Here is a 57,671-nt window from a genome sequence, read left to right as displayed (position 1 = left end):
GATGAAATCATCTCAGCAGAAGCGCTGATTCGTTGGAACCATCAAAAATGGGGCGTGGTTTTACCTGAAGAGTTCATTACGATGGCCGAAGAATCTGGGTTAATCATTCCAATTGGGGAGTGGCTGCTTAAAAGGGTTTGCGATGACATAAAAAGTTGGTCGAAACGAAAATTTACATTTAGAAAGGTTTCCATTAACATCTCCCCGTTGCAGCTGAAACAGCCAAATTTCGTTGACAGAGTTTCCACTATTTTAAAAGAGCAGCGTGTAAATCCTAAATGGATGGAATTTGAGATTTCTGAGAAAATCATCATTGAAAAAGAAGAATCGTTGTTAAACAAAATTATCCAATTGAACAATCTAGGAATCTCGTTTGCACTCGATGATTTTGGAACAGGTTACTCGTCGCTTCATTTTTTGAAAAAATTTCCTTGTGAAGTAATCAAAATCGATAAAAGCTTGGTTAAAGAGATTCATAAGGAAAAGGAAAACCTTGTCATTTTAGGCTCCGTCGTTTCACTTTGTCATAAGCTTAACAAAAAAGTTGTAGCTGAAGGGGTCGAAACGAAGAATCAACTTTCGATTTTGAAAAAATTAAACTGTGATGAGATTCAAGGCTATTTGTACAGCAAGGCAATTGATAGGACTGACTTTGAGAAGCTGTTGCAGGAAGGTATCAAGATTGACGAGGAAATGGCAAAGGTCTATTCTTATTCAGAACGAAGAAAATATGCGAGAATTCCGTTCGAGGTACCGCTGGCTGCAGATATGACCATCGCTGAAATTGAAGGGGTTAAGTTGAATATCGGCAGCAGTGAAGTCATGTTGAAAAATATTAGTCCGGGTGGATTGTCGTTTTCCTCGCCACTTTTACTGCCAGTTAGCAGGGACATCGTTCTGCAGTTTAACACAACTTTGTTATTTGAGGACTGCTATTTAAAGGGAACGATTGCTTGGTTTAAAGAGACAGACAATACCTACTATCAATACGGTGTTAAATTCGATTTATTGAATGAAGATAAAGATAAGCTGATCAGGATTCTAAACAATTTGCAAATAAAACTAGAATACAAACCAATCTTACCAGGCTGTAGATACTATAAAAAGCTCGGGTAATTTGATTCTGTTTCTTCGAGTATCAAGGCTAGGTAGGCTAGGTTACATTTTTTTTAAAAAATCTTCGCGATAAAAACGAAAAACGGGTGATACAACCCGTTTTTTTGTTTCTTTTGCGTTTTTTTGGTCTTGGCTGGCTGCAACGCTATGTTCCGTGTTACGTGCCAAGCCAGACTAACTAGTTTCATTCGACAAATTTCGGGTGGTGACAGGCACTCTAGTGGATATCGTGCTTTTTAAAGTTGCCACCTCGAACTTCCGCTACGTCATATACTGTTACAAAGGCAGTTGGATCAATCTCTTGGATAATTTCTTTGATTTTACTTTCTTCTAACCGGTTTATCACGCATGTGATTTCTCGAAATATTTCGTTGGAATAACTCCCCTGGACTTGATTATATGTCGCACCACGACCTAATCGATCACGAATCGTTTCCACCATTAGCTCTGGCTCATTCGTAATAATTTTAAAGGTTTTCGAGCCGCTCAAACCTTCCTCGACAATATGTATTACTTTTGAAGCGATGAAGTAAGCCATCCCTGATAGGATTGCCCCTTGTAATCCAAACACTGTAGAAACAACAATAAACACAAACATGTTCAAAAATAATATCAAATCACTAGTTCCGAAAGGTAATTTACGAGACAGGAGAACAGCTAACATATCGATTCCATCTAACGCCCCGCCATTTCTTAACGCTAAACCCATCCCAAAACCGATGATGATACCACCTACTACGGTCACCAGTAACGTATCACCTTCAATAATCGCCGTGACTTGGTGCATCATGATAGTCCCAACAGCTAAAGATGCAATTCCAATGACCGAAAAAATCGCAAAGCTTTTCCCAATTTGTTTATATCCTAAAAAAATAAACGGTATGTTTAAAATCGCAATAAGTGCTCCTAGAGGTAGTCCCATTAACTCCGAACCAACGATACTCAAGCCGGTCACGCCTCCATCAGAAACGTTGTTTGGGATTAATACCGCTTCTAGCCCATACGCTGTGATAAATGCCCCAATAATAACCAATATGGCCCTCATGGCAAACTTCAATCGTTTAGGTTTTTGCTTTCCAACCGTTTTCATAATAAACCCTCCTCGATTTACAAAATTTTACTCATATTCCAAAATACACATCCCCTAAAAAACTATCGCTGTTAATAATATCAAAACACCCGGTGCCAGTCACGCCCCGTTTATTCTTGTTTCACAGAATTATTTGTTTCACAGGGGAGAAAGATTTTCTAATGGCACAATCACTCTCGCAAAAAAAAAAGAAGTTGACCATTCGGCCAACTTAAAAATAATAGAGAGGTTTTCAAAAAGGTGAATCATAATACTAAATAAAATCAGAAAAACAGTAAAGCACGAGATATGAAAATCGAAGGTCCCGAAATTATTCAATTTTCAGAAAAAGGGCTTTCCGACCCTTTTAATAGAAAACTAAAAGGTTAACATCCAGTCCACAATTATCCCGCAAAATCAACGTTTTATTTTGTCATTAATGTGGTAAACAAGTGAACTTTTTGTTAAGTTAATTTTATCACAATACCATTTATAACTCAAAGTAAAAAGCATTCAAATATTTTCTGTTTTTTCTTTTTACCGCTACCCTTACGACAAAATTCGATAAAATTCGGGTGGTGACAGGCACTCAAAGAGATTAATATCACTGTTATTTAATCCTGTTTGCTATAATATTTACCATGAAAGTATTACCTTTGTTGGTCCCTTCTTCCTGTTTTCAGTGTTTGGAAATAGAATGTTAAGTGAGGATGAAGAGTATGAGCCTACATTTCTCAAAGGAAAGTCAAAAAATTTATCGAATCCTTTCCATCATTTTTTTTGTGACCGTTCCCATCATAACCATTTGGGAAAGAGAGTTTAATTCATTATTCGTATTAACCGCCATTTTCCTCGGTATGGGCTTTTCGAACAAGCCCAAGTGGTGGTTGTTCTCCATTACCTCAATAGGAGTTTTGATTCGAATTGTTATTAGCGAAGAATATGGAAATTTCACCTCCTGTGCCATCCGCCTATTCGTTTATTTAGCCGTAACCTATATTTCCAGTGAAGTTGTGAAGCAATACTTAGCTTTGCAAGAACAAAAGAAGGAATTCATACTTTCGCTAGCAAAATCCCTGGATTCACGTGACTCCTATACAGGTAATCACTCTGAAAGTGTTGCCAATTACGCTCTGTTAATTGCAAAAGAGATGAAGTTCACAAAAAAGCAATGTGATGACATCTATTTTGGCGGCTTACTTCATGACATTGGAAAAATTGGAATCCCCGAATCAATCCTTAATAAACCCGGAGAATTAACAGATGAGGAATATGCTAATATTCAACAACATACAAATATTGGTTATGAAACATTAAAATACGTTACATCATTTAAACGAGATGGAATTCTGGACATAGTTCGATCCCATCATGAAAGATATGATGGAAAAGGTTATCCAAATGGTTTAAAAGGCGAGCAAATCCCCATATCGGCACGGATTATGACACTGGCTGATTCATATGATGCAATGACCACTAATCGAGTTTATAAAAATCGTAAAGTTATAGAAGACGCCATTATTGATATTGAAAAAAATAAAGGCAAGCAATTTGATCCCGCAATTGCCGATGCATTTCTACAAGTTCTAAAAAGAATATCAAAATCAAATTCCGAAAATACTAAATAACATTGTGAAACATCAACAAACGTGAAACAAGAAAATTCGGGTGGTGACAGGCACCGTGATTGTATTATTTGATGGAGGATGTGGTTTTTGCAGTTTTTGTGTTCATTTTATTATTAAACGAGATCCGTTGGGGTACTTTAAATTCGCTTCTTTACAAAGTGAGACTGGTAAAGCATTACTGAAAAATTTCAACGTACCATCCAACATCGATAGCCTTGTTCTTATCAAAGACAATAAATGTTATTTGAAATCGACGGCAGCTCTCCAAGTTTGTAAACACTTAAACAGCCCATGGAAACTCCTACATATCCTGATCATCATCCCAATGCCAATCCGCGATTTCGTTTATGAAGTCATTTCAAAAAACAGATATAAATGGTTTGGTCGTAACGATACTTGCATACTTCCTACCCCCGAACAAAGAAAACGATTCTTATAAAAATAAAAATCTTCTTTCGAAATCAAAAAAGAAAGGAATCACAACAATCTCGTGATCCCTTCTTTTTATAACTTTCGACAAATTTCGGGTGGTGACAGGCACCTTCTTTGGCACTTTCTTTAAAAGGCTTTTACTTGATCATTTACATTGATGATTGCTTTTTCCACTTCATCAATTTCTGTTCGCTGTAATTCGATGCTTGCATCCAGCTCTTCTGTTTGTTTACGAACTTTCTCAACTTCCATTGCAATTCCTTGGCCGTGCGTTGATTGCTCATTTGTCGCAATGGTCATCTCGTTAACCATTTCTTTAATTTTATAGATATTATTGACAATTTCATGCGCAGTAAGAGCTTGCTCTCTCGTCGCATTCATGACCGCACCTGATTGAGAAGTGACGCTTTCTACCGCGGAAATGATTGCTGAGCTGCCTCGCGCCTGCGCTCCAGTTGCGATCGAGATTTGCAGGACCTGATCCTTTGTACTCATAATTCCACGAACAATTTCTTCAGCAGTTGTCGATTGTTCTCTTGTTGAATAGGTCATCTCCGAAGCTTGTGATGTAACATTTGCAATTGCTTCTGTTAAGAATTCGCTATTTTTTGTTTGTTCTTCAGTGGCACTAGCGATTTGATTCATTTCCTCGGTCACCTGAGCGATCCCTTGTGAAATTTTCATAATCGCTTGGTTTGTTTTATCGGCTAAATTATTTCCTATTTCAACCTTTTGGGCACCTTCATTAATGGAGTTGATCGCAACCACAGTTTCTGCTTGGATTCCTTTTATTAAAGCGGCAATCTCTTTCGTTGCTTTTGCAGAGCGTTCGGCTAATTTTCGAACTTCTTCAGCCACTACCGCAAAGCCTTTTCCATACTCCCCGGCACGTGCAGCTTCAATTGCCGCGTTTAATGCAAGCAAATTGGTTTGATCAGCAATTTCATCAATCACCTCAATGATGCTTCCAATTTCCTCTGAACTTTTCCCGAGATTCTCCATAACATCACTAGCATGGTTTATAACTTGAGAAATTTCCTGCATTCCAGCTAGAGTTTCGTTTAGAGAAACCGTACCTTCCAAGGCGTCGTGCTTAACCGTATTGCTAAGCTGATTAACAGTTTGGGCACTATCAGCAACCTGCTGAATCGACACGACCATTTCATCAACTTTTTCAGCTGCCTGCTCGGCAGTTCCAGTCAGATTCTCAGCATTTTCACTAACACTTTTAATCGAGCTGCTCATTTCCTCAATCGCTGCAGCAATTTCCTCAGCACTTGAACTAGCATTGACAACGTTAACGGCCACCTGTTCAATTGATGCCATCATTTCTTGAATCGCAGACGAAGTTTCACCAGTCGAACCCTGTAATTGGTCAGCACTTTCCGCAACTAAATTGATAGAAGCGCTCATCTGCTCCATCGCAGCAGACATTTCATCGACACCCATTGCGATTTCATTGGTATTTCCAGCCACTTGTTGAATCGAAGCGACAAGCTCCCCAACAGCCGCATTCGCCATATCCATTGACTGGTCAAGCTCTTTCGCTCCAGTCGCAGTTTTTTCTATTGAACTTTTTATCTCAGTAACAGAATTTGTGGTAATATCAACATTTTTTGCCACACCCGTAACGGAACGGCGAATCATTCTTGTTGTAAAAATAACGACAGTGATGCTCAAAATTGTAGCAATTGCCGATACAATCATAATCATCATCTTGCCAAAATTAATTTGCGCTGAAGTCGTATCTATCGTTTTATCCATGGATTTATCAATATTTTCATGGACTTTGGCAAGTTCTACCCGTGCATTTTCTCCAATTGGAGTCATGGCAACGGACAATTCCTCAAAGCCCTTTTGATCCTGGGCACTGTACCTTTCCAATGCTAACGGGATCAAATCAGTATAATCATTAAAGTGTTGTTGGAACAGGTTAAGACTTTCCTTATTGGAACCTGTTAATAACGGCTGTAACTGCTTAATCAATGATTTTATATACTTAATATCTTCATTTAATGTTTTTTCTGATCGTTCCCGATTCTCCGGGGATTCTTCCAAAATATAGTTGGCTAAATCTAATCTCATTTTGATCATACTCTCGGTTAATTCGGAGGTAATCTCAACTTTCTCAGCTTCCTTTTCAGTAATCATGTATAAGGAATCTGACATTTTATTGAAGCTTAGAAACGAAGAAACACTAATGATGAAGAGTAAAATCAAAATCGCACTAAAACTAACTAATAGAATTTGTTTGATTGAAAGCCTTTTAAACATTGAATCCTCCTGCTTATCTAAGATGTATTTTTTGAACACGCATATCTTGTGTACTTTTGAATTCAGTAGAGTCTATATTACATTTTAACATCAGAAACATTATATGAATATCGGAAATCAAAAAAATTCGACAAAATTCGGGTGGTGACAGGCACCAAAAGGCACCAAAAAAACCCCAACGTTAGTTGGGGTAAGGTTCATTTATTTATCTTCCAATGAAAATTCGACTATATTTATCTCGCTGTCTTACAAATCGGGCATGCTGTGTTTGCGGAATCGTATTGAGCCCCACAGCTGCGGCAAAAAACAACTCCTGACTCAGAGTATCCTCTCGATTGTCCGAGACCTGATTCGGAAGCTGACCCAATTTGAGTTGAACCTAATTGGTACTCCTTAACAAGCCCTGTACGCAGCTTAGCATTCTTCATAGAGATTATCACTAAAATCATCGTAACAATATTCAGCAAAATGACGATGAGAAGAAGGATATTTGTAAGAGATGGATTATTCAACATTTGTGCTTTCGCCTCCAATCAATCGGAAACACGAGAACCGCTCGGCCCCGTGTTTCCTTAGGTGGTGTGGAGCACCTTATTCAGTGCTCCGTGAAACATCATGTGAAACAAGAATATTCGGGTGGTGCCTGTCACCTATTCGGTGTGTGCACCATTTTTTACCGCACTTATTCTTCTTCCGCTACGAGTTTTCGTTTTTTGTTTAGGATGACGGATGCGGTGGCGATGATTGCACCGATTCCGCCAACTCCGCCGATTGTTCCTAAAAACAACGGCGTATTATTGTACCAGCGAACGAATAGGTTCTTCGAAACAAGGAAGTCGTCAACCGATTTCGTAAACTCGTTCCCGGCAGCATCAACCGCAACAACTTTCACAGCCTGCTTTGAGTTCGCACTTGGAACCACAAAACTATAGTTCTCACCATCAACCTTGTAATCTACCTTTTTGTTATTCAAGTAAATCTTCGCGCCGTCCAAGACTAAATTGTCCTTCACGGAAACCGTCACTGGCTTCGTATCAACCGGATACTGCTGTCCACTTTCGATGTCAACTGGCACGACGACTGGAGCCGTCTTATCAATACCGAAGGAAATTTCAGCCTGCTTCGTTTCATCGATAGTTTCATTGACATTTCCCGCCAAATCCTCAGAGTAAAGTGCCACTGTATAACGGCCATCACCAGCGAACAAGTCCTTTTTCACCACATACTTGTACTGACTCCATGAACCATTCCCACCAGCTTTCGACACACTATAGTCCTTGCCTTCAGCTAAATCAGTAGGCGTTCCGTTTTTGGTCATCTTCACTTGAATCGAATCCGATTTTAAGCTATCCACGTTCGTTTCGGTTAAAATAACATCCTTTTCCTGCTTAACATACTTGCCATCAATCGCCTTCAGCGAATCGTCAAACACATACACAGAACCAAACCGGTTAACCGAAAAACGAATCGTCTTCGAAGTTTCATTGCCGGCAAAATCAACCAGCTTAGCAGTCAAAGTATAGAGATCGTCAACTTCTTTCTTTTTCTCAAAATTAGCAAAGGTATAGACGCCGCCATTCGGTGCATCGCCACCACTGCCCTTCAAAGCAACCGGACCGCGGTTAGCGCCCTCCAACTTAATCGATACTGCACTCTTATTAAAGTTCGTGTCCGAATAAGTGACAACCGGAGCAACATCACCATTGTTCGCAGACTTATCAGCAACGCCGGTAATCTCCAGAACCGGAACCGTTTGGTCAACGACAAACTCTTCCGCTTTATAATCAGCCGCCATATTACCAGCTTTGTCAGTGTAATCAATATCAAAGCTATACTTACCATCAGCACCATAATGAATGGTTGCGGTATGAACGTCACCGTTAGACTTCCAAGCGCTTGTCGCCGGGAAGCCAATCCCCGCACCATTATCACTCGCTGAACCTGCCACTTTCAATCTGCTTGTCTCAAAATTGTGCTCGGTAATCGTAATGGTTGCAGTACGATCCGCTTTAAAATAATTACCGTTTGCCGACGCACCATTGTTGTAAGTCACCTGAACCAACGGCTTCGTTTTATCCAATGTGAATTTGTGCTGTGCAAATGGAGCAGCCGCATTCCCTGCATTATCAACATACTTCAGATCAAACGTGTAATCCCCATCTGCAGTGTAGGCGACAGTTGCCGTATGAGTCGTCTTGTCAGGATCAACACTATCAGCCTTAGTTGACCAACCGACCAATTTTGGAATCACACCATCGGTATTGGTAATTGCATGAACAACATCTTCCGGCTTGAAGTTGCGCTCCGTAATTACAATGGTTGCCGTGCGATTTTCTTTGTAAAAATCGGTAAAGCCAGCATCTGGCGTGTTGTTATCGTACGTCACATTCATTGTTGGCACTGTTTTATCGATACTAAACTTCATTTCATCTTCTGACGTATTGCCGGAGCGGTCGGTCATTTTCACCTTCACGACAATATCATTACTGTTATTCGCAACGGTAAGCGTTTTTTTCATTTCCGTAACAAGATTTCGATCAGTCTTCGTTTGCTGCCAGCCATCCGGACTGCTACCTGGTGCATACGACTTATCATTGTTTATTTTAACAATACCGCCTTGATTGTTCGCGGTGTCATATGGCGCGACGACAGACCACTCAATTTCCTTAATACCGGAATACGTATCCGTCACCGTCAAGTCGACATTTACATTCCCACTATAAAGCTCGACATCATGATTATCCTTAAAGCTTGTTTCGGCCTTGTGTAAATCAATATGAGTTTCCTCTGTATGCTTGTCCTCATCCTCAATGACTGCTCCATCCGGCGTGACATACTCACCGGTGTTGTCAACAAAGTCAGTCGCTTTGGCAAAAATCTGACCCTTAAAGGATGCCGGAACGTTAAATTTCACTTCACTAGAAGTCGCAATCGCTTGAACACTTTCCGGACCAGCGATTTCCTTCATCGTTCCATCAACGACACCATAGAACTTGCCATTCTCATGGTCTTGTAAGTAAATCAGCATTTCCTTCACTTTACTTGTCGCTTCAAAGTCATCTGTCACATCAGGGTCTTCTGCTCCAATGGTCACTTGAATTGGTTCTTTAAAATAAAAACCGTAATCCATAACTTCAATTGCATCCTGAAGCCCATCTTTTCCACCTTGTTCGGCGAACTTAAAGTCAGAAATCACAGGACTCGTTCTATCGATATATACTGTTTCATCATCGTGACCAGCATTACCTGCGTTATCAATCGCATCGACACGAATTACATAAGAACCATCAGGATTAATTTTAAAATCATTAGATAAAAGGGTTTCAATATTATCGGTAGCTAATTTTGCTTGATCCCGATCATGATAATAATAAGAAGCAGCTCCACTCTCCTCGTTATCGTCCACGTTTACAACGTCACCATTCACATCAATCTTGACCGCATTGACACCAGAATCAGCGTCTTTCGCATCAACATCATAAGTGACATCGTCACGATAGAATTGATGACCTGCCTCATCTACATACGGTTTAACTTTAGTTTCACTATTAATATTAATAGAAGGAACTGGGTCTTTTTTCTCAATCATCACGATTCCGCTATCAATTGCCGCCATATTGGAATTGGCCGCAGAAACTAGCTCGACCCGTTTATTGCCGACATTGTCCGTAACCGCAACATCCAAAGTCCCTTTGAAATACTCCGCATCCATCTTATAAACGGCTTCGGCCTTTAATCCTGATTTCTCTAAGCTTTCGCGAACAAGCTCAGGCGCGTCTTGACCTGCCTCAGGATTGGCATGCAAATCAAGCTCGTTAATTCCGGCTGCATCATCCTCAACCTTAACCGTCACTCTAATTTGTTTATTGAAGAATGTGCCAAACGTTAAGAAATTTAACACTTCTGCAAAGGAACTGTCATTTTCCAACTCAAACGTGACAGCCTCTTTACCACCAGGCAAGGTTGGAGCATATTCATCAATATAAATGGTTTTCTGAGCCTGCGAAATATCATTTTTATTTCCAGAGTTATCTGTTACGGCTACAGAAAAATCGTACAATCGGCCCTTCTCAACAAGCGAGCTCGTATGAATCGGATCAATAGTCGGGTTTAATTGCTCCTCAGTGCCATTTGTAAAATCGTACGTTTTAAGCGTTTCGTCACCTAGCTTGATTTTTACAGACTGAACACCTGCTGCATCGTCAGCAACGTTCACATTCAAACGAACATCATCGCTGTAAAATTCAGTTTCAGCACCGTTGATTTCATTCTCAGAAATATACGGCTGTTCCTCGGCTTTATCAGGTGTCACCGAAAGCTCAGCCGTCGGCGCCTTGCGGTCGATGATGAATCTTGGCTTACCATTAGGATCGACATTGTCACTCGTTACATCATATGTTTTCGTATTGTTAACATGGTCCGTAACCTTTAACGCCAGTGACCCATCAAAACTCTCATCACCTAAAGTGAAGGTTGCTGTAGCAGTCCGGTCCTTGCTTCCTTTCGAAATTTCACCAGAAATCGTTTGCTCACCCGATTTTCCGTTGGCGATTAATTTAATGTCTTTAATACCTGAAGCCACGTCCTCCACATCAACTGTCACTTTAATCGCTTCTTTAAAGAACATCCCAAAAGTTAAGTTGTTAAGGAGCTCCGAACCTGTTTGCTTTACGCGAACAGCCCCATCAAGCTGCGGCTCCTTTTGGTCAATGTTAACTGTTTTTTCTGCTTCTACTTTATTTCCAGCTTTATCAAGTGCCCAAACTTTATATTTACTTTGATAGTTGCCAGATGCAGCATCGAAGGAGTAGCTCTTGTCAGCTTTAACTGGAATTTCAGTCGTTGCGGCATCGTCTTTGCTGTAATAAATGTTGGCAATATCTGTTGAAAAATCAAGATTGTTAAACGTTTCCGTTGGATTTTTCAGGTCAAAATTCACTTTCACATCACCGCTGTACCAAACTGTTCCGTCAACGGTTGCCTTATTGCTGCCCTCTAATACCAGATTCTCAATTTCTGGCTTTTTTCTATCAAATAATAGATGAATATCATCTTTTAGAATAAGAGTGGCATCATTATTTTGCTGATGGGATTTTAATTGGACATCCTCAATAATTGAGTTATTTTCAACCATATAGCTTTGTTGCCAATTCTTACCCGTTATTGTTTCCAGCACATTATTGATAGTAATTTTTATGCGATCAATAACGCTGGCGGTAGTCTCAATTGGTTTTAACGTTAACTTGGCATCAGTTGAGAATATCAATTTATTTTCGTCAATTTGATCTACTAGAGCACCATTGGTCGCCTCAATGGAGATAAAATCCTGCCAAGCTCCCTCAACTTCTGGGAGTTTTGCAAATGTAACAATAATAGAAGTGTTGTTCTTAATATTTTTTACCAAGTAGGTAGAACTGCTATCATCTGCACCGATTTGGAAATTCGTATCACTATCCAAATTCACCGGACTTCCATTCACGCTAATCGCTGAAACTTTATAGCCATGGTCAGGCTTCATTGTGACAACTGCCTCACGGTCATGATCAACAACCGTTTTATCAAGTGATACATCGCCATGGTCAGCATCATTAACGGTCACTTTATAAGTATTAATCTCAAAGACAACAACGACATCCTGATCGCTAGTCACCTGTGGAGTTTGAAATTCGTACGCCTTTGTTTCCTTTTTCACATCGTCTGGTAGAGTAATAGCTGTGTTGCCAAAAGTAATACTTTTAATATGATAGCCTTCGATCGGTGTCACATTAAAAGAAGGCCTTTTCCCATGCTCGACTGTGACCGTGCCACCACCAGCAATAATAGTATCCTCTGAAGGACCTTCTTCGACAATACCATCACGAACCGAGCCTTTTTCCACTGCACCTTTCGTAGAATCATAATCGAAAGTGAGCACATAGGTGTTAATCACAAAATTCACTTCGATCGCAAGTGCTTTCGTCACATTTTTCAAAGTGTACTTCAAACGACCATCTGGTAAGGTACTGACAGTGGCGTTTGCTAATCCAGCAAAATCCGCGCCATCGATTTTTACTTCTGGATGATACCCCTCATCTGGTGCTACCGTAAACGAGTAATCATTATCATGCTTAACGTTGTCCGTACCGCCGGAAACGGTCACTTTCTGACCGAGTTGATTTTCGATTTTACCATGGTTGTAGCTTGCAAACGTCATCGTATAGCTCTTTAGCTCGAGCTCAACCTTAATTGTTAAGTCGTTTGTAATCGTGGCAATCGTTGCTTTATAGCTAGTGCCCTCCGGAGTAACCGGAATGTCAGTCACGCCGTTTTTGATGGACTTTAGCTCGGACCCCGTTTCCGGAGTCACCTCGATAACAACTGGACCTTCTTGAACAGGAAGCTTATCTCCTGTAAAAGCAGTTCCATTAATGCTAATGGCCCCGCCGCCGTCACCGATTTTTTCAACTGAAACGTCATGTGTAACGATTTCAGGTTCTGGTGCTGGTTCTGGTCCTGGCTCCGGCGCTTCAGGTGGCACAGGATTTTGTTCTACTTCGGTTGCAGCAGGTTGGCTTGTTTCAACTTGCTGCTCATCACTTGCTTCGGCAAATACATTGGTGAACACACCAACAGGTAAGTTGTAGGCAATTAGCATGATCGCTAGAACCAGCGCCACCCAACTTTTGCGCTTCATTGTTTTCTTTTTGCTCATTTCTCTCTCCCCTTGATAAATCAACACTTTGTTCGTTTATTTGTAAAATCATGAAGTCTATTTGTGTTAAATGGTTTCATTCGTATGTGTAATCTTGATGTCCTTGACAATTTTAAATTCGATTGCCGGATTGGCTTCGTGTTCTTCTTGCTCAAGCTCGCCAGTTGGGTACAGAACCGTTGTGCCGAAGTCGTCGTTTAATACCTCGGTGCCAAAGTCATCGCTTAACACTTCGGTACCAGGATTGTCCGCTAATACCCCGTTTCCTTGAGCATCGGGTAATACCTGCGTACCGTAATCGTCGCTTAACACTTCGGTCTCATATTGGTCTGCTAACACTTCAGTCCCAGTGTCCTGCCCAAGCACCATAGTACCGTCCGTTTGAAACAATACATCTGTGTCAGTTAGGAGCACCTCTGTAGCTGCTGTATCTCGAGCATTTGACACTAGTTCACCAATTTGAATGGTATCACTCCGAGTCTTTGAGGTAGGTGCAGCGGTTTGGTCGGTATTCCCCTGTGCACTTGGCGATATTGGTGCTACCGTTTGGCCTGTTGAACCCCTTCCAGTCAGACGACTTGAACGCGTCGGCATTGCTCCTACAGGCTCCGTCAATGACCCGCGTTCGATATTAAAAGCACTAGGCTTATAACGCTTCTTACCCGAAATCGTATTTTGCTCACGAATCTCTTGAATCTGTCTCGTTGCAGTTCTTCCGCTCAAATCACCGATAATCGCCATAATGTTCATTTTATAAAACAAAATAATCGCGACGATCAGAAGCACTCCTGCCAGGGAAAAGCCGACAATCGAAATGGTGAACCACGTACTTGCATCCATTCCTATCCCTCCCTATTTCCGATATGCATTTTCAATCGCTTTTTCAGTAGTCTCAAAGCGCTTGATTACATCATTTTTAATTGTTTCGGTTTTCTCGGCAGTCACTTCCACATTCCTTGTGCTCTTCTTGACCGATTCGAAGACAGCGCGAATATCTTTTTCTTTTACTCCATCTAACTTGAACTTCCTTGCATAAGTTTCGATGGAATAAATCGTCAATTTATAGAGTTCCAGTTTGACAATCTCATTTTCATCAGGATTTTTAGCAATCATAGTATTCAATTCTTTGATATTTTCCCAATAAGGACGATATTTTCCTTTATCCGATGCCTCTTCAATATGAAGGGTAATATCACGATTGAACTTGCCGATATCGCGATAAATAGTCGCCATTTCGTAATACTCACTCTTTTTCGAGCCATATTGAGCAGCATCCTCAAACCACTGAATCGAGCTTTTCATCCTCGTAATCTGATTGTCACTATCAGCAGACTTCCCGTAATCATAGTAGTACCAATACACCTTTCCAATTTCAAAGGCGAGCTCGGCATAATCAGGATTTTCACGGAACTCAGTTAAATGAAGGTTAATTTTTTTCTTAAAACTCTCTTCTTCCTCAACCGAAAAAGCAGCATCGTCTTTAAACGCACTAATAAGTCCAAGATAAGCATCATTGACAGTTGGCTTAATATCAATGGCCTTTAAATAGTAGTCGATTTTACTCTTATCCGTTGCTGCTTTCTCAGCCATCTGGATGTTTCTGTCATAGTCGGCGTTGTTAGTGCGGATATTCATCACTTGCCCGAATATTCCGACGAGCAAAAACAGCAGCGAACCACCTGCAACAAGACTAAAGTTGCGCAGTTTCCTTTTTTGCTTGGCCCGATAAACATCATCGACCTCTTCATAATGATTAAGCGCGTATAACAGCTCGGCACAGGACTGATAGCGATCATCCGGATTGAGCTGAGTGCATTTTTGAATAATCCGCTCGAGCCCACCAGATAATTGCGGATTCCAATGCCGAATCGGATAGAGCTCATACGGCGGCTCGCAAGGGTTTTGCCCTGTCACCAAATGATAGAGCGTGACCCCCAAACAATAAACATCCGTGCGCGGGTCGGTTTGTCCTTTCCCACCGAACTGCTCAGGCGCAGCATAGCCTTTCGTTCCAAGGCTAACCGTATCTGCCAAATTTTGTTCTTTGTACTCTCTAGCGATACCAAAATCAATCAGCTTCAGATTCCCATCAGGTCTAAGCATCACGTTCGCCGGCTTCATATCGCGGTAAATAATCGGCGGCTTCGATGTATGTAAGTAATCGAGCACTTCACAAAGCTGCTTCGCCCAATCGATAACCACATCCTGCGGCTGAGCCCCATACTCATCTAAAATCTTGCTGAGCGGCTCGCCCTCAATGTAGTCCATGATGACAAAAATAACATTTCCGTTATCGATAATATCGACAATCCGCGGCAATGCCGGATGATCAAGCCGCTTAATCATATTCGCTTCAGCGATGGCACTTTGAATAATAACCTCGTTGTTCCTGTCCCTTGCCCTTTTTTCAATCTCTTTTACAGCCCACTGCTTGTTCAAGCGCTTGTCCATAGCGAGATAGACCTTAGACATTCCTCCTTGTCCAATCAGCTTCAGTATTTCATATTTTCCGTCAATGACGGATCCAATTTGAGCCAAACGAAATCCCCGTCCTTACAGAATTTTAATTAGCATGACTGAAATATTATCCAATTCCTGCCTCGCCTTATTGAGTTCAACCAGTTCAACTGCTTTATTTTTCATAATAGCTTCATCCATTAAGGCTTGTGGCGAGAATGCCTGATATATCTCCGCTTCGGAAATCATATGGCGAAAACCATCCGAACAAAGCATGTAGACATCACCTCGCATCGGTATCCCCGTAATGAATTGTGGCTCCACCAGTTTAGATGCACCAATACACTGCAACAGGACATTTCGGCGCGGATCCACTTTGGCTTGTGCCGGAGTCAGATTACCACGTTTGAGTTCACGTCCCACTACTGTCTGGTCTTCGGTCATAACCTCAAGCTCGCGGTTGATCCGATATACTCTGGAATCCCCGACATGCCCAATTAACATAAATTTTGTATCTATTAAAAGCAGAGCCGTTAAGGTTGTTCCCAATTGAATTCTGATGCTCCGCCCATACTCGGCGATGCGCTGATTCTGCTCCTTAATGATGCGGTCCCAGCGATAACGGATTTCGGCGTAGTCTTTGTGGGCAAGCTGTGCTGGCAGCTCCTGTTCAAACCAGTCCTCGAAGGCATTGACGACACTGGCACTGGCCACCTCACCTTTTGCGAGGCCCCCCATCCCGTCACAGATGATGGCGAGGACAATTTTTCCGATGGATGTCTCGGCAACCTTCAAACACAAGCTATCCTGGTTTGTTGCTTTCTTAATCCCAACATCAGTACATGTTGCTGTTAATACTTCCATTTTTTGAACCTTCTTTGCTAAAAATAATGCTGTGTTTGGCTACGACGTGTATTTTGCGTGGCTGCCGAGCATGTTTTGAACTTATGAGAGCTTCATGAGTTCATTTTGCGCGGTTGCCCAGCATGTTTTGAACTTATGAGAGCTTCATGAGTTCATTTCGCTTGTCAGACTAGCATGTTTTGAACTTATGAGAGCTTTATGAGTTCATTTTGCATGACTGCCGAGCAAGTTTTGAACTTATGAGAGCTTTATGAGTTCATTTTGCATGACTGCCCAGCATGTTTTGAACTTATGAGAGCTTTATGAGTTCATTTCGCGCGGTTGCCCAGCATGTTTTGAACTTATGAGAGCTTTATGAGTTCATTTTGCATGACTGCCGAGCATGTTTTGAACTTATGGGAACTTTATGAGTTCATTTTGCATGACTGCCGGGCATGTTTTGAACTTATGAGAGCTTTATCAAACACTTTCTCTCTTCTCAGCCCCCGTTTTGTTTCATAGAACCCTTTTATGACACATTGTGCAGCTCCAAAACTTGAGTTTTGTTTCATAGAACTCCTCTATGACACACTTTCACTCTGCTCAGCCCCCGTTTTGTTTCATAGAACCCCTCTATGACACACTTTGCAACTCCAAAACTTGAGTTTTGTTTCATAGAACCCCTCTATGACACACTCTCACTCTTTTTAACTCGCGTTTTGGCTCGTAGAGCACATTAGATTGCCCTCAACGCAATAGCCACTACCTAGATATAAAAAACAAAGTCCTCATTTGCGAGTCTGAGCTTTGTTCCTGAAAAAATCTCCACTTCCTTTTGCACTGGAACGGTGCGGCCTTCGACATACGTCTTATTCGTCGAGTTGTTATCAACAATATAGTAACGTCCAGCTTTGGTGAGAATATCGGCATGGCTGCGACTCACTGCGTTGTTATCCCCAATGAAATAATCACAATACCTCCGCTCCTTGCCAATCCGAAAAGAAGGCTTATCCACACTGATTTTTTCTTGATTTTTTTCTCTGATTAAATAAGGATAGCTTGGTTCTTCTAATGAGTCTGCGCCAAGCACCGTCGTCCCATTATCAAAGTTATCTGCACCCAAAACGGTTGTTTCACTAAAGGTTTGTGTTTCTGTCCCTTCTTGAGTTTGGAAGTCGGGGACAACTTTTGTTCCCACAGGTTCTGCTTTTAAAGAAGCACCACAACTCACACAGAAGTTTGCATCTTCCTTATTTGCACAGCCGCAGTTTGCACAAGCCCTCAATTGCGCTTGATTTGATCCTGTTGCACGATTTTGCTGGCCAAACGGATTATAGGCCATATTGCCTGAGTTCCCTTTTTCTCCTGCCAGCTTATTGGATGGATTCTTGCTAGTTTCCAACCGCACCGAATCAGTTGGTAAATAGGATTTATCCTCAACCGTTTTGCCTGTCATTTCAAAGATTAATTTTTCAAAGCCGTTGATTGAAAAAGGTGTATGGTTATTGAAAAACTGCAAATAGTTCGAAACATAACCATGGTCTTCATGCTTTGTAAAAACAACCCGAAACGGCAGTTCCTTAAAAAACTCAGACGTTATATGCTGATTTTGATTGTTCACAATCGGCCAGAAAATGCATTTGAGTTTCTTTGTACGCGGATGAAGGAAGATATAATCAAAATCCAGCATCAGATTGTTCTCATTCATGAAGCTCTTTTTGCAATCTTGAACGATATCAATGAGCTGCATGACAACGTCTAAGAACATTTTCTTCGTGACAATCCCGCTAAAATAAGCCCCCAATGGAATCATGTCGACGATTGCGCTTTTTAAAATAATCCCCTTTTTCGTCGTTTCAGTGTTCACTGGAATAAGAGTCTCTAGCAGTTTCCCGGCAAGCGACTTCAGCTCGCGCTCATTCAGTACCTCCGGATGGACTAATCGATTCGTGACAATATAACTGTTTGTACTCTGTTCCACCGTTGTTCGTCCCATAACTATCTCCCGCTATTAAAATAGTATTCTTTTAAGTTACACTCCATGGGCAAGCAAGCCCATGTTCTTTTTTTCGTGCCAGCCTCACAGCCAATCCGCTCGATTGACCGCTTTAGACTGCGCACTCTTATACTCGCTAGCTGCAAATCTTAGAAAATCAGCGTAGTTTTCTGGTGGTGCCTGGCACCCATAAAGGCACCAACTAGATATTTATGTCTGTCACTGTTCCTTTTTCAATCGTTATGAGTGCGTTTGAGGTCACGGTTCCTAGTCGAGAGTAATAATCTGAAGGGTCCTCATAGTTTGCATAATAGGTATCCTTGATTTCTTTAGGGGTGAATTCATTTAGGAAAAACACATATATTTGTTGCGTACCTATTCTTGAATCTGATACCGCTTTGGCTATCTTGTTTAACAGTAATAATTGATCTTCAAGAGGAGCGCCGTTATCTTTTACAAACAAATAATGATAGGCATAAACACTATTATCTTCCGAATTAAAATAGCTGTCTAAATCCCCCCTACTTTCTCTTAAGCTTTGATAATGATAAGTAGTATTTTCAAATTTCGTTTGAATTAGGTAATCCGTTTCAAGGCTGATTTTTGCTCTAAGCGTTTCATTGAGCTGATTTTGAAATAGTACATTTGCATATGTATCCTCAAAATATGGTTCTACATTTTCCTCCCACTGATCTAGGGATTTTTTACTATCAGATGCCGCACGGTTTAGTAGGGCATCAATCTCCTTCTTGTTATGAATATCGTTGAACTCATTATCATAATTAACTAAGAATTTTATTTTCGGGAATTTTTTATCATAGCACTCCGCAACGATTATTTCATTACCATCAAATCCATCTTCTTTACTCATAGTAGAAACCACAAATTTGTCATGATACTTTGCTTCAAGATACTGGAGGATTATATCTTGGTAATCATCATTAAGCTTTCCACTTGCTTGTCCGCTTGATTTTTTCGCTTGTTGCGAGCAGGCACTGGCCACTATCGCTAATGTTACGGATAAAATTAATAAACTTGTAAACCTATAAATACTTTTCACTCAAACATCGCCTTTCTAGTTCTATTCAGAACATTCAAATTTGAATCCACCGTAGCAATGCGCGATTTTTCGTCTCCAAGTTCCACTTTTGACTGCATTTAGGTTTTTCCAAAGTCGCTCAGCATACTGGCCTCTGTCTATTTAATTGATCAGATTATTATTTAGGCATTATTTCGGTTGCTCCAATAATTCCCATTAATTTCATATGGAAACCATTACCCATTTTACACAAATCGGAATATTTTGTCGATTATCATAAAATCTTAGCACATAAGCAATTTTCACATTATTTCCCGACTAACAGTTGATTAGGCGGGCTTTTGATGTGATAAATGTCACAGGAAATGATTTGCTTTAAATAATTAATTTTTAATCCGAAATAAAAAGTCGGAATATTGTAATATTTTAGACGTTCTTTATATAGGCTGTTTTCGCGATTTGTTCTTTATATCGGTATATCACTGGACACAGATGAAAAAAACACCCTTTCATTAAAGAAAGAGTGTTCCATACTAATTACTAACTATCGCCTCGAAAATTCGACAAACTTCGGGTGGTGCCTGTCACCTTGAGCAGGCGGTAGCTGTGTTGTCCTTTTATGTTTATTATTTGTTGTTTGGCCATGCCGTCGATTATGCGGTCTGTAATTTTTGGGCCGTATTCCTGGTAGAGCTCCTCAAGGTCCATATTTGTCGTCACTAGTAAAGGTTTCGAGAGTCTGGAATTTAAAATGCTGAACATTAATTCCTTCGTCCAGGGAGTGATACCTTCTGCTCCAACGTCATCAAGGATTAATATATCCACTTCAGCCATTGACCTCATCATTTCCAACTCTGTAAAGTCACTATCCTTTAGCCAAGACGCTTTAATCAGTTGCTTTAATCTCGGAACATCAATGAATAGGCACGTTTTGTTTAACTTCGCTTCGACAATTTTACTAATTGCGACAGCCAAGTGGGATTTTCCTAAGCCAGTGCTTCCATAATACAACAGTCGAGCTGGTTTATTTTGTGCCAAAGTTTCAATAAATTCAATCGCCATTTTTGCTGCATGAATTTGCGAATGATTGCTGGGACAATAATTTTCTAAAGTCGCTAGAATTAACGATTGATTGATAGTTGAGCGTTCTCTAAAATAGGTTAATTTTTTTCGCTGTGCATCGCTTAATACCTCTTTAGAAAAATAACAACTGCATTCCTCCGTCAACGTTGTCCATTCACCTTTTTTTGAACCTCCAATTAGCTGCATTCGATAAGTTTTAAGTTCCCGCCCACAGCTCTGACACTGTACGACCGCTACGATCTCCCTTTGCAGGCTAATGCCTTTATGTCCAAGTATTTCAGAAAAAGACCTCATCATACCACCAACTTTAAAAATTCATCATTTTTGCCTCATCATCTAAATCAAGGATGACCAAAGATAACTTTATATCCGTTAATTTTCTAAATGGCTCAATTTCACTTCTTGAAAAATATTGTTTCGCGGCATATTCCATCACACTATTCATGTCCGGTTTGCCATACTGGATTAGCTTCTGAACCAGCAACTTATCTGTAACATTGTCAGTTTGATAAACACACGGTTTTTGCACTCTCGAGACTGAACCATATTTATGGTTGATTTTCCCGGCAGCTAACAGTTGCTGACAGGTCCCCAACGCCTTTTTTAACATTTCATACTGATGTTTTGCCGCTTTCAAGCGGAGCAAATTCTCACGTTTACGTTTTGACGCCTCTTCTAAAGTTAAAGTTAACGCAAAATCCTCAAGTGGATTTATTTTCACCAGCTCTTTTCCAACATTGTTTAACGTCGGCTTTATGAAAAAGGCTGGGGGCTCACTGTATGGTGCAAACATTTCCAACAGCGCACGGTCTTTGTTAAGATTCGTGCTTGTAAGTTTAGTCAACTTCTGCAGTAACCCCCGGTCATACAAAAATTCATTTAGCCCAGGATAATCGTAGTCATAAATTTGTTTTGGGATAAATTTTGCGACAAGATGATTGCCAATTTCATGTCTTTTCCACTCGTACGAAATGAGGTAATCACAAATCAATTTATTTAAGCAATCCTTTTCCTGAGTTAAGCTTTTCAGCTCCTGATAAAAACCACACTCAATGTACTCCTCAATTAGCTTTGCAGCAGCAGGGTTTGATTGGGTTAGTGTGCCCACACAAGCTCCAACGCTTGTGTTAATTTTTTACAATACAGGCGACAACTTTCGTTAAGATTGTCTTCTGATTCCCGATCCGTTTTTAATCCGTCAACGAGGATTCGGCCGCCTTGTCCCTTTACCGTTTCCTCCAGAATATCAACTGCCTTAGCAAAGTGAGTATAGGAAGAATCGCCAGCGCCGAATATCGCAAATATCTTTCCAGTTAAATCCGTGTGGCGCAATTCGTCATAAAAATCGACCAATTCGTCAGGTAGCTCTCCATCTCCCCACGTATAGCTGCCGATGAGGATCATGTCGTAAGAAATCAATTCCTCCGCTTGGACCTCGATTGAATCTTTTAAAACCACGCGCTTGTCTACCTTCATTAACTCCTCGGCAATGATATTGGCCATTTGTTCCGTGGTCCCGGTCATACTCGTATAAATAATGATGATATCCATTCATTTTCCCGCTCCTTTAATACGATTTAATCTTCACTTATCGTTAAATCTTTTACTGGCAATGGTTCATTTTCACCATGAGTGGGTTTACGAATATGCAAGAAAGATTTTATGCAAAAGAAAACTAAACCAACAACACCTATTAAGAAAATGGTGTCAGGTACTGCTCGGAACAAGAGTAAATTCTGGACCAATTTTTCGCTAAAGAAAATATTTGGATCACGCGATGCCCAATATCCCTGATCATACGCAAGCTTCAACTGCACTAAGCCGATTGGTAACAACGTAATAAAGACCATCCCCGCTAGTCCAATATTTAACATCCAGCAGACAAATTTTAATAATCTATCATTCCAAACCTTTGGATTAACAATATTTCTTAAGGCGAACAATAGTAAAGCAATCGCAAACATTCCATAAACGCCCATCATCGAAGCATGCCCGTGTGCTGGTGTTAACTGCTGCCCATGCTCAAAGTAATTGACGGCTGGTAGATTAATGAGGAATCCTAATACACCCGCCCCAATTAAATTCCATAATGCGGTTGAAATCAGGAACCAGAATGTTGATTTGTATGGGAAGTCCACCCCACCATCACGTAGCATTTTATATTGTTCATAAGCTTCTAAAATTAATAATGTAAGTGGGATAATCTCAAGTGCTGAAAAAACGGACCCTAATGCAATCCATATTTCCGCCGCGCCATTATAGTAATAATGGTGGCCAATACCAATAACCCCACTACCTAGTAAAATCGTAATCTGGAAATATAATGCTTTTGTCGTTGAGCTTTTCGTCACGAGATTCATATGAACTAACAAGAAACCGATGATCACAACGGCAAAGACTTCAAAGATTCCTTCAACCCATAGGTGGACAATCCACCAACGCCAGTAATCGGCCATCGTATAGCTTGTGTCAGGTTGAATGAAAAAGGCAAAACCATAAAAGAGCGGAACCGCAATGGATGCATAAAATAAAAGATGAACAAGACCGCCTTTATCATCCTCACGCTTAAGCGCCCTTTTGATTCCTCTAAACACTATAAATAACCAAATGATCATTCCGATGGCAAGAATATATTGCCAGAATCTACCTAACTCTAAATACTCCCAGCCTTGGTGACCAAACATGAACCAGCCATTGCCGAGGTATCCTTTAACACCTAACCATTGGCCAAGCATACTGCCAAATACTAATACCACCAATGCCCAGAATAAAATATCAACAAGCAAACCTTGATGCTTAGGTTCACGTCCACCCACAAGCGGTGCTACATAAATCCCTAAACCAAGCCAAGCAGTCGCGATCCAGAAAATGGCGAGCTGGAGGTGCATTCCTTTTGAGATGCTGAATGGTAACAGGTCTGCGATCCACTTAATTCCAAAGAAACTATCAGGTTCTGTATAGTAATGAGCTAAGAGGGCGCCAAACATTACTTGAATAAAAAAGAGAATCGAGACAATTACAAAGTACTTACCGGCTTTAACCTGTGACAAAGTGACCGGAATCGAATGCAAATTGATTTTCGGGAAATTCCCAGGTGTATATGCTTCCTTCATTCCTAAGTGGTACCGGTAAAATAAAAATAAAATGATGGCCATAAATAGGGCTAAAATTGTTATACTAGCCCCACTCCAAAAAATAGAGGAATAGGTCAGAACGTTACCAGCATCCTCAAAGTAAGGCCAATTATTCGTGAAGGAAATCGTGTCATTTGGGCGATTTGTACTGGATAACCAGGCTGTCCAGAAAAAGAAGTCGGCTACCTGATTGATTTGATCACCCTTATCCACCCAAGCACGATTTTTCGCAGGTAAATCCTTCTCCTGAATCAGATTAGCTTGTATACCCCAGCCATCACCCTCTGTGAACACATGATAATAGTGCTTGCGCACTTGTTCTAATCCGTGAACTTGAGCATTTGTTAATACAAGCGTATCCGTTTCTTCGTTATAGCGATTTTTACGGATTTCCTTAGTTACTCTATCTCGAATAACCGTTTGCTTAGCCTCGGTAAGGTCATGAAACAGCTTTCCTGCTTCTTGTTGCGCATAGTAATCTTGCATTCCTTGCGTATATATTTTCAAAGCTTCCGCTGTATAATCCGGGCCCATATATGAACCGTTGCCTAAGACACTACCATAATCCATCAGCGCATATTTTTGAAAAACGGCTTGTCCTCCTTTAATCGAACTTTTTGTAAATAGGACATCGCCAGCCTGATTGACTACGAGCGGTCTGGGCGCTTGATTCTTAAATATCCAAAAGCCTCCTACTAATAAAACTGTGAACACAACTAGTAATGTGGCAATACAAACAGATTTGATAAAACCATTTTTCGTGCTATTTTTCTTTAGAGAATTTACATACGTTGTTGGCATATTAACCCCTCTCCTGATTAGGAATCATATATTTCGACAAAATTCGGGTGGTGCCTGGCACCGGTTGGCACCGGTTAGCACCGATTTAGGAGCTCATGTATTCTTTTAGTGAGGCTTCACAGTTGTATTCGGTTACTGTTGCTCCAGCTGGTGATACTGTTATTTTCAAGGGTGTGATTCCGGCAGTTTTCCATAAGCGGTGGAGCTCTTCAACTTGGTCTGCTTCACCCAGCACAAAAGCAATGCCGCAATCACCAGCGCCAGCACCGGACGATTTTCCGCTGCCAGTCTCCTCGGCCATCTGGCATAAAGCTTTGAGTTTTGCTGTTTCAATTGATATTCCGGCTTCCTCACTAAGCATCAACAACGCTTTACGATTTTGCGTTAAACTCGAAATCGCTCCAAGGCTATCTCCTTCATGAAAACTATTAATCAAGGAGGTCACTGCCTGCGAGCTTTCCGCCAGAAAACGAGCATAAGCCGTTTTATTCCAAACTTGAAATTTTTTAAACTCGTTAATTAACGGGGCTGTAGACGCTTCTTCTGCAGTCCAGCCAACACACAATCTTAATTGGGCTGGTGGCTGGATCGGGCTAATCGATAAACCGGGCCAAGTTTTATTAATTAAATCACTTAATTGATCAACCTCTTGGGATTGGGCCAGAACCCATTTGGGTTGATACGCGGTGTAACAAATCCAACCACCGTATGTTGAAGCAGCAATATCTACGCCCGAGCCATTTTTTTGCGTCCGCAAATGTGCAATGGCTGATAATTTAAAAATTTGTTCGAGCGTCGGTTGTGAGTTTCTAGGACTATATAAAACAAGCATGGCTGAAATGACTGCTACTACCACAGCAGCACTGGAGCCTAAACCATATTTTCGCCCGGTAGCTGGGTCATTCAGTTCACTTTTAATCGATAAATGAAACGGTTGAACTGAAATGTCTTGTTCCTGCAAAAACTGATGTGCCACCTCAATGGCATTTTGAATATATTTCAAGCGGGCATCAGCTCTGTTAAACTGAACAACCCGATTATTGATTTTCCATGCCACAGAATGAAGTCCCAACTGCGGCAGTGAAACCTGATTCTGTTTACTTGGTTCGATATAAGCGGAGAGATAACGATCAACAGCAGCGACAATTGCCTGTTGCTTAGGTTCAAGGACTGCGTAATCACCGGCGATTAATAGCTTACCTGGAACTTTTACCCGATAGCTTGAATAGGTCATTGCTTTTCACCTCTACACGTTTTTGATGGTTTTAAATTAGATAAGTACTTGACTCCTTGGCCCGGATGGCATATATGTACCTCCTGAACAATCGGTACATTGATCAGAGCATCATACACAATCTGCTCATCCTTTGGCTGGCAAAGAATCTTTACATTCGGTCCAGCATCAATCGTAAAGTAGGCTTGAATCCCTTTAGACCGCAACGTATACACTTCTTGAATGACTTCAAATGTTGCGCTAGTCCAATATGAAAATGGCGGGGTGGCAGCTAGTGTCGTTGCATGCATTTTCAGCGCATTGGCCTCGGCGACCTCACCAAGCTTTTCGAAATCCCGATCCTTAATCGCTTCCTTGGCTGTTTGAAAATCTTGTTCAACCGTCGTCAGCCACCCCGAATAGAAGGAAGATGTCTCAACGGTTCGCTTCATTCCGTCTCTACTTGTGATGCCTTTAGGTTTGGATGTAAGTTGTACGGATAGAATGCTCAAATCCCAATCTTTTTCACTAATAATCGGCTTTGCAAATGAATCTGTTCCATCTGGCTTTTCGCCCTTTTGCCATTCTACAAAACCACCATGGATGGAGCGACAAGCAGAACCAGAGCCTTGGCGGGCTAATTTAGATAAGCTTTCTCCTTCTAAGTTAAGTCCTAGCGCCTTTGAAGCCGCTGCGGTTAACGCCGCAAAGCCAGATGCCGAGGATGCAAAACCGGCTGCAGTTGGCACATTGTTGGTCGAATTCACGACCGCACGATATCCTTTTCCTGACAGCTGTCTAATTCGATCAAGAAACCGTGTAATTTTAGCTAAATCATGTTCGCTAGCAAGTTGATTATTTAATACAAACACGTCTACTGAGAGACATGAACAAAATTCAACAGTCGTAGTTGTATAGAACTTATCAAGCGTAATGGATAGACTGCTATTCATTGGTAAAAATAGCGATTCATCCCGCTTGCCCCAATATTTAATGAGCGCAATATTTGTATAAGCTCGTGCAGTTGCCTTCATTAATCGTCTCACCTTCATTTCCTGCTTCTAGTTTAAAATACCAAGAATTACACGCCCCAGCAGTCATCAACCTGTTAGCCATCGCCTTTGCATGTGGTAAGCTCTTAGCAAGCGCCAGCACACAACCACCGAGGCCTCCACCGGTAAGCTTGGCGCCAAGCGCTCCGGCATTTCGGGCAACGTCAATCAGATGATTAATCCCGGCATCACTTACACCGATTGCGATTAGCTCAGCTTGAGCTAAATCTAATAATCTTCCTAAACGCTTTCGCTCCCCCCGAGCCAAGGCAAGCCTCGCCTCATGCGTAAGCATTTCCAGCTGCGCCAAGGATTCTTTTGTTTTTTTCGGATGGTTTTCAAACGCCTTCCTAACATTTGAAACTGCTAAATGAGTATCACCAAACCTTCCAGTGTCAGCAACTACTAAATAAAGGGGGCGAGCGATATGCAGTGCCTCGATTGGCCTACCTTTTTGAAACCAAAGGGGCTTAGCACTTGAAGCGGTATACATATCGATGCCACTAGGATTACCATGCGCATATGTTTCTGCGATATGGACAAGCGACATAAGCGTATGATGATGAAGTTTTTTGTTAAAAAAGGCAAATAAACTTTTGACAATCGCCAGCGCAATCGCAGCGCTTGAGCCCAGGCCTCGCCCAATTGGAATCGAGGAATGAATCGTGATCAATAACCCGGATTGTGGTTCGTTAAGCCTGGTTAATGTCTCAGTGATGCAAGCTGCGAGACCACGTAATTTCACCGGGACATTCACAAGCGGTCCCTGAAAAAAATCACAATTAAACGTTAATGGATCTGGTATCGCTTCTACCGTTGCCCACACTTTAAGTGAAGTGAACGGAATAGCAATCGCCGGCATACCATAGACAACTGAATGCTCGCCTAACAAAATCAACTTCCCGTGCGCGCTGCCAATTGAGCATGTTTGAGGTAACTGGATCATTTCCTTACATCTCCTACTTAAACGGAATTATTTGTCCCACATTAACCGACTAATTTTGTGATAATCCAAGGTGCTGAATAAAGAACCATGAATTGAACACCGTAATTCACCCCTAAACGATGAAGAACGCCAGCAACAAGTCCAATTAGTAAAACACCGCCAACATTAATCCAGCCGGCATCCATATAAGATAGCAATAGCACTAAACTAAAGAACAAGCCTAAGATTGCCTCATGGGGGATTCGTCTAAATACAAATGCACATATTTGCCCGGAGTACTTTATCGTAATAAAGTATGTCATTGTTAAAGCAATCACCGCTCCAATGAGTGTAGCCCAAACAAACCATGAGTTCGTGAGAATATGATGCATATTATGCTCCAGAGTAAATACAGGTGGAGCATTAAAGAGGGCATTTGCTGGACCAATCGCCATCGGTGACAGTGGAATTCCTAAAGCAATTAACGGGATTAGCGTTCCTGCGATATACGTTGCATTCGCTAATGCCTCCATACAAGCGATAGACAAGCTTGCTTTCTTGACCGGATCTTTGACTTTGCTCGAAAAAACCTCCCCTAAGAAAATCGTCATCCCAACCGGACTCATAATAAAGGTGACAGAGCCGATGAGAGAAGCAAGCGCACTCAACCCCAATTCCTGTTTGGTTAAAATCTGGAACGGATTCGGGATTCCATTTGTGTGTGTTGTTTTATTTAAATAAATCGTTTTCTTATCAAACCGTTCTAACTGATCTCTTTTTTCCTTATTTAAAAGTTCAAATAATGTCAAAATGACCGGACCGATGGTGATCCCTAAGAAAAAAGATACAAACACATTCGTCCCGGTAGCGACAGCCCCTACGCCCCAATACAAATGACGCAAGCCTTGAATTAAGAGCGCCAATGGAATAATCGATGCCAGGGCCAGCCATCTATTTTTAGACATAAGCGCTAGAAAAACCGCTCCAATGAGAAACAATGGATTAGCATATTCTTTAATCACATCGGCGACGGGAATTAAAGCACTGGCCAATAGCAAGCTCACTGGTACAGCAACGATTGTTCCAATTGCCGAGCCGGACGCCATCTTACGAATACTCAAATCGGACATACCATGCTTTTTTAAAACCATGGCGTGCTCAACCATCGGTGTCGCCATAACGCCACCCGGTATCCCCGCTAAAGCAACAGGAATGGAATCGGTTAGTTTGCTGGCGACAATCGCTGCCATAAAGAAGGACAAGATTACCGCAGGGTGCAATCCCGAAAGCACAAGCGCTAAAGTGACTGGTGCAATTGTTGCCGTTTCATCGGTACCAGGTGCGATTCCAATCACGGTGTAAGCTGCAGCAGCAATCAGCGCCGCCGCAACCATTTGTAAAATAATGATTGTATCCAAGCTTATGAGTCCTCCCTTGTGATGTCACGAATCAATCGTTTTGGTTTGATGATGATGCTGCAAAAAATAAAACCGAGTAGGGCACCGATCAAACCATAAAACAATGGCTTTGGCGCTTGATTTGGCGCAATAAAATATCCCATTAATGTAGTTGTGCTGCAGATGAACAGCGATAGAATTAAGCTTTTTATTTTAACAAGGTCTTCCCAAACCTCGATATGTTCTGGTTTGGATTCTTCAATTTGCGAATATGGAATACTCTTTATCTTGAAGTCTGCCAACAGGTTCAACTCCTTTTATCGTTAAGGTTTTGAGTAAAAATACATTTATTAGGTTGTGGTTGAGCTATAGGTTTATTATAGTGATAATGATTATCATTATTAATTGACCACCATCAAGTTTTTACTTTTTTTAAAGCAGAGAAATCATTTATTACTTTTTTCATAACCTTTATAAATCAAACAAAAAAAGAACTAGATTTATGAGCATGACGCCCAAATCATCAGTTCTTTTTAACAAGCCTAAATCATTTGTTTCAAATGACAGCAGCCATTCATCAGCTCCTAATCCGAAAGCGTGTACTATAGTCTCGAGGCGGTATTCCGATTTGGACGATGTTGGATGTTCTAAAAACTCAAATGGCTTCGTCACCCCAGTAAAAGCATGGGTTGTCCACTGCTTTTCCAAATTTTGAGCGGCGCAGTTCAAGCTGCAAATCTTGCATATCTTCAAACCGGTCTGCGTACATCCACAGTAAAATATCTGTTTGTGCTTGGAAAGTTTGAGCTACATAGGCACCGCGAAGCCACACCCGCCCATTGTATTTTTCAAATAAATTTTCTACATCTTGGATCGATTCCCGTTTTTCCTGCTCGGTAAGTTCATCCCAGCGTGATGTATATTTTATCGCTAAATGTCCTGTGAATTGTTCAACCATACCGTTTTCTCCTTTGTGATGATTCCAATTTGCGGATTTTCCCATAAGGGTTTTCTGATGAGTTTCATTAAATATTGCCTGTAAATATTTAAATCGAGAATCTTCTAGCAATGAGATAAGTTCATTCTTCGTAAAATATTGATTCGCCTCCAACCTCTTTATTATTATAGTGATAATGATTTTCATCATTAATTGACCGTGATCAAGTTTTTCATTTTTTTAGGCAAATTAAAAAACATCTGCTGATTTTTACACAACAGATGCTTTAAGGGGGGCCTTGGTTATGATTTTTCCTATAACAATACGAAATATCATGATTATTTTATACAGATAATAAACCTTCTAAATCTAATATCTCAATTCTTTTCCGTTTCTTTTGATTGATGTATCCCATTTCTTCAAGATCATATAACTTCCGGCTCAACGTCTCCGGTGTGGTGCCTAAATAGGATGCTAGATTCTTTCTACTCATAGGTAACACAAACTCTTTTGATTGGCTGTCTGAATCGATACACTCAGCTAAAAATAGGGCAATCCGTGTTTCCGCCTTCTCTGTCGCAAACCGTGTTGCCTGTTTTTCTGACAGCTCGAGGCGATTTGAAAACTCCGCTAAAATTTTTAAGGAAATCGATGGATATTTTAACAGAAATTCATGTAGGTCCGTCCGTTCAATCCGACAAACCTCTGTCTCCTCGATTGCTTCCGCATAGGATTCATGAATAGTTTCATTAAATAAAGCTAGTTCCCCTGTGAAATCGCCAGGATTCAAAATGCGCACGACCTGTTCTTTTCCAGCCTCAGACAATCTATAAATTTTAATTTTCCCCTTGTTCACAATATAAAGTGAAGCTGATTGATTTCCAGCGTGATAGACCATTTCCCCTCTTTTATAGGAAATAGATTTGGCCGTCGCCATCACTTCTTTCATTTGTTCCACTTCCAAATGGTCAAATATCGGGACTAAAGATACACACAACTTAGAAGAAGAATCATCACCATGATGATGACACCGAAAATGATTATGTGCCCCATTACACTCCATCGCTACTACACCTCCAAAAGGGGAACGAGGGACTGTGAGACATTTGTTGCGTTCCCTGATTTTTTACATTTTTATTTGCAGACGAACAAAACTCCATTTTGAACTAACCATCTCGTCAATTTGATAGCACTTATACCCTTATCATAAAGAAAAATGCACTAAATGAAATTGATTTGAATCAAGACGTCTAGATATTTAGACGTTTTCTGGGAAAATGTAGGGAAACGAAATATCTACTTTTTCCTAAATTTCAGTTTATTTTGTGTTATTATCGTTTTATGGAATTATTTAGAAGCGAAAATTCCCACTCCAAGATGGCACATAGAGTTGGTTGAATTTATTTTGAAAGGAAAGAAAGCAATATGATAAATATAGGAAGGAAAGCACTGATTACTTCCGGTATCGTGATTGTGCTTTCTGCGGGCGGTATCATTACATACCTGAGCAATGATAACTCTAACGATAAGGCAACAACAAACCAGACTTCTTCTGCAAAAAGCACAGCAGTGGCAAGTGAAACAAAAAGCGAGGCCTTTATGAGAAATGCGCCAATTGAAAGCATCATTCTCGGAAAGTTCTATTATGGAGACGATGCTAATAAAGGAGCAAACAGCAAAACGTCAGCAGCTTCATCTAACAAAACAAGCATTGACGAACAGCTATTCATCTCTGCTTCTGAAAAATTTATTTCAGCAGAGTTGCTTAACAGAGCGACTGCATACATCGGTAGGTCAAAGAGTGAGCTTGAAGCGACAAATACTGCCAACCCAGAGCACATCGAATTAATTTATAATGGAAAGAACGTAGTGGAGGCGGTAACTCTTGATATTACACCAACCACTCCAAAGAATTTAATTAAATATGTAGGTAAACCATCTTATCAATTGAAAGATGAAGCTTACCTGTACCATGGACAAACATACGATTTTATCATCTATACAAACGAAGGCAAAAAGTTCACTAAACTGACGCTCCTCCCAGTACTTGAGCAATCGGAACTAAAGCAAGATAACAATGCTGCAGTTGTTGCGGACCAGGAAACTACGGAAGAACAGTCCGATACTGTGAGCCCCTCCAAAAATAAGAAAAATAGCGACGAGACTCCTCAAAAGCCAGCTCGGAAGAATGCTTCAACTACCATATGGCAAACTAAGCCATCAGGAACAAGCTCATCTTCGCCTGCACCTGCTGTACCTGGGAATAGCAACGCAACACCAGCTCCACCACAAGATAACGGAGCACCTGCTACCCCAACAGTTCCGGAGGACCCAAAGCCAGATCCGACGCCAACGCCTGAACCACCAAAGGATCCAACCCCTTCTGAACCACCAGGAGACACAGGCTCTGAAGAAACACCAACAGCACCAGCTCAATAAGCATTCACAAAGCAAAGGACCAGAACCAGTCCTTTGCTTTTTTTATTCTCTCGATCAACTCCGCGTGTGCCACCCATTCGACAAAACTCGGGGCGTGCCTGGCACCTTATGTTTTTCGACAAACTTCGGGGCGTACCTGGCACCTTAATGGGCTCCTTTTACACAACTATACAAAACCAAACAAAACTAAACATAACATAACAAAAGTCATTGACAGCAAATTTAACCCTACTTATATTTAATAATATAAATATAATAAAATCCGGGATCTATATCCGTCTTTCTTCTATATTATATAGCACTTCTTTTGAATATAAATTTCACCAAAATATTATTCTCACATAACCAAAAGTTGAACAACGATCACTTTCTCAAAACAAGATGATTTATCCTTAAAAATTCAATGTAGAGGAATGAAGAAGATTGAAGAGAACAAACAAGATATTTTCAAAAGCGACTGCCCTTCTTTTCATGTTGCTATTGTCATGCCTAGTGATTGGACAAATCGCCTTTGCTGAAGGTGACGGTACAGGTGGTGGCAGCAGCGAACCATTGTCTTTAGTTTCATCATCGCTAAGCAATGGGGCCACTGGTGTTTCGTTAAAACCAAGCATAACGCTCACGTTTAGTAAAAATATCGTCAATATGTCAGTGAGTGCCAATAATAAGAATTGCTTCTCACTCCTATATGCAAACGGTGCCAATGTGCCAATTGATATTATCTTTGCCGACGATCAAATTGACCGTGAGAAAAGAAATGACGCGCTCATTATCCCAAAGGCAAACCTTGCCCCAGGCACAAACTATACATTGGTCGTCAGTTCAGCACTAAGATCTAAAAGCGGGGTAACCATGGGCAGTGACATCAGAATTTCCTTTACAACCGAAGGCAGTCAGCCGCAGCCGAACCAAAGCAGTTCCGTTACCGCACCAAAGCCGGAAACATCTGTACCACCAACACCATCTCAACCATCAACACAATCAAAAACGGAAACGTCTTCTACTAATGCAGCTTCAACCAATAGCACAACGACTAATAACGGTAAAAACACACCAGCACAAGATGCGCAGACTGCTGCAAATAGCCCAAGCGAAGAACAAGCTTCTGACGTTACCAAAGAAGACGCAAACAAAGCAAATCAAGAAAACATTAAAAAACCAAAGCCCTATCAAGCAGTCGATTCCATCAATACCGAATCTAAATCAGACAAGCAGGAAAGTAACAGCAGCAGCACTTGGGTCGTAGCAACCATTATCATCGCACTTGGCGCGACCGCAGCACTGGTTTATTTTTACAAAAGAAAAAAACGCACTGCAAAATAGGTGAAACTCCTTCTCTATAAGTAGGTGGAAGCTATTAAAAAGTCACTCTTTTACTTCAGTTTAATAACGGCGCCAATACTTTGCATATTTGTATCGCTACTATTAGGGCGATACCCACTCGATGCTGCAACCGTTCTGACCGTTTTGCTCAATAAAATTGGAATGACAACGATGGACACGAAGGAAATGGCCTCGTCGATCGTTCTGAATATTCGCCTCCCTCGTGCTCTGTTGGGGGCATTGGTGGGTGCGAGCCTTGCCGTAAGCGGCGCCGCTTTCCAAGGCGTGTTTCGAAATCCGCTCGTCAGCTCGAGCATTCTCGGGGTTAGTCCGGGGGCTGGCTTTGGGGCAGCCCTGGCGATTTTATTATTCGATCAAGGCTTCATGATTTATCTGTTTGCGTTCGGCTTTGGGGTCGCTGCGGTAGTGCTGAGTTTCCTGATCGGTCGCAACTACAATACGACATCGACCATCATGCTTGTCCTGGGCGGGACGATTGTTTCATCGGTGTTTTCATCGCTTATCTCACTGGTGAAATACTTGGCTGACCCGCTTGATCAATTGCCGAAAATCACGTTTTGGTTAATGGGAAGTCTCGCTTCGGCCAGCTATCATGATATTTTGATCGCCGGCATTCCGATGGTCGTCGGCATCATCGGTCTTCTCGCGATTCGCTGGCGCATCAATATTTTATCAATGGGCGATAAGGAAGCGCGCGCCCTTGGCGTCAACTTAAGTTTATTAAAAGAAATCTTGATTGCTTCGGCAACCTTGGCGACTGCCGGAGCGGTTTGTGTGAGCGGAGTTATCGGCTGGGTTGGCCTGATTATCCCGCACATCGCTAGAATGCTTGTCGGCAATGACAATCGTCTGCTAATCCCGGCGACGATTTCGATCGGGGCCTGTTATCTCGTGGTCATCGATAATTTATCAAGGACCTTGACTGGTTCGGAAATTCCACTCGGGATTTTGACAGCAATTATCGGGGCGCCATTCTTTGTTTATTTATTAAAAAGTAAAGCAGGAGGATGGTCAGCATGATGTCAGCCCTCAAAATTGAAAATGCAAGTTTCAACTATGGCAAAACTGAAATCTTCCACAACATTAACTTTGAAATCAGCACGGGCGGGATATTTTGCCTCTTTGGCCCAAACGGCTGCGGTAAATCGACATTGTTGGAATGCATTTTGGGGTCGCTCAAGCTCTCAGGCGGTAGCATCACCTTAAATAACAAGCCGATCAGCGCCTATAAACCAGCCGAGCTTGCGAAACAAATCAGTTATGTGCCACAAAACCATACGAAGAACTTTCCTTACAAAGTAATCGATATCGTCCTCATGGGGCGCGCCGCCTACACCGGCACCTTCTCTGCGCCAGCGACTGAGGATTACGAAATCGCTGAAGCAGCGTTAGAAACGTTAGGACTTTCTTCTTTTATAAATAAACCTTATACGCAGCTGAGCGGAGGTCAGACCCAGCTCGTGATGCTAGCTCGGGCACTCGCCCAAGAAACTTCGATCATCTTAATGGATGAACCGACAGCCCATTTGGACTTCCGCCATGAATTAATTATTTTAGAAACAATTGTTAAGTTAATAAAACAGAAAAATATCTCGATTATCATGGCGACTCATTTTCCAAATCACGCTTTTTATTTTGAAAATAGTGATATACACACAACGGTTGCGTTAATGAATCACCACGGCTTTGAAGCGGTCGGAAGTCCCACGGACGTCTTAACCGAAGTGAATATGCTGCACACCTTTAACATCCATGCAAAATCAATATCGGCCATGACCGATCACAATAAAGTGGTCAAAGGACTGATTCCGATTGAGGTGGCGAGGTGATCAAAAGCGCAAGCACCTTACACAGGGGCGACAGGAAGAAGGCGAGCCTTGCAGGAAATCCTGATTTCCGGAAAAGATTGATGTCCCTTGGCGCCGAAACTGGACGTATTACAACCGAGAAAGTGGTGATCACGCGAAGATGAGACAAACAAAATTTAGCATTGCGATATTGGTATTATTTTTATCAATCGTACTAGCAGCTTGCTCCGTAGATAGCGAGGCCGCAGACGCCAGATCAACCAAAGCTGGTAAATCGACCACGGTTTATGATTATTTGAGCCGCGAGGTTGTCATTCCGGACAAGGTCGAGCGCATCGCCTGCCTTTATGCTTTTACGGGACATGTCGTGACGATGCTCGGTGAGGGCGATAAAATCGTCGCGGTTAATAACGGTTTACAGCGTGACAATTTATTAAATGAAATCAATCCCGTGATTAGCGATGCGGTTGTTCCAAACCGCGGCGATAAAATTAATATTGAAGAGCTGGCCAATATTGGGCCCGACCTTATCTTCATTCAAGAGTCTACCGCCAAGGATGAAGGTGAAGTGAGAAAACTCGATGAATTAAACATTCCTTATCTGGTCGTTAACTTCAATTCAATTGAGGAGCAACAGCAAGCGATTGCGATGATTGGGAAGGCGATTGGTAGGTCTCGGGAAGCGGAAAGATATATTGATTTTTACAATGACATCATTGCCCAAGTGTCTGAGGGCGTCAAAAATATTCCAGAAAAATACAGAATCAGAGTTTACCATTCTGTGAATGAAGCAACCCGAACCGATGCGGCTGGATCCTTGCCAGCAGAATGGATGAAAATTGCCGGTGTCACCAACGTTTCTGTCGGTGAAAATTTAAAGCTGACCGATGGCAAGTATTTTGCCAACTTGGAGCAAATCTTGCTGTGGAATCCCGAAGCAATCCTTGTCAACGAAGACGGGGTTTCCGATTATATCTTAAGCAATCCACAATGGGAAACGTTGCAGGCTGTGAAAAATAAAAAAGTGTATCAGCTGCCGAATGGCGTGTCGCGCTGGGGCCACCCTGGCGGCTTAGAGACGCCGCTGGCGATTCTTTGGACGGCGAAAACGCTGTATCCGGACAAATTTTCAGAAGTAAATATGGAAGAGGTTACTGGTGAATTTTATCAAGATTTCTTCAATTATAAGCTGGATGAAGATTATATCGCTAAGATACTCTCAGGTAAAAACATGCGTATACCGAAAGGCAACTAAACTAGAGATGGGGTTACGACTATATGAAAATCTTCTTGTGTATTGATGATACAGACAATATTGATAGCAAAGGTACCGGCGAGATTGCCCAGGATCTTGCTTCGCTAATCGAATCAATTGGTTGGGGAACTTGCTCGTCCATCACCCGGCACCAATTACTCGTTCATCCTGATGTTCCCTATACTTCCCATAATAGTTCGATGTGTTTTACTGCTGATATTAACAGCGAATACCTCGATGAGACAATTGAGGCCGCGATTAAAATTTTAGAAACAGAGAGTGCTGAAGGGTCCGACCCAGGACTGTGCGTGTTCATCCCTGACCGTCTGTCGCAGCACCAACAGCAACAACTTATTGCGTTTGGCTTAAGAGCGAAGCAGGAAGTGTTAACGAAGCAGGAAGCCTACGATTTAGCGGAGGCACTTTCGCTTCATTTATCGGAGCATGGCGGAACTGGCCAAGGCGTGATTGGAGCGTTAGCTGGCGTTGGTTTGCGACTCACCGGCAATGATGGCCGTTTTAAAGGGCAGCACAAGCTTCACTCGGATAAAAAGGTTGTAACTGTGGCGGAGATTCTGGGTGAGACAGCGATTGACCTTGTCAGAACTCCAGCCGGCTTTATTTTACACGAAGAAGAACTTATCACTTTAGGCGAAAAATTAAAAAGTGTGTTCCTCAATCACCAGTCCGTGCTGCTTGTTGAATCGGTTGCTGTTGAGGGCGAGATGCAATGGGTGCCATGCGCTGGCCGCGCATTAAAACAGTATTAATCATGTCAAAATTGGAATAGATAGATGCCACCTCGGTCGGCAAAAGACCGTATTCATCATGTCAAAATTTAGAATAGAGGGAGCTATGATTACATCAGTCAACGGAAAGAAAAGGTTCAGCGGCAATCCGGATCATCCTGAGGTTTTTGGAGTTACCACACGGATGGCAGGTAACTGCACAGTGTTCCAAATGGATGTCGAAGATGAGATTGTTTATGAAAATCAAACCACTTGTTACAATTGCCGCTATCGTCGGTGGGAATTCGAAGGATTTACTTGTTTCAAAGACTTTCCAGTCAACTCTAATAATGTCTAAAAGGAGATTTCACCATGAAGATGAACAAATTTCTATTAAACGGACTTTCGATTGGCGTCCTGACGCTTGTCCTATTATTTAGCACGGTTTTCGTATCATATGCAGCCGGCGGGAGCGGGAGTGGCAGCGGCGGTGGTACCGATCCTGTAACTTTCGTCGGAGCCTATTTAACAAGCATTTCTGAAAACGTCTCGACCACAGGTGAAGATGTTAAGGATAGCAACAACATTGGTGCTAATCCCACTATTAAACTAGTGTTTAACAAAAACGTTGTCAATTCAACCGTTTGGGGAACGAATAGCCAAGCGATCTCGTTAGCTGATGCGAACAATAATGCCGTACTGGTTGACGTGTTCCGAATTCCAGATGAAGGCGACGGCGCTAATCCTGATGAAAAAAGAAATATTTTTGTCAAGCCAACACAAGCCTTAACTGCTGGCGCGACCTACACATTAACAATTAAAGCTAGTCTTGCAGCCAACAATACTTCAACTTTAGGCAAAAAAGAAACAGTCACCTTCACCGTTAAAGAGGATACAGTTGCACCAGAACTAACCGTTACTGCACCACAAAATAACAGCATTTCTACGAAAAAGAAAGTTACAGTTACGGGCACGACTGAAGCTGGCAGTATTGTTAAGGTTAATGACACAGTAGTACCTGTAATTGACGCGGGCGTGTTCAGCTATGAAGTCACGCTGAATAATGGAGCGAATCAAATCACAATTTCGTCTACTGATGCAGCGGGCAACGAGGCAAAAACAGTGTGGACGGTTACGTATGATAGCAGTAGCGCTGGTGGCGGTAGTGGCTCTGGTGGCGGCAGCGAGGAGCCGTTGGCATTGCTTACTTCAACCATTCAAAATGGCACAACTGGGGTATCTGTAAGACCACAAATCAAGCTAACTTTTAATAAAAATATTGTAAACAGTGCTGTAAGTGAAAATAACAAGGGAAGTTTTTCATTACTTTCCGCAACTGGCACAATCATTCCGATCGACATCATTTTTGCCGATGATGCAACCGAACCTGATAAGCGAAATGATGCCATCATCATTCCAAAAAGCGATCTTGATTTTAATACAGCTTATACTTTAATCATTAGCTCAGACTTAACATCAAAAAGTGGTGTGAAAACAGGGCAAGAAACGAAAATCGCCTTTACAACCGAAGCGGCGAAGGCTGCAACCACACCTGTTCAGGCTGTTGGTGGTAGTGGAGCGGCTACAGTTTCACAACCTAGCGGTACTGAATTACCCAACACAGCAACGAACTACTACACTACTGCGATGCTTGGTTCACTGATGGTCGCCCTAGGCGGAATCACCTATTTTATTAGAAGAAGAAAGACTGCTTAAGTTTGGCTCTGTAATTTGAGAGGGTAGCACATAGTGCTATCCTCTTTTTATTGGTTTGGTTTTGGTGCCGGGCGCCGGTCACCGAGCATATCATATTTTAGACGAGCATATGTGTATTAAAGCGAGCATTTCGTTATAAAGCAAAGCAAAAACCAAAGCTAGTGAGCATAATTTTATGAGGATGATTTGAGGTCGAGCATAAATCTTCCGAAGTCGAGCATAAAATTTGAAAAGCCGAGCATAAATCTTCGAAAGTCGAGCATATCCCTCCCAAAATTGAGAAAATTTTAATAGCTCCTTTGTAACTACATAAGCTAAACTTGATTTTCACACAGTTTTTACTCATTTCTAAAAAATTTTGCTAAGTTCACATTTATCTCTATCCTAAATCTGCATACCTAATTCACTTTTAGGTGAAAATCAACCATTTTCCACGAATTTTCACCACTCCGCCACATTTAAACACCCAACACACAATCCTATCACCCACCCATTCGACAAAATTCGGGGCGTGACAGGCACCTAAGTGTTGTGATAAGATGAGTCGAACAATCTTAATATAAAGTTATATGTTAGGTGATGAAATGAAACTGAAGAGCCATGTAAAGTATTATCTCCTCCGTTTGTTTCGCTTGAAGGCCGGTACACACTCGATTGCAATGGGATTGACGTTAGGATTTATCCCGCATTGGTTTCCCACTTTTGGGGTTGGTGCACTCCTTTCACTTGGACTTGCTAAATTAGGAAGAGGCAATTTAGTTGCCGCTTTTTTGGGAGGAGCACTCGGAACAGCGATTTGGCCGTTTTTGTTTTTCTTAAACTATAAAATTGGAAGCCTTTTGTTTCGCCGTTCAACCGAAATCACAGAGCTCAAAAGCGCTGCGCATTTCGATTTTTCACATCTATCAATACACGGTATCGGTTCTGGCGGCTTATTATTTTTCACGGGAGCACTCGTGAATACATTACTCTCCTTCTTGTTCATGTACCTAATAGTTTATACACTTTTCAAAAAACATCGAGTAAACATTTTATATATGCTAAAAAGAAAAAAAGAGCCAAGCTAACTGCGCAAAGATAGCTTGGTTCAACCATATGAAGAGGATAGTGCACATTAGCACTATCCTCTTTTATATTGAAAAACAAAGGAGAATTATTCGACAAAACTCGGGCGGTGACAGGCACCTAAATGTGGAATCTCACCTTATGCATAGCTAACGGCTTGGGACCCCATTTGTTCCCAAGCTGCTTCAAAGTTGGCTTTCGGAACAGATGTATAGGCCTTGTCAGCCAATGGATCATTTATATAAACGTTATTTTCATCATAGCCCACTACCAAAACGCTATGCTCCCGATAAGTAATCTGCACCTCGCCAGAGCTTGTATCCCAAATCGAAAATTGATCTTCAGGAAGTAAGGCAAATCTTGAATTCGTTACTACCCAAACCGGAACACCATTGTTCAACTGCTGATAAACAGCAGCAATTCCTTCGCCAGTTAAATCTATTATCCTGCCCGGTAGATAGGTTTCAGCCAAATCGGCAATAGGACCGTGGTATACGCCATACCCTGAGTTATCAAATGAGTATATGTCACCGACGAAACCATCATTTGGATTGCTACGAATCCCGTTTTGATCACGAAAAGGCACCGTTTTAATTTCTTTTGCAAGTGTTATCTTATCTACCGAAACTCCAGCAAACTGCAAGAGCATCGCCAAACTTGTCACCTCGCAGCCCCTTGCCAATTCTGGCATTTGTTTAATATGCGGAACCCCCTCAATGGTAGCTTCAGTCTGTGACTGATTCTCGCTTTGCGAAACGGCACTTGCTTGATTTTGGACTTCATCCTCCTCAGAAACCACAGAATTTGTTACGGACATATTTGATAGCTTTTCTTCTACTTGTAAAATCTCACTGCTATTTTCACTATTATTAAAAGAATCATTTGTTCTTTGTATCCCCAGATAACCCGCACCAAGAATCCCAATTGTGATGATAAAGGGAAGAACTCTTATTTTCATTTCATTTCTCCTCCCTGCTGTTTATCTATTCCTTCAGCTTCAGTATAGAGAGGAGATGTTATCATTCAGCGAAGAATTCCTTAACAAACTATTAAAAACACTCTTCTGTTAAATTCATTATACGAGCCACCCCACCACCCAAGACCTTCCGACAAAATTCGGGTGGTGCCTGGCACCTTATCGTATTGACATTGATAATCATTTTCATTAGAATTTTTAATAGATTGAATTAGAGGGTGAATCATAATGAGTTTGATACACAAATGGGCTGTTTTCGTTGAATAAATTAACTCCAACACAAGCAAATGACCTGGCCAAATACCTCGTAACACTTTCGTCAGATGAGATTCCTGCAGCAACCGTTGATGTTACCGATGAAAGTCTGGACGCACTCCTCCAATATGCAAAGGAGAGCATTGGCAACGACCGAGATCGCGTCGCTGCTTCCATGTTTTTTCGGAGATATGCATTTGTGATGACCGCACAATTGTTTATGTTAAGTAAGCATCGTGTAGCCTGGCAGGGCGAACTACAAGACATATCCATTATTGATGACGGGAATAATCCTCATTGGCTTCCGACCTTTTTCTTGAAAAATAATGATTGGGTTAAAGTTGAAGAGGATAAAGTTGCAGATAGCATCCGCTCGATTTTAGCAAAATTTGGCGCTGCACTCCTTCTAGCTGTTGCCGCAAAAACAAAAACTTCGAGATTAGTATTGTGGGAGAACATTTGGAGCTATACGTTATGGATGTATGCCGAACTGTTAAAAGAATCGGACATATCACCCAAAGTGGAGAAGGATCTGGCAATCCTCCTAAATGATGAGGTGTGGGCAGGAATAGAAAAGCAATCACCATTCAAAAAGTTTTTAGGTGACAAAACTGTACCAGAATCCGTTCAATCATTTAAGCGAGTCACCTGTTGCTTCTATTATGAAATTGATGGTAATGACAAGTGTGCGTACTGTCCTAATGCTGGATGTTCAAAATAGGTAAAATGATCCATTTTATAACAAGAGGATTTGACGCTTATAAAGAAAATGGCTTGTCTTCCTATAGTCGAAGAATCAATGTAAATCCAAGCTTCCATTTTCGCCCAAAACGTCTGCTAATTATGAGATAATTTCCATTGTTGAGCATGCAGTTGTTGGAAAATGGAGGGTTTAATCTGAAAAGAAGAATGAGAAATTCGCTGATTTTGGCTTTTATCGTAATAATCGTTTTGTTAGCTTTTATTGTTATCAAAAATTTGAAATGGCCTTCATCAGATATCAATCAAATTCAAGTAGGTTATGAAATAGATGATGAAACACAACAGATAATTGATTCAAGGAATACTTTAAATAGAAATAATCAGGTTATTTTTAATGTTGTCCTAAAAGAAATGGTAGAAAAGCGAAGGAGTGTCCCAATTAAACTTATTCTGGTGCAATCCAAGACCAACAAGGAAGTTTTTTGTGAATCAAGAGAGGAATTCGAAGGATCTTCTGGATTTTCTATTAATTTTGATGCGACAAAAATTGAATCAGGTGATTACGAAGTGAAGTTATATCAAATAACAAATTGTTAGAAAGTAAAAAAATAATATTTAGATAATTAAATTTATGCCTGAAACATCAAAAGCTCAATTTACCAAATACAGCAAATTGAGCTTTTTCATTTTTATGTTAGACTCAGCACCTGGCAGCCACCTCAACATTCGACAAACTTCGGGGCGTGCCTGGCACCTAAAGGCACTTATAGAGCGTAGGCGGTTTCGAAGCCGTGTCGCGTTGCTTCACTTAGGGATGAGCCTCCCACGGCATCTCCGATTACATACACTTTGTCCAGCTTATTTCTTAAAGCTTCCTCTAATGGGTTATAAGCCTCAACACCCATTGCCACAATGACATACTCTGATTCAAATTCCTTGTGCTGCCCAGTAGCTGGTTCCTCTACGATAACACGATCAGGAAGTATTTTTTCCAAACTATGATCCGTCAAAACGTTCACATTGATTTCCTTCAGCTTGTTTAACAGCCTTAATCTCGTATCTTGGCCAATTCTCTTGCTTGCTTTTGTAGGAATTTCCACAAAAGTAACATCATTACCAGCCTCTGCAAGGCGGCGATTCGTTCCATGACAAATCATCCCGCTGCCGACAACAGTAACTTTACTATTCGCAAACTCTTTTTCCTGAAGTTTCATATCTTCATAGGTATAGACATGACCTAAATCATTACCCTCCACGGCTGGAAGTTTTGGCCTTCCTCCAGTTGCTAGAATAACCGCATATGGTTTCATAGAGACGACCCCGTCAATGGTAGCTTCAGTATTCATGCGCACATCAATGTTCAAACGTTTCATTTCATTGCTGAGGTAATCAATGTGCCACATCATTTTCTCACGATAATTCGGGTCAGTTACAAGGTGTAATTGGCCACCAAGCTTTTGTCCTTTTTCAAAAAGAGTTACAGTATATCCTTTTAATGCTAGATTTCGAGCTGCTTCCATTCCACCTGGACCACCACCAACAATCACAACCTGTCGTTTTTCGCCAGCAGGAATAGGTTCTTGCCCCTTAAATTCTAATTCTCGACCTGCTCGAGCATTGAGAGAACACATAATGTGTGAGCCACCCATCGCTGAATGGATACAATGAAGACAGTTAATACATTTTCTAATTTCCGCTTCGCGTCCTGCCATTGTTTTATTCACCCACTCAGGCTCTGCGATTAAGCCTCGGCCTATCGCAACAAAGTCGGCTTTTCCCTCGGCTAAAACTCCTTCGACGAATCGCGGATCACGAATCGACCCGACTGTGATAACAGGAATCTTTACTTCTTTTTTAATAGCATCGGCCATGTAAACTCGCCAGCCCTGTTCAAATAACGGCGATTCAATAATTCGGTCCATAGATTCATAGGTTCCGCAACTAATATGGAGCCCATCCACGCCTAATTTTTCCAAGTACTGACAAATCCGTTTTCCTAACTCCAAATCGATGCCGCCTTCGACAAACTCATCGACGCTAAGACGAACAGTCACAGGATAATCCGCACCACACTTTTCTCTAATCCCAGCAATGATTTCCTTGATAAATCGCATGCGATTCTCAAAGCTTCCCCCGTATTCATCGGTCCGAACATTTGCTTGAGGGCTTAAGAACTGGTTAATTAAATAGCCATGGGCACCGTGAACTTCAACGCCGTCAACGCCAGCCTGCTTACATCTTACGGCGGTTTGCACAAACTTACCAACCAGTTCTTTTACTTCCGCTGTTGTTAATTCCCGAGGTTCCTCACCTACTGCTGCTGATGCAATGTTACTAGGCGCAACGATTTGTTTCCCATTGATTAACGCGGAGCTAGATTGTCGGCCTCCGTGATGGATTTGGACAAAAACCTTTGCTCCATGTTTCTGGATAGTATTGGCTAGACGTTGAATCCCTGGGATGAAGCGGTCGTCATCGAGCCTTAATTGCCTAATAAAACCTTTCCCGTATTCATAATCGATACAAGTAAATTCAACAATAATTAACCCTGTTCCACCTTTTGCTCTTTCTTCATAGTAAGCAACAAGTTGATCAGTAACCTCTCCTTCAGAACCTGCCAGATTCGTTCCCATTGGTGGCATAACGATTCTGTTTTTCAATGTTACCTTGCCGATTTTGCCTTCTTTGAATACGTTTTGGTAATCCATATGTAGGCCTCCCCGATTACGTTTTTTGTGAAATTAATCACAAATACTGTCAATATTTATTTTATAGAAAAAATAGAGAAACTTCCGCGTCTTCATTTGAGCGTTTCGTGACAAAGGTATGTGGAATTTATGGGGAAACATGGTCGGTCAAGGTCGAAAGCCTACTTGTTATATTGAATGAATGCGACCACTTAGAATTTTTTAAAAAATGCGTAACGAAGTGAAGTATTTAACAGAATTATAAAAACGATTCCGATAAGATAGACTAAAGTTTAATTTATAGGAGCAGTATAATGAATTTCCCAACTTATGAAGAAGCAGCAAGAAACAAGCAGCTAAAAAAGAAAATCACATTCATTGTAGTATGTATAATAGGTGTATCAATAAGTGTTGCATTATCAATTTTACCGAGTCTTATCGGTTAGTGGCAAAAGCTAGGAAACGGGACTTCTATCAAAAAGTACCGTTTCTTTTTTTTGCACTTTTGAGCGTGACAACCACCTCGAAAATTCGACAAACTTCGGGGCGTGACAGGCACCAAAATGGCACCGCGGTGAGCACCACAGGGAGCACCCGACGATAAAAATGATAAAATTTTATTGAAAAACGATAAATCACATGTTAAAATCAAATCGAAAATATCTTGTGAGGTGCTTTTTTATGAAACGAGGTTCAACAAACTTTCTAAGGGCTGCTGTGATCTTAATAGGCCTCCCAGTTCTCGGTTTGTGCATATTTTACCTACCTAATATTGCAAGCGATGCAATCGGACACGCATCAAAAGGTTCAGAGCTAGCCTATGTGGTATACGGCCTTTTATTTATTATGTATGCTTCAGCAATCCCGTTTTACTTTGCACTGTACCAAGCATTAAGACTGTTAAGTTATATAGACAAGAACCAAGCTTTCTCTCAACTATCTGTAATAGCTCTTAAGAAAATTAAAAAATGCGCCATCACCATCAGTAGCTTTTACGCGGTTGCCCTACCATTACTCTATATCATTGCGGAGTGGGATGACGCACCGGGTATCATCCTAATCGGAATGGTCATCATTGGGGCTTCAATGGTGGTCGCCGTCTTTGCCGCTGTTCTCCAAAGACTATTACAAGAAGCGATCAATATAAAATCTGAAAATGATTTAACAGTCTGAGGTGAATACAATGGCGATAATTATCAATATAGACGTAATGTTGGCTAAACGAAAAATGAGCGTCACAGAGCTTTCGGAGCGAGTTGGAATTACGATGGCAAACCTTTCTATTTTAAAAAATGGAAAAGCAAAAGCGGTACGTTTTTCAACTTTAGAGGCAATTTGCAAGGCTTTGGATTGCCAACCAGGAGATATTTTAGAATATAGAAGCGACGAAGACAGCAAGTAATGAAAATGAACTAAGGTGGATCTCCCCCCCACTGCCTTACATTTTGGGGAAATCCACCATATTTCGGGGGATATACAATGTCAATGAAAATTCCTTTTTTTAAAAATAAACAAGTGAAAGATCAAGATCACATACAATATCCGCAAGATAGTATACCTAACCATGTCGCCATTATTATGGACGGTAACGGACGTTGGGCGAAAAAGCGAGGTATGCCTAGAATTGCTGGCCATAAAGAAGGATTATCGACTGTTTTAAAAGTAGTGAAGACTGCCGCCAAGTGCCAGGTGAAGATTCTAACACTATATGCGTTTTCCACGGAAAACTGGAAACGTCCAAAACCCGAGGTGGATTTTATCTTGAAACTTCCCAAGGAGTTTCTTCATATCTATCTGCCAGACCTTATCGCTAATAATGTCCGCATTCAGACAATCGGCGATATTGAAAGTCTTCCGGCCCATACACAGGAAGCGTTAAGGTTTGCTATCGAGCGGACTCGTGACAATGATGGCCTTCAGCTCAACTTCGCCTTTAACTACGGTAGCCGGCTCGAGATGCTGAATGCCATCAAAAAAATGTCTGCTGATATTGAAGCGGGGAATTTGTCCCTTGAAGATGTAGATGAACAGCAGTTCTCAGAATATCTGTATACGGCAGGCACGCCAGACCCTGATCTGCTCATTCGCACCGGCGGCGAAGAACGCCTGAGCAACTTCCTGCTCTGGCAGTTAGCATACACAGAATTCTGGTTTACCGACGTACTATGGCCGGATTTCTCCGAGCAAGAATTTCTCCGCTCCCTTGAAGACTACCAGCGGCGCCAAAGACGATTCGGCGGCCTACTAAATGGATAAAAAAAGGTGCCTTTTTTGGCACCCATTTTTTGTCTAAATTTTGACAATTTGTGTCCTTCGCAATTTGTGCTGTTGTTCATTTTTTTCATAATAGAAACAAAAAAAGTTAATCGAACCTTCCCGATAGGAGAATGGTTCAATTAACTTTTTTTGCATAAGTAGTTTTCTTTGCTGCCTTAAATAAATACATTTTCCGGTCTGCTTCTTTAATCAGTTCACTTAAAACCATTCCATCATCAGGAAAAATCGCTGTTCCAATCGATACAGAAACAATGATGTTGTTAAGCCGTGAAACTTCATTTAACTCTTCCTCGATACGTCGTATTAAAAGCTCAGGGTTTTTAGTTTTTACTAATGGTGAGATGACAAGGATTTCATCTCCACCCCAACGAGCGACAATATCATTTTCTCTCGTTACCTTTAGAATGGCGGCAGCAATATCATGCAAGATTTTATCGCCAATCTCGTGACCATACATATCATTTATGGGTTTAAAATTATCAACATCTACAAAGGAGATACAAATTTTTTTATTTTTCCGGCGCGCCAATGCTATTAAATTCGGAGCGATCATCTGGACAAATCTTCTATTATATAGATTCGTTAGTTCATCCTTTTCGGAATTGTATTTTGCTTTGTCATATTGACTTCCCATCCACCAAGCGATTCCAGAAAAGAAACTCAAAGCTAATAAATGAAAATAATTGAGTGTCAGCCCATCGATAGACCACATTACTATACAAAGAACAATCACAAATATAGTGGTAAACACCCTGCCTGTGTACTCCATAATAGCATCCTCATTCCGAATCATTCCGACTCCCATTATAAAGTAAATTTTACCATATGAATTATACCGAAAAAATGAAATATTGTTAACAATTATAATAGTTTGTTGCTTTCCAAAACTATTATAGAACAACCCATTCGACAAAATTCGGGGCGTGACAGGTACCTTTAGTTTAGTTTTGTTGTTTTGTGTTAATAATATGGTTATTGTTCGTGTTATTTGTTGGTTTGATTTTAGCGGTGAGAATATTTTGATCTAGGGTGATGTTATTTGGGCTTTGCTACTTTCTGTTTTCTTACATGGCTGGCAACTGCACTTTTTGTTGTCCTACCGAAACAGCTTTCTCTCATTGAAAACACCTTTGTGTACTTAGTCATTATGATTTTTAGTATTAACTTCTCATGGATTTTCATCGAAGAATATCATTTCATGGAATTAACCAAAAACGGAATGAAATATACAGCCTATCTATTAGTACGCAGTGTTTTACTGCCTATGCTCTTGATTATATATTTGAATTTCCTTCAAAAGGTTCATAAACGTCCAACAATCATTCTTATAACTGCCGCTTCGATTGGAATAATGATAGGAGTAACTTATCTTTCCACCTTTTTTAATATTTTAGAATACAGAAGATGGAATCACACTTATGATGCAGTTTATATCTTACTACTACATCTCTTGGCCGTTTCTAGTCTCAAGCTAATAAAAAAAGTATCAGAAAGCGCGGTTAAATATACATGATTCTATGGGAACAGTTTGATAAAAACGAAATCTATATTCTTGTGATGCTGGCGCTAAGCTATGCCGCAATTTTTCTTTTTCCAAAAATTCTCCCCAGAGATATTACCATTTTGTTTTTGGTTTGGGGATTTGCCAACTCAACATTATTTGACTTTACGATTGGTGGAGGACTACTTGACTTCTATAGAGTAAATGATTCAAATCGCTATGAACTAACTGACCTTCTCACCTACTTTTTATTTGCAACCTTTGGATATTTTTTTATTTATTTTTATGAGAAATTCCGGATTAATCAAAAGCGATTTATTTTCTATATCCTTGGTTGGACAATAATCGGATTAATGATGGAAAAGGTTTCGGGATGGATGGGTGTTACCCACTACCAACACGGATACAAGATTTATTATTCAATCGTCGTTTTTCTAATTGTCCAAACAACAACTGGTCTTTACTATCAACTACTAAAGCCCAGTAAACAAATTTCAACTTAAATTGAGGGAGCCACCTACTGCTATCACCCCTTTTTCATTGTTTGTCGTAAACAAATTTCATTCAGCCGAAAATCAAGAAGGAGATCTGCAAATTTTGCATGGTCTTCTTTTCAATTTCCGGTGAGTATTTCTTCCATTTTTACGGGCAATTATCTAAGCAAAAATAAATTCAAGCAGCCAACGACAGGAAAAATACAGCATAAAAAAAGTCCATCTCATGTCTCAACAATGAAACAAAAGACAGACTCTTTTCGACAAAATTCGGGGCGTGACAGGTACCTTGAAAGCACCTCAAAGGCACCTCGAAAGAATTTTAAACTCACCTTATTAAACTTTTCGGTCGATTGATTGCGGGGGTTGTTCAAACCATTTTTCTTTTATCGCTAGGAGTAATCCCTGCTCGTAATACTTTCTCATATCGTCTGATATTTTGCTTAATTTATAGACAATATCTGTTCTTAAACTGGAAGTCATCGCCTGATTAATCATCGTAAAACAAAAGATTCCGAGGCATGTATTCACAAAAAACAACATTAATTTATCGGAAAATGGGGGCACCTCTACCTCGGTGATTTGATAATCCCCTGAGGCCGAAATCGGAATATTTTCTTTCTCAAGAACTTCTTGAAGTGAAATTAACACTTTTTCGATTCCATCTCTCCCTTTACCAAAATGTTGTTTCAACTCTTTTGTTAGTGCAAATTTACTAAAAGTAACAAAGACCATTTTTGAAAACTGTGCCCTATGGATAATCTTAGACAAATTGGCAATCTCAGCAACATTTAAAGGTCGTGAACCTCCAAAAAAGCCATTAAGATACATAAAATTGTTTACAATTTCCACATCACTATCTATCGCTACTTGTGGTGGTCTCAAATATATTCCTTTCGTTAACATTAAGTCTACAATTTCATTCTGGATTTTCATAAAAAATGTTAGGGTTTCTTGAAAATGATTCCTCACATCGTCCCTCGTGCTGTCTGATAATGCGGTTGGATATGTACTCATAGTGAGGTGGGTTAAATCAAAGTAAATATACAAAATATAAGTGTCAGAAAAAACTTTGAATGCCTCCACCTTAACATCTTGATCGGTAAAGCCCAAAGGGACAGTAAGATTCTCTTTATCAAAAATCTCCTTTAGTTCACTTATATTCTTTTGAGTTTGATGTAACATCTTTTCAATCATTTGTTTTATCATACGGTCTTCTGTACTTGAAATGAAATATTCACAAAATCTTTGTACCATGCTGCTCATCATATAGGAAGACCAAAGATTAGATACCTCGGTCGCAGTCAAATCCATAATAGGCACATATTTGTGAAAATTACCCATCTAAATCCACTCCTTTATAATCAGTATTTCCACACTCCCACCAATTATTTGCAAATCAAAAACTTCAGATAAACGAAAAAACACCCCAACCGTTCGACAAAATTCGGGGCGTGACAGGCACCTTATTTGTACAGGTTACTTCTGTTTATTGGTTGGGGGGGTTGTTCCATCCATCCGCGGTTGATCATAATGTCTAAACCTTCATTGCCATATTTTAATATTTCTAATATGAGTAACGCACACTGCGAAACTAAATCTTTCCTTAATGAAGTAACCATGGTGTTAGTCAGCAAATTAACCCCTGTTACAGTAGTTGATGTAATAAGGAAGAGAATCAATCGATCGGAATATGGGGAAATGGTTGAGTCTGTAACTTCGATACTGACAGGAATGTTACCAAGCTGCTCATCATCCTTTAGAAACTTGTTAAAAATATCGACTTGTTTTTCGGACAACTTTTTCCCTTTAATGAGATACTCTTTAACTTCCTTATCCCTCACCACCTGAACGAGCCCCATCAAAAGTATAATTCCGATGTAATTTCTTTCAATCGCATAAAAGATCTCTCCTAATTCTGATGCGTTAAGTGGAGGTTTTTCGCTGATGTATACATTTAAAAAAGTTTTTTGGCTTTTTATATATTCTACTTTGTTTGGATATGGAATTTTTGGAGGACGATCATAAATTCCTTTAGCGAGCATTAACGCTAAGGATTTTTTATATAGCTCAGTAGAAGCTTTGAGACTTTCATCAAAAAATTGGACTACATCGGTTCTTGCAACTTTTGTAAGAATAGTACCATAACTTGGAACACTCATCTGCCCAACTCGATAAATAATGCTTAGAGCAAATAAGTCGGAAAAAAGTGGCGGAACGGTCAAATCAACATCATTTTCCGAAAAACCTTTTGGGATTGGAAAATTTTCCCTAATAAGGATTGCTTCTATTTTTCTAATAGTCTCTTGTTGCAGCATCATAGCTTCTTCCATATGAGGTTTAATTTCTAAATCTGTTAGATGAATCTGAAATGGCTTGTACATACAAATGGTTGCACTACTCTGCATGTATGAATTCCATAATGCTGCAATCTCAGGTGTGGTTAGTGGCATGTTTTGTTCTTTCATGTTCTACTCCCAATCGCTACAATGTTTAAACATATCATGTGTGGAAAAAGATAATTTTATACTAAACTTAGATGAACGATGATTTTCATAACACGTAGAAATGTGGCCAAATCTGTATGAAGCCACATCTTATAACTCTCCCCAATTTCTGATATAATTAAAAATTATGAAAATGATAAAGGGGACAGCTCCATGAGATGGATAAACTTAAAGGAAATTGATAGCAGGAATTTTTATCAGTGCATTCTGCTAAAATCCGAGCAATCTAACCAACATACACTATTTGAAGAAAATGTTGCTTCAAACGCTTTTTCTATTGCTCAGTCAAAAGTAGAGCCTGAATGGGAAACAAAAGCCATATATAATGAGGAAGATGAAATCATTGGATTTGCCATGTACGGGCTATCCCCTATTTTAAACATTTTCTTCATTTCCAGATTGATGATCGATTACAAGTTCCAAGGTAATGGCTACGGGCGTCTGGCTTTGCTTAAAATTATTGAAGAAGTAAGAAAATCCCATCGTGAAGCGATATATACAAGCTTTGTCCCAACCAATGAGAAAGCGAAAAATTTATATACTAGTCTTGGTTTTACAGATACGGGCCGTTCCGTGGAATTCGGAAATGAATCTGAGACCATTTATTGTTTGAAGTCATAGTCATACTCAACTCAAAATAACCACTAGCACCAATAATAAAAAGGAGAGCTGCAAATTTTGCATCCTCTCCTTCTTAACTTTCACAGAGTTCTTCATTACAACGTACCATTTCTTTACTGCAGTCATTATGATTATGCTGAATCAATTCTTTAATCAATTGAAAAATATATAATATCGAAGCAAGAACAGCAAAAACATACATTAATTGTAATTTTTTCATTCGTACTAAAGATGCAATTCCGAACTTGGTTAAGAGAGGAACCACAACATAAGTAAACAATCCGTCATAGATTAAATTCACAATGACAAATTTAAAAAGCCTCCCATACGACCATTTCAATATCCACAACGAGCCAACTAAAAACGGTCCAAGTATAAAGGGAATGGATCCTGATAACTTGGGAAAGATGGTTTCGTACCACCACCACCATTTTCGTTTTTTAGCAATCGCATTCGTAATTCTGACTAGAATAGCCATCAATAATCCAGTTGATAAATATTGATTAAATGCTCTTTTCCCCATCAATGGAATCGAAAACCAGGGGAGTATCATCATGATTAACAATAATGTTCTAGAATACTTCATGAGGTCCGAACCCCTCCTTTAATTTTCTCCATTATGGACACCAAGATTATAATTGTAACAACAAGTAATATTCCTCAATCATAAAAAACATATTCAAATTCACATAAAAGAAAAAACGAGAAAGAACAATAATCCCTCCTCGTTTTTTAAAATTATCACCGTATTTATCATGCCAAAAACATCAGAGTGTTATTTCGGATGTTTGAACCCAGGCTTCTCTCCCCTAGACAATTAAATCGTTCTCTGATTTCATCTCTATCGCTTCTTGAAAAAGTTTTTGAAGGACAGCGGCAAAGACTGTAATCACCATTGACGCGAAGGTAAGGATTAGTCCCAAACTAATTAAACCCGTTATGTCTTCACCCTTACCTCCAAACAAAACTATTACAGTAATGAGTCCTGCAATTATGATGGTGCTGATTGTGATGGCACAGCGTTTGATATATATCAAAGCTTTAACTGATAATTCCGTAAAGGCTTTGTTTTGACCAATATAGCTTAACAGTTTTAATGCTTGATACAAGGCAACAAAAAATGGTGTTACAAGTATATATGCTCCGATCAAAAACGGATACTGTAAATAGGCAGTCTCTGGATGTGCGGCGGCATCTTTTGCAGCTAACTCAGGCAACCCAAATATACACAAGGCAAGAACAGCAATTCCAATTATATAAATGACTGTCTTTAAAAATAGCGTTGAACCTTGTTTCACACTAAAGCACCTCACATAAATATTTTCACATTGACTTTATCACATTTATTATCGTTTTACAATAAAACATTATTGTTTTTTATTATATTATTGTTGTCTTGGAAAAATCGTGCAGCACGCCATTATTTCATATTCTCACGCAGTTCCTCAACATTTCCCAACCTGTCATTTAGGTTTATAATGAATATAGAAGGGTAGAAGTTTATTATTCATCAAGTTTCTTAAAAATTGTCCCGCAATGGAATGGGAGGATTGAAGACGATGAAATGGATAAAAAGTCTAAAAAACCGGCTCAAGAGTGTAACTGACGCGATTACCCGTTTCCCCTTAACAACTTTGTTTCTTTTGGCAGCAGTTACAATGAATGCTTATGATATTCAAGCAGGAAAGAGCATTTTATCAAAATACCTTTTAACCTTCTTAGTTGGTGCGTTTCTCAGCGCAGTTTTCCAGGTAGTCTATGAGCGATTTTTCACAAAAATTTCGTCTCGGCTTATGTTAATGTGCGGGGCAGCATTGTTAACAGCCGGATACTATCTTCTGATTAGACCTGCACCTAGATTAAGCATGGAAATCGAAATAAGGACCGCAGTTGCGTTATTTGCCTTACTAATTGCCTTCATTTGGATTCCTGTCATAAAAAGCAAAATAAATTTCAATCAAAGCTTTATGATCGCATTCAAATCATTATTTATCTCCGGCTTCTTTGCTGGTGTTATTTTCGCTGGAATCTCCCTGATTCTTCAGGCCATACACATCTTGATTTTTGTAATTAATGACACAGCCTATCAGCAAACAGCAAACATTGTTTTTATATTGTTTACCCCTATGTATTTTCTTTCCCTCATCCCAGTCTATTTCGGAACAGCAGAACAAAATAAAGCGGCGGAACTGGTAGACAGTAAAAAAGAAATAATCGAGAGGGCGGCCCATTGTCCAAGGTTTTTGGAAATTCTTATATCTTATATTGTGACTCCACTAATCGCAGTATTTACATTAATTTTGGTCATCTACATTATTCAAAATATCAGCGGTGAATTTTGGACAGATAATTTATTAGAGCCGATGCTGGTTTCATACTCCATTACGGTTTTGTTAGTGTATATATTAGCAAGTGAAATCGAGAATAAATTTACAGCCCTCTTCAGAATGATTTTTCCAAAAGTGTTAGTGCCAATCGTTATTTTTCAAATTATTGCATCAATCATAAGCTTGGCAGACACAGGCGTTACTCATACCCGTTATTACGTGATATTGTTTGGCCTTTTCGCAGCTGTATCAGGGGTTTTATTAAGCTTTTTACCGGTCAAAAAAAACGGTGTGATCGCATCTCTCTTAATTGTTTTTGCGGCCGTATCGATTATACCGCCTTTAGATGCATTCACGATTAGCCGAAATAGCCAGACTGATACGCTCCAAGAAGTGTTGGAGAAGAATAATATGCTTGAAAATGGCAACATTAAGCCGAATGGAACAATCCCGGATAAGGATAAACAAACGATTACGAGTACTGTAAATTATTTAAGGATGATGGAATACACAGATAAGATTGAATGGTTACCCGAGGAGCTAGATAATTACAGCGATTTTAAAGATACTTTTGGATTTGAAGAGAATTATAAGCAGGTTAAATCAACAGGCCCGGTTTCCCTGAGCCTCGAGCCATCCACACCAATCTATACAAAAGACTACGATGCCTTTGTGCAATTCGATATATTTTTAAATGAAAAAAATAGTGATGATAAGATTTGTGAGATCAACAAAGCTGAAAAGAACTATACTCTGTTAAAGGACTTTAACAAAGACGATATCATCCTTAAATTAATCGATGAAAATGAGTCCGAGGAGCTAATCAGTTTTAACACAAAAGAAATCTATGATAAGTACGGCAATTTCCAAAAAAATCCTGGAATTGTTTCAGCCGAACAAGCCACAACCATCAAAGAAAATGAAAAAGCAAAAATAGCCATTATCATCCAAAATGTATATATCGACAATCAAAACAACAATGCACTACTATATGTACTCATTCAAATCAAATAGGAAGCAGAGGACTCCTCTCTGCTTCCTTTCTTTTGTTCTGGTTGTAGTTGAATCACACAGCACTTATCTTAGGCTAAATGTACTTGAGCTTGAACTGCTGGTATAGCCTGTTAGTGTGCTAGCAGCGCGTTTAATTTGGGAGAAGTTGGAGAATAGTCATAACAGGGGAATTTTTCAAGAAATATTAGGGAGCTAATTTATGATTAATATATGGCTGTTACCGTGGGTATCGGAACATATGATTAAAAAACCAATTGCAATGCCGGTGTTTATGGTTCTATTATCCATCTTTTTATCAGTAATTACATGGATAAGACAGCGAGATCGTAAATAATCGAGAATAATGTTTTTATAAAAAAATAAATATCAAAAAACAAAAACGAGGTAGACTGATATGCATGGTCTACCTCGTTTCTTTGTTTGTATGCTAATTATGGGCAATTATTTCTTTAATAGTATTTCTTCAAGGTCATCTAACATTAGGTTTGCCGCGAGCACGCCACCGGCAGTGTTCCAAATCGCGTCGCTTACCTCATAGGCGTTACCACTTTTAACTGCATTTAAGTTTTTCCAAAGTGGGTCATTTGTCCACTCTTCTGCAGTGTTCAACGCTTGTTGGTCACCGTTCGGAGCATATGTGAAGTAGAAGAGATAGTCAGCGTCCATTTTAGGAATGACTTCCTTACCGACTTCTATTGCAAGATTACCCAATTTATTATCTGGAGTGAATAGTTCTGCTTGGTCAGCAGCCCGTTTAAATCCAATCTCATTGAAAATGACACCAGAAAATGAATCTGTGTAGTAAATACGAGATTTCCCAGCCATAAAGCGAACAACTGAAACTTCTTTATTTGCTTTATCACCAAGGTTTTCTTTCAAATCAGCCACTTTTTTATCGTAAGCGGCTAGAACTTCTTTTCCTTGTTCCTCAAGATTTAATGCTTTTGCATATAATGAAAAATTGTCTTTCCAATCTCCTCTTAATGTTTCAGAAAAAACAGTAGGGGCAATTGCGCTAAGTTGCTCATAAATCGCTTCCTGGCGCAGTTTGTTTCCAATAATGAGGTCAGGTTTTAAAGCAGCGATTTTCTCGACGTTTACTTCACTCTCGACACCTACTACTTCAACGCCCTTCATATCATTTTTAATATGGTCATACCATGGATCACCGAGCCATGATTGAACTGCACCAACCGGTTTTACCCCTAATGCAAGTAACGCCTCTGTACCCTCATTTGATAAAATCACAACTTTTTGCGGAGTACCCTTGATCGTAGTTGTACCCATCGCATGTTCAACGGTATAGGATTTTTCCTCGCTCTTTTTTGTTTCTTGTTTTTCAGAAGTTTTATCTTCTGCCCCTCCGCAAGCTGCTAAAAAGAATAATGCTACAACAGAGAAAATAGTCATGAACATTTTTACTGGTTTCATTGTTAATATGAAGCCTCCTTGACTTTTGGTAATTTGGTAATTGATAATCATTTTCATTTACGGGTTAATCATAAAATGAGAGGGCGTCGACTGTCAACATCTAATTGAAAATGATTTTCAATATCATAAAAGTATGATAAATTAATGGTATAATTGAAAATGATTCTCAAATTCATTATATTGATATTAATAGCATTTACTATTTTTACGAAAAACTCTTTTATAACTGAATGTTGATTTCACTTCGTTAGAAAATAACCGGAGAATTTCCGCTTAAATTGGGAAATACCCATATTTCCCTTAGAATAAGCGGAATTTTTCCGGTTATGGTATCCAAACATTTTAGCCCCTTAACTGATTTGGACACCTAAATTTAGTAGGAGTACAATTTAGTTAAGAGGAGGAGTCCACTATGAGTAAGAGAAGAAATAGTGTGA

The 57,671-nt window shown here is 40.4% G+C and carries 50 protein-coding genes and 1 pseudogene (1 of these 51 running past the window's edge); 22 read left to right on the top strand and 29 right to left on the bottom strand.

Going from position 1 to position 57,671, the window contains the following annotated elements; genetic code table 11:
- Positions 1-1,116, top strand: the 3' portion of a protein-coding gene (locus tag HHO41_RS00245) for an EAL domain-containing protein (protein WP_169094819.1). 1,146 nt of this gene lie to the left of the window's left edge; only the last 1,116 of its 2,262 coding nucleotides appear in the window; the start codon falls outside the window, past its left edge; the stop codon is at positions 1,114-1,116.
- Positions 1,117-1,333: 217 nt separating this feature from the next.
- Here the strand turns inward: HHO41_RS00245 and HHO41_RS00240 are convergent, their stop codons facing one another.
- On the bottom strand, positions 1,334-2,206 hold the full coding sequence (locus HHO41_RS00240) for a YitT family protein (protein WP_169094818.1): 873 nt from the start codon (positions 2,204-2,206) through the stop codon (positions 1,334-1,336).
- Positions 2,207-2,904: 698 nt separating this feature from the next.
- On the opposite strand from HHO41_RS00240, the gene HHO41_RS00235 reads away from it, so the two are divergent.
- Together HHO41_RS00235 and HHO41_RS00230 are read left to right on the top strand one after the other, a co-directional pair.
- Positions 2,905-3,813 carry an HD-GYP domain-containing protein gene (locus HHO41_RS00235; RefSeq protein ID WP_169094817.1) on the top strand — a complete coding sequence of 303 codons (909 nt, stop codon included), beginning with the start codon at positions 2,905-2,907 and terminating at the stop codon, positions 3,811-3,813.
- A 55-nt stretch (positions 3,814-3,868) separates the two neighbouring features.
- Positions 3,869-4,252: a thiol-disulfide oxidoreductase DCC family protein gene (locus HHO41_RS00230; protein WP_169094816.1), complete on the top strand. Its 384-nt coding sequence runs from the start codon at positions 3,869-3,871 to the stop codon at positions 4,250-4,252.
- A gap of 119 nt (positions 4,253-4,371) precedes the next feature.
- On the opposite strand, the gene HHO41_RS22770 is transcribed toward HHO41_RS00230, so the two are convergent.
- The 20 genes and pseudogenes from HHO41_RS22770 to HHO41_RS00135 form a co-directional block, all read right to left on the bottom strand.
- Positions 4,372-5,289 (bottom strand): methyl-accepting chemotaxis protein, encoded by a 918-nt coding sequence (locus HHO41_RS22770; RefSeq protein ID WP_481747076.1) that lies wholly within the window; start codon positions 5,287-5,289, stop codon positions 4,372-4,374.
- 726 nt (positions 5,290-6,015) lie between these two features.
- A pseudogene (locus HHO41_RS22765) lies at positions 6,016-6,519 on the bottom strand (MCP four helix bundle domain-containing protein); the annotation flags it as partial.
- Positions 6,520-6,752: 233 nt separating this feature from the next.
- A complete protein-coding gene (locus tag HHO41_RS00220; RefSeq protein ID WP_169094814.1) occupies positions 6,753-7,034 on the bottom strand; it encodes a hypothetical protein in 282 nt (93 codons plus the stop codon).
- 167 nt (positions 7,035-7,201) lie between these two features.
- On the bottom strand, positions 7,202-13,210 hold the full coding sequence (locus tag HHO41_RS00215; RefSeq protein WP_169094813.1) for an InlB B-repeat-containing protein: 6,009 nt from the start codon (positions 13,208-13,210) through the stop codon (positions 7,202-7,204).
- Between the two features lie 66 nt (positions 13,211-13,276).
- Complete coding sequence (locus tag HHO41_RS00210; protein WP_169094812.1) at positions 13,277-14,050, bottom strand: hypothetical protein; 774 nt, start codon at positions 14,048-14,050, stop codon at positions 13,277-13,279.
- Between the two features lie 12 nt (positions 14,051-14,062).
- A complete protein-coding gene (locus HHO41_RS00205; protein WP_169094811.1) occupies positions 14,063-15,748 on the bottom strand; it encodes a serine/threonine protein kinase in 1,686 nt (561 codons plus the stop codon).
- Between the two features lie 15 nt (positions 15,749-15,763).
- Positions 15,764-16,531: a PP2C family protein-serine/threonine phosphatase gene (locus HHO41_RS00200; protein ID WP_169094810.1), complete on the bottom strand. Its 768-nt coding sequence runs from the start codon at positions 16,529-16,531 to the stop codon at positions 15,764-15,766.
- A 745-nt stretch (positions 16,532-17,276) separates the two neighbouring features.
- The gene (locus HHO41_RS00195; protein ID WP_169094809.1) at positions 17,277-18,506 is read right to left on the bottom strand and encodes an FHA domain-containing protein; all 1,230 of its coding nucleotides are present in this window, start codon (positions 18,504-18,506) and stop codon (positions 17,277-17,279) included.
- A gap of 202 nt (positions 18,507-18,708) precedes the next feature.
- The gene (locus tag HHO41_RS00190; RefSeq protein ID WP_169094808.1) at positions 18,709-19,566 is read right to left on the bottom strand and encodes a hypothetical protein; all 858 of its coding nucleotides are present in this window, start codon (positions 19,564-19,566) and stop codon (positions 18,709-18,711) included.
- Between the two features lie 519 nt (positions 19,567-20,085).
- A complete protein-coding gene (locus tag HHO41_RS00185) occupies positions 20,086-20,925 on the bottom strand; it encodes an ATP-binding protein (protein WP_248278307.1) in 840 nt (279 codons plus the stop codon).
- 10 nt (positions 20,926-20,935) lie between these two features.
- The gene (locus HHO41_RS00180) at positions 20,936-21,736 is read right to left on the bottom strand and encodes a hypothetical protein (protein WP_169094807.1); all 801 of its coding nucleotides are present in this window, start codon (positions 21,734-21,736) and stop codon (positions 20,936-20,938) included.
- Positions 21,724-22,179 carry a flavodoxin gene (locus HHO41_RS00175; protein WP_169094806.1) on the bottom strand — a complete coding sequence of 152 codons (456 nt, stop codon included), beginning with the start codon at positions 22,177-22,179 and terminating at the stop codon, positions 21,724-21,726. Before HHO41_RS00175 ends, HHO41_RS00180 begins: the two co-directional genes overlap by 13 nt.
- Positions 22,180-22,205: 26 nt before the next feature.
- On the bottom strand, positions 22,206-24,563 hold the full coding sequence (locus HHO41_RS00170) for a nitric-oxide reductase large subunit (protein WP_169094805.1): 2,358 nt from the start codon (positions 24,561-24,563) through the stop codon (positions 22,206-22,208).
- An 85-nt stretch (positions 24,564-24,648) separates the two neighbouring features.
- Positions 24,649-25,797 carry a phosphomevalonate kinase gene (locus HHO41_RS00165; RefSeq protein WP_169094804.1) on the bottom strand — a complete coding sequence of 383 codons (1,149 nt, stop codon included), beginning with the start codon at positions 25,795-25,797 and terminating at the stop codon, positions 24,649-24,651.
- Positions 25,794-26,810, bottom strand: a complete 1,017-nt coding sequence (mvaD, locus tag HHO41_RS00160) for a diphosphomevalonate decarboxylase (RefSeq protein ID WP_169094803.1) — start codon at positions 26,808-26,810, stop codon at positions 25,794-25,796. Before mvaD ends, HHO41_RS00165 begins: the two co-directional genes overlap by 4 nt.
- Positions 26,767-27,774, bottom strand: coding sequence for a mevalonate kinase (gene mvk, locus HHO41_RS00155; protein WP_169094802.1), 1,008 nt, complete (start codon positions 27,772-27,774; stop codon positions 26,767-26,769). Before mvk ends, mvaD begins: the two co-directional genes overlap by 44 nt.
- A gap of 41 nt (positions 27,775-27,815) precedes the next feature.
- Positions 27,816-29,171 carry a tripartite tricarboxylate transporter permease gene (locus tag HHO41_RS00150; protein ID WP_169094801.1) on the bottom strand — a complete coding sequence of 452 codons (1,356 nt, stop codon included), beginning with the start codon at positions 29,169-29,171 and terminating at the stop codon, positions 27,816-27,818.
- 2 nt (positions 29,172-29,173) lie between these two features.
- Complete coding sequence (locus HHO41_RS00145; protein WP_211170987.1) at positions 29,174-29,452, bottom strand: hypothetical protein; 279 nt, start codon at positions 29,450-29,452, stop codon at positions 29,174-29,176.
- A 353-nt stretch (positions 29,453-29,805) separates the two neighbouring features.
- A complete protein-coding gene (locus HHO41_RS22215; RefSeq protein WP_211170986.1) occupies positions 29,806-30,108 on the bottom strand; it encodes a chlorite dismutase family protein in 303 nt (100 codons plus the stop codon).
- A gap of 322 nt (positions 30,109-30,430) precedes the next feature.
- Positions 30,431-31,150, bottom strand: a complete 720-nt coding sequence (locus HHO41_RS00135; protein ID WP_169094800.1) for a Crp/Fnr family transcriptional regulator — start codon at positions 31,148-31,150, stop codon at positions 30,431-30,433.
- Positions 31,151-31,512: 362 nt separating this feature from the next.
- Between HHO41_RS00135 and HHO41_RS00130 the strand changes: the two genes are divergently transcribed.
- From HHO41_RS00130 to HHO41_RS00090, 9 genes are all read left to right on the top strand, one after another.
- Complete coding sequence (locus tag HHO41_RS00130; RefSeq protein ID WP_169094799.1) at positions 31,513-32,526, top strand: hypothetical protein; 1,014 nt, start codon at positions 31,513-31,515, stop codon at positions 32,524-32,526.
- Between the two features lie 423 nt (positions 32,527-32,949).
- Positions 32,950-33,849: an Ig-like domain-containing domain gene (locus tag HHO41_RS00125; protein ID WP_169094798.1), complete on the top strand. Its 900-nt coding sequence runs from the start codon at positions 32,950-32,952 to the stop codon at positions 33,847-33,849.
- 24 nt (positions 33,850-33,873) lie between these two features.
- Positions 33,874-34,890 carry an iron chelate uptake ABC transporter family permease subunit gene (locus tag HHO41_RS00120; protein WP_169094797.1) on the top strand — a complete coding sequence of 339 codons (1,017 nt, stop codon included), beginning with the start codon at positions 33,874-33,876 and terminating at the stop codon, positions 34,888-34,890.
- The gene (locus tag HHO41_RS00115; protein ID WP_211170985.1) at positions 34,887-35,699 is read left to right on the top strand and encodes an ABC transporter ATP-binding protein; all 813 of its coding nucleotides are present in this window, start codon (positions 34,887-34,889) and stop codon (positions 35,697-35,699) included. The genes HHO41_RS00120 and HHO41_RS00115 overlap by 4 nt, the downstream gene beginning before the upstream one ends.
- 139 nt (positions 35,700-35,838) lie before the next feature.
- Positions 35,839-36,933 (top strand): ABC transporter substrate-binding protein, encoded by a 1,095-nt coding sequence (locus HHO41_RS00110; RefSeq protein ID WP_169094796.1) that lies wholly within the window; start codon positions 35,839-35,841, stop codon positions 36,931-36,933.
- 23 nt (positions 36,934-36,956) lie between these two features.
- Complete coding sequence (locus HHO41_RS00105; RefSeq protein WP_169094795.1) at positions 36,957-37,703, top strand: hypothetical protein; 747 nt, start codon at positions 36,957-36,959, stop codon at positions 37,701-37,703.
- Positions 37,704-37,788: 85 nt separating this feature from the next.
- Complete coding sequence (locus tag HHO41_RS00100; protein ID WP_169094794.1) at positions 37,789-38,019, top strand: hypothetical protein; 231 nt, start codon at positions 37,789-37,791, stop codon at positions 38,017-38,019.
- A 14-nt stretch (positions 38,020-38,033) separates the two neighbouring features.
- Positions 38,034-39,377: an Ig-like domain-containing protein gene (locus HHO41_RS00095; RefSeq protein ID WP_169094793.1), complete on the top strand. Its 1,344-nt coding sequence runs from the start codon at positions 38,034-38,036 to the stop codon at positions 39,375-39,377.
- A gap of 584 nt (positions 39,378-39,961) precedes the next feature.
- Positions 39,962-40,444, top strand: coding sequence for a DUF2062 domain-containing protein (locus tag HHO41_RS00090; RefSeq protein ID WP_169094792.1), 483 nt, complete (start codon positions 39,962-39,964; stop codon positions 40,442-40,444).
- Between the two features lie 137 nt (positions 40,445-40,581).
- Here the strand turns inward: HHO41_RS00090 and HHO41_RS00085 are convergent, their stop codons facing one another.
- The gene (locus tag HHO41_RS00085; protein WP_248278306.1) at positions 40,582-41,400 is read right to left on the bottom strand and encodes a C39 family peptidase; all 819 of its coding nucleotides are present in this window, start codon (positions 41,398-41,400) and stop codon (positions 40,582-40,584) included.
- Positions 41,401-41,677: 277 nt separating this feature from the next.
- Between HHO41_RS00085 and HHO41_RS00080 the strand changes: the two genes are divergently transcribed.
- Together HHO41_RS00080 and HHO41_RS00075 are read left to right on the top strand one after the other, a co-directional pair.
- Complete coding sequence (locus tag HHO41_RS00080; RefSeq protein ID WP_169094791.1) at positions 41,678-42,394, top strand: (2Fe-2S)-binding protein; 717 nt, start codon at positions 41,678-41,680, stop codon at positions 42,392-42,394.
- A gap of 137 nt (positions 42,395-42,531) precedes the next feature.
- Positions 42,532-42,972: a hypothetical protein gene (locus tag HHO41_RS00075; protein ID WP_169094790.1), complete on the top strand. Its 441-nt coding sequence runs from the start codon at positions 42,532-42,534 to the stop codon at positions 42,970-42,972.
- A 167-nt stretch (positions 42,973-43,139) separates the two neighbouring features.
- Here HHO41_RS00075 and HHO41_RS00070 read toward each other — a convergent pair whose 3' ends face one another.
- Complete coding sequence (locus HHO41_RS00070) at positions 43,140-45,083, bottom strand: oxidoreductase (RefSeq protein WP_169094789.1); 1,944 nt, start codon at positions 45,081-45,083, stop codon at positions 43,140-43,142.
- Positions 45,084-45,743: 660 nt separating this feature from the next.
- Between HHO41_RS00070 and HHO41_RS00065 the strand changes: the two genes are divergently transcribed.
- The 3 genes from HHO41_RS00065 (at position 45,744) to HHO41_RS00055 (ending at position 47,318) form a co-directional block, all read left to right on the top strand.
- Positions 45,744-46,235: a DUF2975 domain-containing protein gene (locus HHO41_RS00065; protein ID WP_169094788.1), complete on the top strand. Its 492-nt coding sequence runs from the start codon at positions 45,744-45,746 to the stop codon at positions 46,233-46,235.
- A 10-nt stretch (positions 46,236-46,245) separates the two neighbouring features.
- Positions 46,246-46,464 (top strand): helix-turn-helix domain-containing protein, encoded by a 219-nt coding sequence (locus HHO41_RS00060; protein ID WP_169094787.1) that lies wholly within the window; start codon positions 46,246-46,248, stop codon positions 46,462-46,464.
- 77 nt (positions 46,465-46,541) lie between these two features.
- Entirely contained in the window at positions 46,542-47,318 is a 777-nt protein-coding gene (locus HHO41_RS00055; protein WP_169094786.1) for an isoprenyl transferase, read from the top strand.
- A 136-nt stretch (positions 47,319-47,454) separates the two neighbouring features.
- Here HHO41_RS00055 and HHO41_RS00050 read toward each other — a convergent pair whose 3' ends face one another.
- Positions 47,455-48,132, bottom strand: a complete 678-nt coding sequence (locus HHO41_RS00050) for a GGDEF domain-containing protein (protein ID WP_169094785.1) — start codon at positions 48,130-48,132, stop codon at positions 47,455-47,457.
- Positions 48,133-48,378: 246 nt separating this feature from the next.
- Between HHO41_RS00050 and HHO41_RS00045 the strand changes: the two genes are divergently transcribed.
- Positions 48,379-48,852 carry a hypothetical protein gene (locus tag HHO41_RS00045; protein WP_169094784.1) on the top strand — a complete coding sequence of 158 codons (474 nt, stop codon included), beginning with the start codon at positions 48,379-48,381 and terminating at the stop codon, positions 48,850-48,852.
- The gene (locus HHO41_RS00040) at positions 48,849-49,343 is read left to right on the top strand and encodes a hypothetical protein (RefSeq protein ID WP_169094783.1); all 495 of its coding nucleotides are present in this window, start codon (positions 48,849-48,851) and stop codon (positions 49,341-49,343) included. Before HHO41_RS00045 ends, HHO41_RS00040 begins: the two co-directional genes overlap by 4 nt.
- Before the next feature lie 327 nt (positions 49,344-49,670).
- Here HHO41_RS00040 and HHO41_RS00035 read toward each other — a convergent pair whose 3' ends face one another.
- Together HHO41_RS00035 and HHO41_RS00030 are read right to left on the bottom strand one after the other, a co-directional pair.
- On the bottom strand, positions 49,671-50,678 hold the full coding sequence (locus HHO41_RS00035; protein ID WP_169094782.1) for a DUF3231 family protein: 1,008 nt from the start codon (positions 50,676-50,678) through the stop codon (positions 49,671-49,673).
- Between the two features lie 122 nt (positions 50,679-50,800).
- Positions 50,801-51,802, bottom strand: a complete 1,002-nt coding sequence (locus HHO41_RS00030) for a DUF3231 family protein (RefSeq protein ID WP_169094781.1) — start codon at positions 51,800-51,802, stop codon at positions 50,801-50,803.
- Between the two features lie 192 nt (positions 51,803-51,994).
- On the opposite strand from HHO41_RS00030, the gene HHO41_RS00025 reads away from it, so the two are divergent.
- Complete coding sequence (locus tag HHO41_RS00025; protein ID WP_169094780.1) at positions 51,995-52,462, top strand: GNAT family N-acetyltransferase; 468 nt, start codon at positions 51,995-51,997, stop codon at positions 52,460-52,462.
- 73 nt (positions 52,463-52,535) lie between these two features.
- Here HHO41_RS00025 and HHO41_RS00020 read toward each other — a convergent pair whose 3' ends face one another.
- On the bottom strand, positions 52,536-53,048 hold the full coding sequence (locus HHO41_RS00020; RefSeq protein WP_211170984.1) for a hypothetical protein: 513 nt from the start codon (positions 53,046-53,048) through the stop codon (positions 52,536-52,538).
- 223 nt (positions 53,049-53,271) lie between these two features.
- A complete protein-coding gene (locus HHO41_RS00015) occupies positions 53,272-53,760 on the bottom strand; it encodes a DUF2975 domain-containing protein (RefSeq protein ID WP_169094779.1) in 489 nt (162 codons plus the stop codon).
- Between the two features lie 261 nt (positions 53,761-54,021).
- Here HHO41_RS00015 and HHO41_RS00010 point away from each other — a divergent pair, with 261 nt between their 5' ends.
- Positions 54,022-55,803 carry a DUF4153 domain-containing protein gene (locus tag HHO41_RS00010; protein ID WP_169094778.1) on the top strand — a complete coding sequence of 594 codons (1,782 nt, stop codon included), beginning with the start codon at positions 54,022-54,024 and terminating at the stop codon, positions 55,801-55,803.
- A gap of 199 nt (positions 55,804-56,002) precedes the next feature.
- Complete coding sequence (locus tag HHO41_RS22530; RefSeq protein WP_282434250.1) at positions 56,003-56,137, top strand: hypothetical protein; 135 nt, start codon at positions 56,003-56,005, stop codon at positions 56,135-56,137.
- Between the two features lie 107 nt (positions 56,138-56,244).
- Here HHO41_RS22530 and HHO41_RS00005 read toward each other — a convergent pair whose 3' ends face one another.
- Entirely contained in the window at positions 56,245-57,234 is a 990-nt protein-coding gene (locus HHO41_RS00005; RefSeq protein ID WP_169094777.1) for an ABC transporter substrate-binding protein, read from the bottom strand.
- Positions 57,235-57,671 lie beyond the last annotated feature (437 nt).

This window comes from Bacillus sp. DNRA2, assembly GCF_012843265.1.
In the GTDB taxonomy this organism is placed as follows: domain Bacteria; phylum Bacillota; class Bacilli; order Bacillales; family Cytobacillaceae; genus Bacillus_BU.
This window is presented reverse-complemented; position numbering and strand designations above follow the sequence as displayed.

Excerpts from the sequence above, each read along its gene's own strand:
- HHO41_RS00085 (WP_248278306.1), bottom strand. The coding sequence starts at position 41,400 with ATGAAAATAAGAGTTCTTCCCTTTATCATCACAATTGGGATTCTTGGT.
- HHO41_RS00065 (WP_169094788.1), top strand. The coding sequence starts at position 45,744 with ATGAAACGAGGTTCAACAAACTTTCTAAGGGCTGCTGTGATCTTAATA.
- HHO41_RS00175 (WP_169094806.1), bottom strand. The coding sequence starts at position 22,179 with ATGGATATCATCATTATTTATACGAGTATGACCGGGACCACGGAACAA.
- HHO41_RS00130 (WP_169094799.1), top strand. The coding sequence starts at position 31,513 with ATGATAAATATAGGAAGGAAAGCACTGATTACTTCCGGTATCGTGATT.
- HHO41_RS00105 (WP_169094795.1), top strand. The coding sequence starts at position 36,957 with ATGAAAATCTTCTTGTGTATTGATGATACAGACAATATTGATAGCAAA.
- HHO41_RS22770 (WP_481747076.1), bottom strand. The coding sequence starts at position 5,289 with ATGCAGGAAATTTCTCAAGTTATAAACCATGCTAGTGATGTTATGGAG.
- HHO41_RS00060 (WP_169094787.1), top strand. The coding sequence starts at position 46,246 with ATGGCGATAATTATCAATATAGACGTAATGTTGGCTAAACGAAAAATG.
- HHO41_RS00070 (WP_169094789.1), bottom strand. The coding sequence starts at position 45,083 with ATGGATTACCAAAACGTATTCAAAGAAGGCAAAATCGGCAAGGTAACA.
- HHO41_RS00020 (WP_211170984.1), bottom strand. The coding sequence starts at position 53,048 with ATGAAGTATTCTAGAACATTATTGTTAATCATGATGATACTCCCCTGG.
- HHO41_RS00025 (WP_169094780.1), top strand. The coding sequence starts at position 51,995 with ATGAGATGGATAAACTTAAAGGAAATTGATAGCAGGAATTTTTATCAG.
- HHO41_RS00185 (WP_248278307.1), bottom strand. The coding sequence starts at position 20,925 with ATGATGAGGTCTTTTTCTGAAATACTTGGACATAAAGGCATTAGCCTG.
- HHO41_RS00170 (WP_169094805.1), bottom strand. The coding sequence starts at position 24,563 with ATGCCAACAACGTATGTAAATTCTCTAAAGAAAAATAGCACGAAAAAT.
- HHO41_RS00235 (WP_169094817.1), top strand. The coding sequence starts at position 2,905 with ATGAGCCTACATTTCTCAAAGGAAAGTCAAAAAATTTATCGAATCCTT.
- HHO41_RS00090 (WP_169094792.1), top strand. The coding sequence starts at position 39,962 with ATGAAACTGAAGAGCCATGTAAAGTATTATCTCCTCCGTTTGTTTCGC.
- HHO41_RS00115 (WP_211170985.1), top strand. The coding sequence starts at position 34,887 with ATGATGTCAGCCCTCAAAATTGAAAATGCAAGTTTCAACTATGGCAAA.
- HHO41_RS00135 (WP_169094800.1), bottom strand. The coding sequence starts at position 31,150 with ATGGAGTGTAATGGGGCACATAATCATTTTCGGTGTCATCATCATGGT.
- HHO41_RS00220 (WP_169094814.1), bottom strand. The coding sequence starts at position 7,034 with ATGTTGAATAATCCATCTCTTACAAATATCCTTCTTCTCATCGTCATT.
- HHO41_RS00030 (WP_169094781.1), bottom strand. The coding sequence starts at position 51,802 with ATGAAAGAACAAAACATGCCACTAACCACACCTGAGATTGCAGCATTA.
- HHO41_RS00110 (WP_169094796.1), top strand. The coding sequence starts at position 35,839 with ATGAGACAAACAAAATTTAGCATTGCGATATTGGTATTATTTTTATCA.
- HHO41_RS22215 (WP_211170986.1), bottom strand. The coding sequence starts at position 30,108 with ATGGTTGAACAATTCACAGGACATTTAGCGATAAAATATACATCACGC.
- HHO41_RS00010 (WP_169094778.1), top strand. The coding sequence starts at position 54,022 with ATGAAATGGATAAAAAGTCTAAAAAACCGGCTCAAGAGTGTAACTGAC.
- HHO41_RS00165 (WP_169094804.1), bottom strand. The coding sequence starts at position 25,797 with ATGACCTATTCAAGCTATCGGGTAAAAGTTCCAGGTAAGCTATTAATC.
- HHO41_RS00035 (WP_169094782.1), bottom strand. The coding sequence starts at position 50,678 with ATGGGTAATTTTCACAAATATGTGCCTATTATGGATTTGACTGCGACC.
- HHO41_RS22530 (WP_282434250.1), top strand. The coding sequence starts at position 56,003 with ATGATTAATATATGGCTGTTACCGTGGGTATCGGAACATATGATTAAA.
- HHO41_RS00040 (WP_169094783.1), top strand. The coding sequence starts at position 48,849 with ATGATTCTATGGGAACAGTTTGATAAAAACGAAATCTATATTCTTGTG.
- HHO41_RS00240 (WP_169094818.1), bottom strand. The coding sequence starts at position 2,206 with ATGAAAACGGTTGGAAAGCAAAAACCTAAACGATTGAAGTTTGCCATG.
- HHO41_RS00210 (WP_169094812.1), bottom strand. The coding sequence starts at position 14,050 with ATGGATGCAAGTACGTGGTTCACCATTTCGATTGTCGGCTTTTCCCTG.
- mvaD (WP_169094803.1), bottom strand. The coding sequence starts at position 26,810 with ATGAAGGCAACTGCACGAGCTTATACAAATATTGCGCTCATTAAATAT.
- HHO41_RS00095 (WP_169094793.1), top strand. The coding sequence starts at position 38,034 with ATGAAGATGAACAAATTTCTATTAAACGGACTTTCGATTGGCGTCCTG.
- HHO41_RS00005 (WP_169094777.1), bottom strand. The coding sequence starts at position 57,234 with ATGAAACCAGTAAAAATGTTCATGACTATTTTCTCTGTTGTAGCATTA.
- HHO41_RS00055 (WP_169094786.1), top strand. The coding sequence starts at position 46,542 with ATGTCAATGAAAATTCCTTTTTTTAAAAATAAACAAGTGAAAGATCAA.
- mvk (WP_169094802.1), bottom strand. The coding sequence starts at position 27,774 with ATGATCCAGTTACCTCAAACATGCTCAATTGGCAGCGCGCACGGGAAG.
- HHO41_RS00100 (WP_169094794.1), top strand. The coding sequence starts at position 37,789 with ATGATTACATCAGTCAACGGAAAGAAAAGGTTCAGCGGCAATCCGGAT.
- HHO41_RS00195 (WP_169094809.1), bottom strand. The coding sequence starts at position 18,506 with ATGGGACGAACAACGGTGGAACAGAGTACAAACAGTTATATTGTCACG.
- HHO41_RS00200 (WP_169094810.1), bottom strand. The coding sequence starts at position 16,531 with ATGGAAGTATTAACAGCAACATGTACTGATGTTGGGATTAAGAAAGCA.
- HHO41_RS00050 (WP_169094785.1), bottom strand. The coding sequence starts at position 48,132 with ATGATTCGGAATGAGGATGCTATTATGGAGTACACAGGCAGGGTGTTT.
- HHO41_RS00215 (WP_169094813.1), bottom strand. The coding sequence starts at position 13,210 with ATGAGCAAAAAGAAAACAATGAAGCGCAAAAGTTGGGTGGCGCTGGTT.